The organism is Kitasatospora sp. NPDC048298, assembly GCF_043201465.1.
Classification (GTDB): domain Bacteria; phylum Actinomycetota; class Actinomycetes; order Streptomycetales; family Streptomycetaceae; genus Kitasatospora.
In genome coordinates, this window is sequence record NZ_JBICYZ010000062.1 from 1 (window position 1) to 56,356 (window position 56,356).

Annotated in this window: 56 protein-coding genes (1 of these 56 cut by a window edge); 40 read left to right on the forward strand and 16 right to left on the reverse strand. The window is 72.2% G+C overall.

Translation table 11 applies throughout. From position 1 onward, the window contains the following. Nucleotides 1-112 precede the first annotated feature (112 nt). The 8 genes from mshD to pstB all read left to right on the forward strand — a co-directional run bounded on the left by mshD (nt 113) and on the right by pstB (nt 9,718). The gene (mshD, locus tag ACGF0D_RS33510; RefSeq protein WP_392922694.1) at nt 113-1,123 is read left to right on the forward strand and encodes a mycothiol synthase; all 1,011 of its coding nucleotides are present in this window, start codon (nt 113-115) and stop codon (nt 1,121-1,123) included. A gap of 308 nt (nt 1,124-1,431) precedes the next feature. Next, the gene (locus tag ACGF0D_RS33515) at nt 1,432-3,609 is read left to right on the forward strand and encodes an RNA degradosome polyphosphate kinase (protein WP_392922750.1); all 2,178 of its coding nucleotides are present in this window, start codon (nt 1,432-1,434) and stop codon (nt 3,607-3,609) included. Between the two features lie 113 nt (nt 3,610-3,722). Further along, a complete protein-coding gene (locus tag ACGF0D_RS33520; protein WP_392922696.1) occupies nt 3,723-4,811 on the forward strand; it encodes a CHAD domain-containing protein in 1,089 nt (362 codons plus the stop codon). A 67-nt stretch (nt 4,812-4,878) separates the two neighbouring features. Next, on the forward strand, nt 4,879-5,322 hold the full coding sequence (locus ACGF0D_RS33525; RefSeq protein WP_392922753.1) for an NUDIX hydrolase: 444 nt from the start codon (nt 4,879-4,881) through the stop codon (nt 5,320-5,322). Nucleotides 5,323-5,566: 244 nt separating this feature from the next. Continuing rightward, a complete protein-coding gene (gene pstS / locus ACGF0D_RS33530) occupies nt 5,567-6,703 on the forward strand; it encodes a phosphate ABC transporter substrate-binding protein PstS (RefSeq protein WP_392922698.1) in 1,137 nt (378 codons plus the stop codon). Nucleotides 6,704-6,854: 151 nt separating this feature from the next. Further along, nucleotides 6,855-7,832 (forward strand): phosphate ABC transporter permease subunit PstC, encoded by a 978-nt coding sequence (gene pstC, locus ACGF0D_RS33535; protein ID WP_392922699.1) that lies wholly within the window; start codon nt 6,855-6,857, stop codon nt 7,830-7,832. After that, nucleotides 7,829-8,899 carry a phosphate ABC transporter permease PstA gene (gene pstA / locus ACGF0D_RS33540; RefSeq protein ID WP_392922701.1) on the forward strand — a complete coding sequence of 357 codons (1,071 nt, stop codon included), beginning with the start codon at nt 7,829-7,831 and terminating at the stop codon, nt 8,897-8,899. Before pstC ends, pstA begins: the two co-directional genes overlap by 4 nt. A gap of 42 nt (nt 8,900-8,941) precedes the next feature. After that, entirely contained in the window at nt 8,942-9,718 is a 777-nt protein-coding gene (pstB, locus tag ACGF0D_RS33545) for a phosphate ABC transporter ATP-binding protein PstB (RefSeq protein ID WP_392922703.1), read from the forward strand. Between the two features lie 151 nt (nt 9,719-9,869). On the opposite strand, the gene ACGF0D_RS33550 is transcribed toward pstB, so the two are convergent. Next, entirely contained in the window at nt 9,870-10,865 is a 996-nt protein-coding gene (locus tag ACGF0D_RS33550; RefSeq protein WP_392882662.1) for an anion permease, read from the reverse strand. 5 nt (nt 10,866-10,870) lie between these two features. Next, on the reverse strand, nt 10,871-11,491 hold the full coding sequence (locus tag ACGF0D_RS33555) for a DUF47 domain-containing protein (RefSeq protein WP_031064133.1): 621 nt from the start codon (nt 11,489-11,491) through the stop codon (nt 10,871-10,873). Nucleotides 11,492-11,850: 359 nt separating this feature from the next. Here ACGF0D_RS33555 and ACGF0D_RS33560 point away from each other — a divergent pair, with 359 nt between their 5' ends. After that, nucleotides 11,851-12,219 (forward strand): metal-sensitive transcriptional regulator, encoded by a 369-nt coding sequence (locus ACGF0D_RS33560; protein WP_392882659.1) that lies wholly within the window; start codon nt 11,851-11,853, stop codon nt 12,217-12,219. Nucleotides 12,220-12,255: 36 nt separating this feature from the next. On the opposite strand, the gene ACGF0D_RS33565 is transcribed toward ACGF0D_RS33560, so the two are convergent. Together ACGF0D_RS33565 and ACGF0D_RS33570 are read right to left on the reverse strand one after the other, a co-directional pair. After that, on the reverse strand, nt 12,256-12,444 hold the full coding sequence (locus ACGF0D_RS33565; RefSeq protein ID WP_363394422.1) for a hypothetical protein: 189 nt from the start codon (nt 12,442-12,444) through the stop codon (nt 12,256-12,258). Nucleotides 12,445-12,661: 217 nt separating this feature from the next. Beyond that, on the reverse strand, nt 12,662-13,561 hold the full coding sequence (locus ACGF0D_RS33570) for a hypothetical protein (protein WP_392922705.1): 900 nt from the start codon (nt 13,559-13,561) through the stop codon (nt 12,662-12,664). Between the two features lie 160 nt (nt 13,562-13,721). Here ACGF0D_RS33570 and ACGF0D_RS33575 point away from each other — a divergent pair, with 160 nt between their 5' ends. Next, entirely contained in the window at nt 13,722-13,937 is a 216-nt protein-coding gene (locus ACGF0D_RS33575) for a hypothetical protein (RefSeq protein WP_392882654.1), read from the forward strand. An 87-nt stretch (nt 13,938-14,024) separates the two neighbouring features. On the opposite strand, the gene ACGF0D_RS33580 is transcribed toward ACGF0D_RS33575, so the two are convergent. Both ACGF0D_RS33580 and ACGF0D_RS33585 read right to left on the reverse strand, forming a co-directional pair. Next, nucleotides 14,025-14,747 carry a phosphatase PAP2 family protein gene (locus ACGF0D_RS33580; RefSeq protein ID WP_392882652.1) on the reverse strand — a complete coding sequence of 241 codons (723 nt, stop codon included), beginning with the start codon at nt 14,745-14,747 and terminating at the stop codon, nt 14,025-14,027. Between the two features lie 193 nt (nt 14,748-14,940). Beyond that, nucleotides 14,941-16,125 (reverse strand): NlpC/P60 family protein, encoded by a 1,185-nt coding sequence (locus ACGF0D_RS33585; RefSeq protein ID WP_392922707.1) that lies wholly within the window; start codon nt 16,123-16,125, stop codon nt 14,941-14,943. Nucleotides 16,126-16,373: 248 nt separating this feature from the next. Between ACGF0D_RS33585 and ACGF0D_RS33590 the strand changes: the two genes are divergently transcribed. From ACGF0D_RS33590 to ACGF0D_RS33615, 6 genes are all read left to right on the forward strand, one after another. After that, on the forward strand, nt 16,374-16,724 hold the full coding sequence (locus tag ACGF0D_RS33590; RefSeq protein WP_224284734.1) for a hypothetical protein: 351 nt from the start codon (nt 16,374-16,376) through the stop codon (nt 16,722-16,724). 167 nt (nt 16,725-16,891) lie between these two features. Then, entirely contained in the window at nt 16,892-17,695 is an 804-nt protein-coding gene (locus ACGF0D_RS33595) for a hypothetical protein (RefSeq protein ID WP_392882647.1), read from the forward strand. Between the two features lie 226 nt (nt 17,696-17,921). Then, a complete protein-coding gene (locus tag ACGF0D_RS33600) occupies nt 17,922-18,968 on the forward strand; it encodes a hypothetical protein (protein ID WP_392882645.1) in 1,047 nt (348 codons plus the stop codon). Nucleotides 18,969-18,975: 7 nt separating this feature from the next. Next, nucleotides 18,976-20,550: an SCO6880 family protein gene (locus tag ACGF0D_RS33605; RefSeq protein WP_392882642.1), complete on the forward strand. Its 1,575-nt coding sequence runs from the start codon at nt 18,976-18,978 to the stop codon at nt 20,548-20,550. Nucleotides 20,551-20,615: 65 nt separating this feature from the next. Beyond that, nucleotides 20,616-21,965: an ATP-binding protein gene (locus ACGF0D_RS33610; protein WP_392922712.1), complete on the forward strand. Its 1,350-nt coding sequence runs from the start codon at nt 20,616-20,618 to the stop codon at nt 21,963-21,965. A gap of 208 nt (nt 21,966-22,173) precedes the next feature. Next, nucleotides 22,174-23,973, forward strand: coding sequence for a bifunctional metallophosphatase/5'-nucleotidase (locus ACGF0D_RS33615; protein ID WP_392922714.1), 1,800 nt, complete (start codon nt 22,174-22,176; stop codon nt 23,971-23,973). A 60-nt stretch (nt 23,974-24,033) separates the two neighbouring features. On the opposite strand, the gene ACGF0D_RS33620 is transcribed toward ACGF0D_RS33615, so the two are convergent. The 5 genes from ACGF0D_RS33620 to ACGF0D_RS33640 all read right to left on the reverse strand — a co-directional run bounded on the left by ACGF0D_RS33620 (nt 24,034) and on the right by ACGF0D_RS33640 (nt 29,621). Continuing rightward, entirely contained in the window at nt 24,034-25,530 is a 1,497-nt protein-coding gene (locus tag ACGF0D_RS33620) for an ATP-binding protein (protein ID WP_392922716.1), read from the reverse strand. Then, on the reverse strand, nt 25,527-26,297 hold the full coding sequence (locus ACGF0D_RS33625; protein WP_392882633.1) for a response regulator transcription factor: 771 nt from the start codon (nt 26,295-26,297) through the stop codon (nt 25,527-25,529). Before ACGF0D_RS33625 ends, ACGF0D_RS33620 begins: the two co-directional genes overlap by 4 nt. Before the next feature lie 79 nt (nt 26,298-26,376). Continuing rightward, complete coding sequence (locus ACGF0D_RS33630; RefSeq protein WP_392922719.1) at nt 26,377-27,570, reverse strand: S1C family serine protease; 1,194 nt, start codon at nt 27,568-27,570, stop codon at nt 26,377-26,379. 115 nt (nt 27,571-27,685) lie between these two features. Then, nucleotides 27,686-28,744, reverse strand: coding sequence for a LacI family DNA-binding transcriptional regulator (locus tag ACGF0D_RS33635; RefSeq protein ID WP_392882627.1), 1,059 nt, complete (start codon nt 28,742-28,744; stop codon nt 27,686-27,688). A 148-nt stretch (nt 28,745-28,892) separates the two neighbouring features. Continuing rightward, nucleotides 28,893-29,621 carry a response regulator transcription factor gene (locus ACGF0D_RS33640; protein ID WP_392882625.1) on the reverse strand — a complete coding sequence of 243 codons (729 nt, stop codon included), beginning with the start codon at nt 29,619-29,621 and terminating at the stop codon, nt 28,893-28,895. A gap of 728 nt (nt 29,622-30,349) precedes the next feature. Here ACGF0D_RS33640 and ACGF0D_RS33645 point away from each other — a divergent pair. The 7 genes from ACGF0D_RS33645 (at nt 30,350) to ACGF0D_RS33675 (ending at nt 35,100) form a co-directional block, all read left to right on the forward strand. Beyond that, nucleotides 30,350-30,643 (forward strand): MoaD/ThiS family protein, encoded by a 294-nt coding sequence (locus ACGF0D_RS33645; protein ID WP_392882623.1) that lies wholly within the window; start codon nt 30,350-30,352, stop codon nt 30,641-30,643. A gap of 5 nt (nt 30,644-30,648) precedes the next feature. Then, on the forward strand, nt 30,649-32,151 hold the full coding sequence (locus ACGF0D_RS33650) for a hypothetical protein (RefSeq protein ID WP_392922722.1): 1,503 nt from the start codon (nt 30,649-30,651) through the stop codon (nt 32,149-32,151). A 162-nt stretch (nt 32,152-32,313) separates the two neighbouring features. Then, a complete protein-coding gene (locus ACGF0D_RS33655) occupies nt 32,314-33,048 on the forward strand; it encodes a DUF2993 domain-containing protein (RefSeq protein ID WP_392922724.1) in 735 nt (244 codons plus the stop codon). 224 nt (nt 33,049-33,272) lie between these two features. Continuing rightward, complete coding sequence (locus ACGF0D_RS33660; RefSeq protein WP_350517234.1) at nt 33,273-33,353, forward strand: Ms5788A family Cys-rich leader peptide; 81 nt, start codon at nt 33,273-33,275, stop codon at nt 33,351-33,353. Nucleotides 33,354-33,586: 233 nt separating this feature from the next. Continuing rightward, complete coding sequence (locus ACGF0D_RS33665) at nt 33,587-34,423, forward strand: sulfurtransferase (RefSeq protein ID WP_392882618.1); 837 nt, start codon at nt 33,587-33,589, stop codon at nt 34,421-34,423. A gap of 40 nt (nt 34,424-34,463) precedes the next feature. Further along, on the forward strand, nt 34,464-34,754 hold the full coding sequence (locus ACGF0D_RS33670) for a DUF1416 domain-containing protein (RefSeq protein WP_030288989.1): 291 nt from the start codon (nt 34,464-34,466) through the stop codon (nt 34,752-34,754). A gap of 73 nt (nt 34,755-34,827) precedes the next feature. Next, the gene (locus ACGF0D_RS33675) at nt 34,828-35,100 is read left to right on the forward strand and encodes a DUF3099 domain-containing protein (RefSeq protein WP_392882616.1); all 273 of its coding nucleotides are present in this window, start codon (nt 34,828-34,830) and stop codon (nt 35,098-35,100) included. Nucleotides 35,101-35,113: 13 nt separating this feature from the next. Here ACGF0D_RS33675 and ACGF0D_RS33680 read toward each other — a convergent pair whose 3' ends face one another. Beyond that, nucleotides 35,114-35,476 (reverse strand): DsrE family protein, encoded by a 363-nt coding sequence (locus ACGF0D_RS33680; RefSeq protein WP_392882614.1) that lies wholly within the window; start codon nt 35,474-35,476, stop codon nt 35,114-35,116. Between the two features lie 370 nt (nt 35,477-35,846). On the opposite strand from ACGF0D_RS33680, the gene ACGF0D_RS33685 reads away from it, so the two are divergent. The 3 genes from ACGF0D_RS33685 (at nt 35,847) to ACGF0D_RS33695 (ending at nt 37,999) form a co-directional block, all read left to right on the forward strand. Further along, nucleotides 35,847-36,449, forward strand: a complete 603-nt coding sequence (locus ACGF0D_RS33685; RefSeq protein WP_392882611.1) for an FABP family protein — start codon at nt 35,847-35,849, stop codon at nt 36,447-36,449. A gap of 103 nt (nt 36,450-36,552) precedes the next feature. Continuing rightward, on the forward strand, nt 36,553-37,017 hold the full coding sequence (locus tag ACGF0D_RS33690; protein WP_392882609.1) for a Fur family transcriptional regulator: 465 nt from the start codon (nt 36,553-36,555) through the stop codon (nt 37,015-37,017). A 19-nt stretch (nt 37,018-37,036) separates the two neighbouring features. Then, nucleotides 37,037-37,999 (forward strand): YgfZ/GcvT domain-containing protein, encoded by a 963-nt coding sequence (locus tag ACGF0D_RS33695; protein ID WP_392882708.1) that lies wholly within the window; start codon nt 37,037-37,039, stop codon nt 37,997-37,999. A 37-nt stretch (nt 38,000-38,036) separates the two neighbouring features. Here the strand turns inward: ACGF0D_RS33695 and dtd are convergent, their stop codons facing one another. After that, complete coding sequence (dtd, locus tag ACGF0D_RS33700) at nt 38,037-38,477, reverse strand: D-aminoacyl-tRNA deacylase (RefSeq protein WP_224283110.1); 441 nt, start codon at nt 38,475-38,477, stop codon at nt 38,037-38,039. A 552-nt stretch (nt 38,478-39,029) separates the two neighbouring features. Between dtd and ACGF0D_RS33705 the strand changes: the two genes are divergently transcribed. The 3 genes from ACGF0D_RS33705 to ACGF0D_RS33715 all read left to right on the forward strand — a co-directional run bounded on the left by ACGF0D_RS33705 (nt 39,030) and on the right by ACGF0D_RS33715 (nt 41,019). Then, the gene (locus ACGF0D_RS33705) at nt 39,030-39,650 is read left to right on the forward strand and encodes an ABC transporter substrate-binding protein (RefSeq protein ID WP_392922755.1); all 621 of its coding nucleotides are present in this window, start codon (nt 39,030-39,032) and stop codon (nt 39,648-39,650) included. Nucleotides 39,651-39,724: 74 nt separating this feature from the next. Beyond that, the gene (locus ACGF0D_RS33710) at nt 39,725-40,684 is read left to right on the forward strand and encodes an asparaginase (RefSeq protein WP_392922727.1); all 960 of its coding nucleotides are present in this window, start codon (nt 39,725-39,727) and stop codon (nt 40,682-40,684) included. 125 nt (nt 40,685-40,809) lie between these two features. Next, the gene (locus ACGF0D_RS33715; RefSeq protein ID WP_030288965.1) at nt 40,810-41,019 is read left to right on the forward strand and encodes a dodecin; all 210 of its coding nucleotides are present in this window, start codon (nt 40,810-40,812) and stop codon (nt 41,017-41,019) included. Between the two features lie 131 nt (nt 41,020-41,150). On the opposite strand, the gene ACGF0D_RS33720 is transcribed toward ACGF0D_RS33715, so the two are convergent. Further along, entirely contained in the window at nt 41,151-41,642 is a 492-nt protein-coding gene (locus ACGF0D_RS33720; protein WP_030059594.1) for an inorganic diphosphatase, read from the reverse strand. Nucleotides 41,643-41,718: 76 nt separating this feature from the next. Here ACGF0D_RS33720 and dacB point away from each other — a divergent pair, with 76 nt between their 5' ends. The 6 genes from dacB (at nt 41,719) to folE (ending at nt 49,755) form a co-directional block, all read left to right on the forward strand. Further along, nucleotides 41,719-43,341: a D-alanyl-D-alanine carboxypeptidase/D-alanyl-D-alanine-endopeptidase gene (gene dacB / locus ACGF0D_RS33725; RefSeq protein WP_392922730.1), complete on the forward strand. Its 1,623-nt coding sequence runs from the start codon at nt 41,719-41,721 to the stop codon at nt 43,339-43,341. 210 nt (nt 43,342-43,551) lie between these two features. Beyond that, entirely contained in the window at nt 43,552-44,724 is a 1,173-nt protein-coding gene (locus ACGF0D_RS33730; RefSeq protein ID WP_392882601.1) for a zinc-dependent metalloprotease, read from the forward strand. Between the two features lie 286 nt (nt 44,725-45,010). Then, entirely contained in the window at nt 45,011-46,138 is a 1,128-nt protein-coding gene (gene tilS, locus ACGF0D_RS33735; RefSeq protein ID WP_392922733.1) for a tRNA lysidine(34) synthetase TilS, read from the forward strand. A gap of 71 nt (nt 46,139-46,209) precedes the next feature. Continuing rightward, nucleotides 46,210-46,764, forward strand: coding sequence for a hypoxanthine phosphoribosyltransferase (hpt, locus tag ACGF0D_RS33740; RefSeq protein ID WP_030059589.1), 555 nt, complete (start codon nt 46,210-46,212; stop codon nt 46,762-46,764). Nucleotides 46,765-46,990: 226 nt separating this feature from the next. Further along, nucleotides 46,991-49,042: an ATP-dependent zinc metalloprotease FtsH gene (gene ftsH, locus ACGF0D_RS33745; RefSeq protein ID WP_392882595.1), complete on the forward strand. Its 2,052-nt coding sequence runs from the start codon at nt 46,991-46,993 to the stop codon at nt 49,040-49,042. A gap of 107 nt (nt 49,043-49,149) precedes the next feature. Continuing rightward, a complete protein-coding gene (folE, locus tag ACGF0D_RS33750; RefSeq protein ID WP_049654054.1) occupies nt 49,150-49,755 on the forward strand; it encodes a GTP cyclohydrolase I FolE in 606 nt (201 codons plus the stop codon). Nucleotides 49,756-49,775: 20 nt separating this feature from the next. Here the strand turns inward: folE and ACGF0D_RS33755 are convergent, their stop codons facing one another. Together ACGF0D_RS33755 and ACGF0D_RS33760 are read right to left on the reverse strand one after the other, a co-directional pair. Continuing rightward, complete coding sequence (locus tag ACGF0D_RS33755; RefSeq protein ID WP_392922735.1) at nt 49,776-50,564, reverse strand: ferritin-like domain-containing protein; 789 nt, start codon at nt 50,562-50,564, stop codon at nt 49,776-49,778. Nucleotides 50,565-50,713: 149 nt separating this feature from the next. Next, the gene (locus ACGF0D_RS33760) at nt 50,714-51,868 is read right to left on the reverse strand and encodes an alpha/beta hydrolase (RefSeq protein WP_392922738.1); all 1,155 of its coding nucleotides are present in this window, start codon (nt 51,866-51,868) and stop codon (nt 50,714-50,716) included. A 379-nt stretch (nt 51,869-52,247) separates the two neighbouring features. Between ACGF0D_RS33760 and ACGF0D_RS33765 the strand changes: the two genes are divergently transcribed. From ACGF0D_RS33765 to folK, 5 genes are all read left to right on the forward strand, one after another. Beyond that, a complete protein-coding gene (locus tag ACGF0D_RS33765) occupies nt 52,248-54,089 on the forward strand; it encodes a phosphatidylglycerol lysyltransferase domain-containing protein (RefSeq protein ID WP_392922741.1) in 1,842 nt (613 codons plus the stop codon). Nucleotides 54,090-54,169: 80 nt separating this feature from the next. Beyond that, on the forward strand, nt 54,170-55,051 hold the full coding sequence (folP, locus tag ACGF0D_RS33770; protein ID WP_392882584.1) for a dihydropteroate synthase: 882 nt from the start codon (nt 54,170-54,172) through the stop codon (nt 55,049-55,051). 28 nt (nt 55,052-55,079) lie between these two features. Beyond that, on the forward strand, nt 55,080-55,559 hold the full coding sequence (locus ACGF0D_RS33775; protein ID WP_392922744.1) for a nuclear transport factor 2 family protein: 480 nt from the start codon (nt 55,080-55,082) through the stop codon (nt 55,557-55,559). A gap of 246 nt (nt 55,560-55,805) precedes the next feature. After that, the gene (folB, locus tag ACGF0D_RS33780) at nt 55,806-56,165 is read left to right on the forward strand and encodes a dihydroneopterin aldolase (protein WP_392882701.1); all 360 of its coding nucleotides are present in this window, start codon (nt 55,806-55,808) and stop codon (nt 56,163-56,165) included. 43 nt (nt 56,166-56,208) lie between these two features. Continuing rightward, nucleotides 56,209-56,356 carry the beginning of a 2-amino-4-hydroxy-6-hydroxymethyldihydropteridine diphosphokinase gene (folK, locus tag ACGF0D_RS33785; RefSeq protein ID WP_392882580.1) on the forward strand. It continues 443 nt past the right edge of the window, so the window shows 148 of its 591 coding nt (coding positions 1-148); its start codon is at nt 56,209-56,211; its stop codon lies off the right edge, out of view.

The window sequence follows — 56,356 nt, forward strand, 5'->3', positions numbered from 1 at the left end:
TGCAGGGGGGACCCTGTGGGAGAGTAGGACGCCGCCGAACAATTCTTCTGAAAAGCCCCTGATCCATTCGGATCAGGGGCTTTTCGCATTTCCGGTGACGTATCGTCGGTGCATGGACGATCAGACAGCGGTCATGGCGAACGATGTGCTCCGGCCCGAGCAGCGCGACGGTGCTCTGCGTGTTCTGGCGGAGGCCCAGGCGGTGGACGGTCGGGCAGCAGTGTCCGAGCAGGGCCGGCTCCGGCTGCGGAACGCGGAGACTCCGCGCCCGGGCGTCATCCACCTCGTCGAGACCGAGACCTCGACCCAGGCCGAGGCCGAGGCCGGCACCGGGACCGAGGAGAAGAACCCAGCCGTCCTCGGCTACGGCCAGCTCGAAGTGCCGGAGAACCCCGCCGCGAACCCCGCCGCCGAGCTGGTGGTCGACCCGGCCGCCCGCGGTCGTGGCCTGGCCCGCCCGCTGGTGGACACCGTTCTGGCGCAGGCCCACCGGGCGGGGCACGACGCGGTGGACTTCTGGGTGCACGGCGGCCACCCGGCGGCCCGGCACCTTGCCGAGGCGTACGGCGCCGAGCTGGTCCGCGAGCTGCGGCAGATGCGCCGCACCGGCCGGCAGACCGAGGAGGTGGCCGTCCCCGGGGGCATCGAGCTCCGCACGTTCCGTCCCGGGGAGGACGACGCCGAGTGGCTGCGGCTGAACGCCCTGGCCTTCGCCCACCACCCGGAGCAGGGCTCCTGGACCGAGCAGGACCTGGCCGAGCGGATCGCCGAGCCCTGGTTCGACCCGGCCGGCTTCTTCCTCGCCACCCGTGACGGCAAGGTGGTCGGCTTCCACTGGACGAAGGTGCACCCGGCGAGCGCCACCGAGCCCGAGCTCGGCGAGGTGTACGTGGTCGGGGTGGACCCGGCCGAGCAGGGCAGCGGCCTCGGCCGGGCGCTGACCGCGGCGGGCCTGCGCCACCTGACCGGCACCGGTCCGGGCGAGCGCGGGCTGGACACCGTTCTCCTCTACGTCGACGCTGACAATCCGGCCGCCGTGCGGGTATACGAACGATTGGGGTTCGCCGTTCACGAGGTGGACCTCATGTACCGAGCCCGGTACCGGGCGAACCGGCCGTCCTGAGCGCTGGGGACGGCCCCCCGAGCGGTCGCGGGCGAGGGACGGGACGGCGACGCCTCTTGCCCCGACCGACTCAGCTTTCCTCCTGGCCATGCGGTGTTTACCGTGGATTCAATTGCTGCCGCGAAGATCACAGGATGAAGTCCGTAGTGTCTCGCTCGTGCAGAGTCGACCGCCACGCGCCGGCCGGTCCTGTACGGACCGCACCCGGAGGGTGGGTGCTGTCCCCGGGTCCGGCCCGGGGCGAGGGCGACGGCCCGCAGAGCCATTCGCGTCCGGACGCCGTCCTGCTGCTGGAGGAGCTGGAGCTCATGAGCATCCCCCGCCCCGTCTCTGCCCCGCTGTCGCCTACGGCCCGGATGTCCGGTGCGCTGGGTGTTCCGCCGGAGCTGCCGGCCACGGACGAAGAGGAGTTCGAAGCGTTGCCGCAGGGCCGCTTCCTGGACCGCGAGCGCAGTTGGCTCGCGTTCAACGAGCGGGTCCTGGAGCTGGCCGAGGATCCGGGTATCCCGCTGCTGGAGCGGGCGAAGTTCCTGGCGATCTTCGCCAGCAACCTGGACGAGTTCTTCATGGTCCGGGTGGCCGGCCTCAAGCGCCGGATCGCCACCGGCGTCGCCCAGCGCAGCGCGTCAGGCCTCCAGCCGCGCGAGGTGCTGGACCTGATCTGGACCCGCTCGCGCGAGCTGATGGCCCGCCACGCCGCCGCCTTCCAGCAGGAGGTGCTGCCGGACCTCGCCACCGAGGGCATCGAGGTGGTCCGCTGGTCCGAGCTGGCCGAGAAGGAGCAGGCCCGGCTGCACACGCTGTTCCGCCAGAAGATCTTCCCGGTCCTGACCCCGCTGGCCGTCGACCCGGCGCACCCCTTCCCGTACATATCGGGGCTCTCGCTCAACCTGGCCGTCGTGGTGCGCAACCCGGTCTCCGGGCACAAGCACTTCGCGCGCGTCAAGGTGCCGCAGTCGCTGGCCCGCTTCCTGGAGGCCTCGCCCCAGCGGTACGTCCCGCTCGAGGACGTCATGGGCGCCCACCTGGAGGAGCTCTTCCCGGGGATGGAGGTGCTGGCCCACCACGCCTTCCGCGTCACCCGCAACGAGGACCTGGAGGTGGAGGAGGACGACACCGAGAACATCCTCAAGGCCCTGGAGAAGGAGCTGATGCGGCGGCGCTTCGGCCCGCCGGTCCGGCTGGAGGTCGAGGAGTCGATCGACCCGTACATCCTGGACCTGCTGGTGCGGGAGCTGAACATCACCGAGGCGGAGGTCTTCCCGCTGCCCGGGCCGCTGGACCTGACCGGGCTGTTCGGGATCGCCGACCTGGACCGCCCCGAGCTCAAGTACCCGAAGTTCGTGGCCGGCACGGCCCGCGGGCTGACCGACGTCGAGTCGGCCTCCCAGCCGGACATCTTCGCCGCGATGCGTGAGCGCGACGTCCTGCTGCACCACCCGTACGACAGCTTCTCCACCTCGGTGCAGGCCTTCCTGGAGCAGGCCGCCGCCGACCCGGACGTGCTGGCGATCAAGCAGACCCTGTACCGCACCTCCGGCGACTCGCCGATCGTCGACGCGCTGATCGACGCGGCCGAGTCCGGCAAGCAGGTGCTGGTGCTGGTCGAGATCAAGGCGCGCTTCGACGAGCAGGCCAACATCAAGTGGGCCCGCAAGCTGGAGGAGGCCGGCTGTCACGTGGTGTACGGCCTGGTCGGGCTGAAGACCCACTGCAAGCTCTCGCTGGTGGTCCGGCAGGAGGGCGACACCCTGCGCCGCTACTCGCACGTCGGCACCGGCAACTACCACCCGAAGACGGCCCGGCTGTACGAGGACCTCGGCCTGCTCACCTCCGACCCGCAGGTCGGTGCGGACCTCTCGGACCTGTTCAACCGGCTCTCCGGCTACTCGCGCCGCGAGTCCTACCGCCGCCTGCTGACCGCCCCGCGCGGTCTGCGCGACGGGCTGGTCTCGCGGATCCACAACGAGATCGCGCACCACAAGGACGGCCGCCCGGCCTACGTGAAGCTCAAGGTCAACTCGATCGTCGACGAGGCCGTGATCGACGCGCTGTACCGGGCCTCCCAGGCCGGGGTGCCGGTGGACGTCTGGGTGCGCGGGATCTGCGCGATCCGCCCGGGCGTGCCGGGGCTGAGCGAGAACATCCGGGTCCGCAGCATCCTGGGCCGCTTCCTGGAGCACTCCCGGATCTTCGTGTTCGGCAACAACGGCGATCCGGAGGTCTGGATCGGCAGCGCCGACATGATGCACCGCAACCTGGACCGCCGGATCGAGGCGCTGCTGCGGATCACCGATCCGGCGCACCGCGCCGAGCTGTCCGGGCTGATCGACCTCGGGGTGTCGGACGAGACCGAGTCCTGGCACCTGGGGCCGGACGGCGCGTGGGCCCGCCGATCCCAGGACGCCGAGGACCGGCCGCTGCGACACGTCCAGGACCTGCTGATCGACTCACGCCAGCGCCGCCGGGCCGCCACCTCGCGCTGACGCGTCCACTGATGCGAAGCCGCCGGGGCAGTGGCCCACGAGAGGGCACAGTCGCCCCGGCGGTCGGCCACCAGCTCCGGGACCACCCCGGGGGAACGGGGATCTACCACGCCATGACCGAAGCGCCGATGACGGCCCAGGCGGCCTCCACAGCGACCGCCGGGGACATCCTTTCCCGCCACCTCACCGCCCAGGCCGGCGCCTTCCTGCGCGCGCTGCCGCTGGCGGTGGGCGAGGTCGGTGCCAGACCCGGGGCGGCCTCGATCGTCCCGTCGGCCGGCACCTCGGACCTGCTGCGGGCCGTCCGGCGGGTCGGCGGGCTGCTGCACACCTTCGGTTCGCTCTTCGAGCAGACCTGGGCGCAGGAGTCGCGCACCGAGCTGCGCTGGCTGCTCAACCTGCTCGCGCTGGAGCCCGGTTACGTCCGCCGCTCGGCCCGGCTGCTGGGCGCGCTGGACTCGCTGAGCGCCACCGATCCGGGCGGGACGGGCATGCTGGCCGGCCACGCCGGCGCCCCCAAGGCGCGGGCGCTGCTGGACCGGCAGCTGACCCTGGCCCGGACCAGGGCGCACTCCACGGTGCTCCAGGAGCTCCGCTCCGCCCGGCTGCACGCGCTGGCGGACCGGATGACCCTGCTGGTCGGCGAGGCGCCGCTGCTGGAGTCGGCGGGCGGCCGGGCCCCGGCGGTGCTGCTGCCGCAGGCCGCCGCCGCGTTCGCCGCGCTGTCCGCGGGAGCCCAGCAGCTGCCGCTGCAGCGGGCCGCGACGCCGTACGGCGGGGACGGGCTGCGCCGGCTGGGCACGGTGCCGGCGTCCCGCGGGGCGACGGACGCGGACACCGCGCTGGCGGCCGACGACGCGCCCTGGTCCCGGCTGCGGATCCTGGTGAAGCGGGCCCGGTACGCGCTGGAGGTGTGCGGCCGCTCGTCCTCCGAGCTGGACGAGCTGGACCTGGTGCTGGCCCGGCAGCAGGAGGCGGCGGACGCCGCCGTCACCGCCGCCACCGCGGCGCGCACCCCGCGGATCACCCCGGCGACCGCGTACGTGCTGGGCGTGGTGCACGCCGACCAGCGGCTGGAGGTGGAGTCGGCGCGGTACGCCGTCGGCCGCCGCTGGCCCGACCTGCCGCCCGGCCCGGACGGCTGGCTGGAGCTCGTGCCGGCCGACGCCTGGGGGCACCCGGGCGTGCCCGGGACGGTCTGAGGTGGGCGAGCGCCCGGGCACCGGACGGGCGGCGGCCCGGGCCGGGAGCGGGGCGGAGCACGCCCCGGTGGTGCTGGCGGCGGGTGCGGTGCTGTGGCTGCCGGGGCGGCCGAAGAAGAGCGGCCGGCTGGGGCGGCCGCGGATCGCGGTGATCCACCGGCCCAAGTACGACGACTGGAGCCTGCCGAAGGGCAAGCTCGAACCCGGCGAGGGCGTGGTCGAGGCGGCGCTGCGCGAGGTCCGGGAGGAGACCGGGTTCGGCTGCCTGCTGGGCCCGGAGCTGCCCACCCGGCACTACCGGGTGCAGGGCCGTCCGAAGGAGGTCCGCTACTGGGCGGCGGTGCCGTCGAGCGGGTCGTTCCGGCCCAACCGGGAGGTGGACCGGCTGGAGTGGCTGCCGGCCGGGAAGGCCCGTGCCCGGCTCACCCACGACCACGACCGGGTGCTGGTCGACGCCCTGCTGGCGGTCCTGGGGGCGGAGCCGGTGCGGGCGGAGGGGCCGCAACGGTGAAGGAACGGTGGAAGTGATCTCCCCGCGCCCTTGCCGTGACGCAACCGTTACTACCTGGCGTAGTTTCCTGTCATCCCTTCGAGGTTCACTCTCCGTTCACTTGTGACCGGCTGTCGTGTCACTTACCCGGCCTAACTTCGGGACCACCGGAGGGCCGAACGGGCCCCGGACCACAGCAGAACCCGCGCTGGGCCGTACGCGTACGGCCTGCGCAGAGGGCAATGCCACAGAAAGGGACACCCCTGTGAAGCTCCAGCGGAACGGCCGCTCCAAGGCCCTCGCGATCGGTGCCATGGCGCTCGTCAGCTCGCTGTCGCTCGCTGCCTGCGGGTCGGACGACAACAACAACACGACCGCCTCCGGCGGCTCCAGCGGCTCCGCCGCGGCCGCCGGCGCGATCAACTGTGGCAAGCCCGGTTCGCTGATCTCCGCCGGTTCGACCGCCCAGGGCGCCGCGATGGACGTCTGGAAGACCAGCTTCGCCGCCGCCTGCTCCGGGACCACGATCAACTACCAGGGTGGCGGCTCCGGTGCCGGCATCCAGCAGTTCAACCAGGGCAAGATCCAGTTCGCCGGCTCCGACTCGGCCCTCAAGCCGGCCGAGGTCGACGCCTCCAAGGCGGTCTGCACCGGCGGCCAGGGCATCGACCTGCCGATGGTCGGCGGTCTGATCTCGCTGGTCTACAACGTCGACGGCGTCGACAAGCTGGTCCTGGACGGCCCGACCGCCGCCAAGATCTTCGACTCGCAGATCACCAAGTGGAACGACCCGGCGATCGCCGCCCTGAACCCGGGCGCCAAGCTGCCGGACGCGGACATCCAGACCTTCCACCGCTCGGACGACGCCGGCACCACCGAGAACCTGACCAAGTACTTCGCCGCCGCCGGCGGCGGCGCCTGGTCCTACCCGGCCGGCAAGGCCTGGGCGGGCAAGGGCGGCCAGTCGGCCAACGGCAGCGCCGGCGTCTCGGCCCAGGTCAAGCAGGTCAAGAACTCGATCAGCTACGTCGAGCTGGCCTACGCCCAGACCAACAGCCTGAAGAGCGCCGCGATCAACACCGGCGCCTCCAAGCCGGTCGAGGCCACCGCCGAGAACGCAGCCTCCACCATCGGCAAGGCCCAGGCCGCCGGCACCGGCAGCGACCTCGCGCTGAAGCTCGACTACGCGACCAAGGAAGAGGGTTCCTACCCGCTGGTCCTGATCACGTACGAGATCGTCTGCGACAAGGGCAACAAGGCCGACACCCTCGACACCCTGAAGTCCTTCCTGACCTACACGGCCAGCGACGCGGGCCAGAAGGCCATCGGCGAGAAGGGCTACGTCCCGCTGCCGAAGGCCGTGACCGACAAGGTCAACGGCGTCATCACCACCCTGGCCTGACCCGACAGGACCCCCGGTGGGGCGGCCCCGTGAGCGAGGGGGGCCGGGGCCGCCCCCACCGGAACGCACCACACCCAGCACCACGTCCGGGGCACCGCCGCCATGGTGCCGTCCCCCTTCCGGGGCGGCGCCACCAGACCGGAGTAGACCAATGACTTCATCCTCCCCTGCCGCCCCGCGAGGCAGGGAACGCCGACCGCGCGACAGCCGGGTCGGCGACAAGATCTTCATGAACCTCGCCCGGGGCTCGGGCATCCTGCTGCTGGTCATCATGGCCGCGATCGCCGCGTTCCTGACCTGGCGGTCGGCGCTGGCCCTGAGCACCAACGAGGGCAACTTCCTCACCACCTTCGAGTGGACGCCGGACGCCCCGAAGCCCGTCTTCGGCATCGCCGTCCTGGCCTTCGGCACCATCGTCAGCGCCGTCATCGCGATGGCCATCGCCGTCCCGGTCGCCATCGGGATCGCGCTGTTCATCTCGCACTACGCGCCGCGCCGGATCGCCCAGCCGTTCGCCTACCTGGTCGACCTGCTCGCCGCCGTCCCCAGCGTCGTCTACGGCCTGTGGGGCGCGCTCTTCCTGGTGCCGCACCTGGACGGCCTGACCAGCTGGCTCAACGAGTACCTGGGCTGGACGTACATCTTCGACCAGACCCGGACCGGCACCCCGCGCAACCTGTTCACCGTCGGCATCCTGCTGGCGATCATGATCCTGCCGATCATCACCGCGGTTTCCCGCGAGGTGTTCCGCCAGGTGCCGCGGATGCACGAGGAGGCGGCGCTCGCGCTCGGCGCGACCCGCTGGGAGATGATCCGCACCTCGGTGCTGCCGTTCGGCCGCCCCGGCATCATCTCGGCCTCGATGCTCGGCCTCGGCCGCGCGCTCGGCGAGACCATCGCGGTCGCGATCGTGCTCTCCGCCAGCAACGTCCTGTCGCTGCACATCCTGGACGCCGGGGGCGGAACCTTCGCCCAGAACATCGCGCTGAAGTTCAACGAGGCCGGCACCAACGGCCGCGACGCGCTGATGGCCTCCGGCCTCGTCCTGTTCGTCATCACCCTGCTGGTGAACGGCGCCGCGCGAATGATCATCGCCCGCCGCAAGGAGTACTCGGGGGCCAACGCATGACCGCCACCGTCGTCGTCGAGGACGCCCGGCCCGTCGCCCGTCCGCTGACCACCAACCGACTGCCCAAGTGGGCCCCGGCCGCCATCGCGGCCGGCTCGATCGCCCTCGGCTGCGGGATCGGCGCGGTCGCCGGACTGGCCAGCCACATCCAGTGGGGCCTGATCTCGGCCCTGCTCTTCGTCCTGGTCACCTACGGCCTCGCGGCCCGGGTCGAGGGCCGCCGGCAGGCCAAGGACCGGGTCGCCACCTCGGTGGTCTGGGTCGCCTTCATCCTGGCGGTCATCCCGCTGGTCGCCCTGACGGTCTACACCGTCCAGCAGGGCATCGAGGTGGTCAACGGGAACTTCCTGAGCCACTCGATGAAGGGCGTGATCCAGTCCGGTCCCGGCGGTGGCATCTACCACGCGCTGATCGGCACCCTGGAGCAGGTCGGCCTGGCCACCGCGATGGCCGCCCCGATCGGTCTGCTGACCGCCGTCTACCTGGTCGAGTACGGCCGCGGCAAGCTCGCCAAGGCGGTCACCTTCTTCGTCGACGTCATGACGGGCATCCCGTCGATCGTCGCGGGTCTGTTCGTCCTCTCGCTCTGGAACCTCGCCCTGGGCTTCGGCTACTCCGGTTTCTCGGGCAGCCTCGCGCTGGCGATCCTGATGATCCCGGTCGTGGTCCGGTCCACCGAGGAGATGCTGAAGCTCGTCCCGAACGAGCTGCGCGAGGCCTCCTACGCGCTCGGCGTGCCGAAGTGGAAGACCATCCTGCGGATCGTCCTCCCCACCGCGATCGGCGGCATCACCACCGGTGTGATGCTCGCGGTCGCCCGCATCACGGGCGAGACCGCCCCGGTGATGATGCTGGTGTTCGGCGCCGACTACATCAACAGCAACCCGTTCGACGGGCCGCAGCAGTCCCTGCCGATGTACATCTGGACGCAGTACTCGCAGGTCAACAACGACTTCGGCTACGCCCGTGCCTGGGGTGCGGCGCTGGTGCTGATCGCCTTCGTGATGGGGCTCAACCTCATCGCCCGGGGCATCGCACGCTGGCGCTCGCCCAAGGGCGGGCACTGAGCGACCGACTGACGTACGAGACAGACGAGAGAAGCAACGATCATGGCCAAGCGCATCGACGTCAGCGGACTGTCGGCCTACTACGGCTCCACCAAGGCCATCGAGGACATCTCGATGAGCATCGAACCCCGCTCGGTGACCGCCTTCATCGGCCCCTCCGGCTGCGGCAAGTCCACCTTCCTGCGGACCCTCAACCGGATGCACGAGGTGATCCCCGGCGCCCGGGTCGAGGGCAAGGTCCTCCTGGACGACGAGAACCTGTACGCCTCCAACGTCGACCCGGTCGCCGTGCGCCGCTCGATCGGCATGGTCTTCCAGCGCCCGAACCCGTTCCCGACCATGTCGATCTACGACAACGTGGTCGCGGGCCTGCGGCTCGCCGGCGTGAAGAAGAAGTCCGTGCTGGACGAGGTGGTGGAGCACTCGCTGAAGGGCGCCAACCTCTGGAAGGAGGTCCACAACCGGCTGAACAAGCCGGGGGCCGGCCTCTCCGGCGGTCAGCAGCAGCGCCTGTGCATCGCCCGCGCCATCGCGGTCGAGCCCCAGGTCCTGCTGATGGACGAGCCCTGCTCCGCGCTCGACCCGATCTCCACCCTCGCCATCGAGGACCTGATCGGCGAGCTGAAGGAGCAGTTCACCATCGTCATCGTGACCCACAACATGCAGCAGGCGGCCCGCGTCAGCGACCGCACCGCCTTCTTCAACCTGGCCGGCGTCGGCCAGCCGGGCAAGCTGATCGAGCTGGACGACACCCAGCGGATCTTCTCCAACCCGCAGGTCCAGGCGACCGAGGACTACATCTCCGGCCGCTTCGGCTAGACCGGACCCCGTCGCGCCCCCGGCACGGGGAGCGCGACGGACCCGAGCTGTCCCGTGGTGCTGCATGGCGGTGCCGCCGCGGGACATGGAAAAGGGCCCGCCCCCGAGATGTGGGGGCGGGCCCTGTCCGTTCACGCGTCCTGCCGGGGCGTCAGCCCCAGAACAGGTGGACGAACCAGTACACCAGCGCTGCGACGATGGCGGCCGCCGGCATCGTGATGAACCAGCCGAGCACGATGTTCTTCGCGACGCCCCAGCGCACCGCGCGGATCCGCTTGGTGGCCCCCGCGCCCATGATCGCCGCGGTGATCACGTGGGTGGTGGAGATCGGCGCCTTGAAGACGAACGACGTGATGTACATGACCGTCGCGGAGGTGGCCTCGGCCGCGAAGCCCTGCGGCGGGTCCAGCTCGATGATCTTGCGGCCGAGCGTGCGCATGATCCGCCAGCCACCCGCGTAGGTGCCCAGCGACAGCATGGTCGCGCAGGAGATCTTCACCCAGACCGGGATCCCGTTGCCGGACTGGTGGCCGGAGATGGTCAGGGCCAGGACCACGATGCCCATGGTCTTCTGGGCGTCCTGGAGGCCGTGCGCCAGGGCCATCGCGGCGGCCGAGGCGGTCTGGGCGACCCGGAAGTTGCGCTTCGCCCGGTGCGGGTTGGCCCGGCGGAAGATCCACAGGATCGCCAGCATCACCAGGAAGCCGCCGACCAGGCCGACCACCGGCGAGACGATCATCGGGATGATGATCTTGTCGAGGACGCCGCCCCAGATCACGTCGACGCCGCCGGCCAGCGCCGCGCCCACCATGCCGCCGAACAGCGCGTGCGAGGAGGAGGACGGGAGGCCGAAGTACCAGGTGACCAGGTTCCAGGCGATCGCCCCGACCAGGGCCGCGAACAGGATCACCATCCCCTGGTCGCCGGTGGGGGTCTCGATGATCCCCTTGGAGACGGTGTGCGCCACGCCGCTGCCGAGGAACGCGCCGGCCAGGTTCATCACCGCGGCCATCGCCAGCGCCGCCCGCGGGGTGAGCGCCCGGGTGGAGACCGAGGTGGCGATCGCGTTCGCCGAGTCGTGGAAGCCGTTGGTGTACGTGAAGAAGAACGCAACGCCGACGACGGCGATGAGTGCTGCCATGTCCACGGGGGTCAGGACTCCTTGACGGCGATGGTCTCCACCGTGTTGGCGACGTGCTCGAACGCGTCCGCCGCCTCCTCAAGGACGTCCACGATCTGCTTGAGCTTGAGGACCTCGATGGCGTCGTACTGACCGGAGAACAGGTGGGCGAGCAGCTTGCGGTGGATCTGGTCGGCCTGGTTCTCCAGCCGGTTGACCTCGATCCAGTACTCGGTCAGGTTGGACATGCTGCGCAGGTTCGGCATCGCCTCGGCGGTGAGTTCCGCGGCGCGCGCCAGCACCTCGATCTGCTGCTCGATGCCCTTCGGCAGGGTCTGGATGTCGTAGAGGACGACCAGGTCGACGGCCTCCTCCATGAAGTCCATGATGTCGTCCAGCGACGAGGCGAGGCTGTAGATGTCCTCGCGGTCGAAGGGCGTGATGAAGGACGAGTTCAGCTGGTGGAAGACGGCATGGGTGGTGTCGTCCCCGGCGTGTTCGGCGGCGCGCATGCGCTCGACGATCTCCGCACGGGCCGACACGTCTGATCCCAGCAGCTCCAAGAGGAGCTTCGATCCGACGACGAGGTTCTCCGCCGCGGCGGCGAACATGTCGTAGAAGCTCGTCTCCTTCGGGGTCAGGCTAAAACGCACGGAAATCTCCGATGTGCGGGGTAGGGACTGAACGATGCTAGGTGCAACCAAGCGCAATCACGCAAGCGGGGTGTCGGGGCAGGAGCCGGAACCTCCCCTTCCGTTCGACGGTCGCACCGGCTGTCCGGGCCGCACCACCACACGTGGACTCGAACCCTCAGTCTGACGGAACCTCGACCGGATTGTCCCCGTCGTGCGCACGGAAGACCGGGTCGCCGCCCAGACGGGCGAACCGGCGGGCACCCCCTCCCGAGCCCCGTGGCACATGCCGGGTCGGCCGTCGGAACACCACGGAAGGCCCCGGTGTTGGACACTGGTGGCCGACGCAGCCACCAGGCACTGAGACGAAGGCGGGGCCGATGACCACGACGCAAGCGCGCACCGAGCCGGAGCAGGCGCAGGGGACCGACCCGCACGCCGACCACGCTCCGACGGGGCACCACGGCCCGCACGGCTACAGCGCGCAGAAGGACGCCCACCTCAAGCGGCTGCGCCGGATCGAGGGCCAGATCCGCGGCCTGCAGCGCATGGTCGACGAGGACGTCTACTGCATCGACGTGCTCACCCAGGTCTCGGCCAGCACCAAGGCGCTGCAGTCCTTCGCGCTCTCCCTGCTGGAGGAGCACCTGCGGCACTGTGTCGCCGCGGCCGCCGAGGAGGGCGGCACCGAGCTCGACGCCAAGGTCGCGGAGGCCACCGCCGCGATCAGCCGCCTGCTGCGCAGCTGAGCGTGGCCCCGGGGGCGCGTCGCCCCCGGGCGCCCGCTAGCCGTCGGCCTCCCGGTCGGCCTGCCCGGGCTCGGCCCGGTCCAGCAGCACCTCGTCGATCCGCTCGGTCGGCAGCCGGTCGCCGGAACTGGCCGTCGCGGCGATCATCAGCTCGCCGGCCAGATCGATCTCGTCGAGGGCCGCGTCGTCGTGGCCGCCGCTGCGGCCACCCGTGGACGACACCACCTGCACCACCCCTTCAGTGCCTCGCCAGCCCGGGCGGCAGCCACCCGGAGTCCAGCCTAGGCACTTCGGGGCCCGTCCACATGGCACGGACGGGCCATCTCGGCGCCGCCGAAACGGGTGGCCGTCGCTCCCCGGACGGCCACCCGCCCCGGTGGCACCCCGTCTCGCCCCGGCGCCGGAGCGCTGCCCCGGCGACCCGGGGCGTGTCCGACCCGCCCTACTTCGGGCTCTCCGTGGGCTTCATCTGGTAGATGTCCGAGGCCGAGGGCTCGGCCGCCTCCACCGGCTTGCCGAAGTCCGTCAGCGAGGTCGTCGACGTCACCTTCACCTGGTCCTTGGCCTCCTTCGACCCGGCCACCCCGGCGAAGGTGAACACCTCGACCACCTTGCGCAGCCGGCCCTGGTCGTCCAGCCAGGCGTCGTACGGGACCTCCTTGACGGTGAAGGTCTGCCCGCCCATCCGCAGGCCGTCACCGCCGCGGCCGCCGGTCGCGTCGGCCGCCTTCGCCAGGTCCAGAGTGCCCCGGTAGTGGTGCAGCGCGACCCCGTCGACGGTCTCGGTGCCCACCGCCTCCGCCTTCTGGGCCCCGCGCAGCGCCCCCGCCGCCGAGGCCGGGTCGGTGGCGCCGCTGCTGACCAGGTTGCCGTCCGGCAGCTGGCGCACGTCCAGCTTGACCCACTTGCCCTCGGGGACCTTGGCGCCGCTGTTCTGGAGGTAGACGGTGCCCGGCAGGACCACCTCGACGATCTTCCCGGTGGTCGCCGCGCCCGGCGGCACCTGGACCTCCAGCCGGCCGATCCGCTTGACGTAGTCGTAGCCGCCGGTGCCGCTGAACGAGGCCTTCTTCTCGGCGGACTCGGTGACCAGCTCCGTCGCGGTGTGCGCGGAACCGGTGCGACCGGTGATGTCGGCGGCGTTGCGCACCGCCGTCAGCGCGTCCGCGGCGAGCTGGTCGGGGGCGCCCGACTGCTGGTCGGAGGAGCCGTCGACGGAGCCGCCGGAGCAGCCGGCGGCCCCCGCCGCCAGTGCGGCGGCGAGCAGGGCGGCCCCGGCCGCCGCGCGCAGGTGCGGACCCGGACGGCGTGCCGACCGTCCGGTGCGCTGCTGGTCGGTCATCTTCATCCTCGCGACAACCCCCTCAGGCCCGACTGCCCCGCCGGCCACCACCGGGTGGGCAGAGCTCTTTCCGGGCAAACGAGTTGGGAGGCAAAGGGTTACGGCGGCCGGTGTGACGGGAGCTTCGCGCCGGGGCCCGTGGCGCGTTACGGTGAGCGACGTGCACAGTGAGCTGCCGGTCGCCCCCGGCGCCGCCCGGATGCCCGAACACCGCCTCGCGATCAGCGAGCGCGGCTCCTTCGCCTTCGCGACCTGCAGCTGTGGCTGGTACGCCCCGGCCCGCCGCTCCCGCGACCTGGCCCGCCGCGAGGGAGCCGACCACCTCGCCGAGAACGGTGCCGGGAACGATGCGGCGAACGGTGCCGAGCCGGACTGATCCGGAGCCGGACTGATCCGGAGTCGGACTGATCCGGGGCCGGACCCCTGGCACCCCCGCGGGGCCGCGGGAGGGGCGGCCGCGAGGTCAGGCCGCGAGGTCGGACTCCGGCGGCTGCTCCCCGGTCCGCACCGCCCCGCGACCGCGCCGACGCCCGCGCGCGGCGACCCCGCCGCGGGCCGCTCCGCCGCGCTCGGGCGCCCGGATCAGCGGGGCGACCGCCGTCCGGCTCAGTGCGTGGCAGAACGGCACCAGCACCGCCATCGCGATCGGCGCCAGCAGCAGCACCACGGCGACCGCGAGCGCGAAACCGCCGATCACGTCGGTCGGGTAGTGGACGCCCATGAACATCCGGCAGAAGCCCTGGAGGAGCGCCAGCCCGCCGGCGATCCAGCCGAGCCTGCGGTTCACCAGGAACAGCGCCACCGCCACGCCCATGGTCATGGTCGAGTGGTCGCTGACGAAGGAGTGGGTGCCGGCCTTGCCGTCCACCAGCACCAGCAGCCCCGGATGGTCGACGAAGGGGCGCGGGCGGTTCACGATCGCGGCGATCGGGAGGTTGGCCAGCTCGGCGACGGCCACCGAGAGCGGCACCCAGAGCAGCCCGGCCATCGCCACCGGCGCGTCCGGACGACGCCTGGCCTGGAGCCAGGCCACCAGACCGAGCATCGCCAGGCCGATCAGGATGCCGTACTCGCCGATCCACGAGACCAGGTGGTCCAGCCACTGCGGGGAGCGCTTGGCCAGGCCGTTGACGGCGTAGAGCAGGTCGAGGTCGGGGTTGGTCGTGTCGGCAAGCGGCGTCGACACGCCGCACCTCCTTCTGGTCCGCTGCACCTGGTCGTCGTGGCCGGGGCCCGCCCGGTGCGGGGTGCTGACGAGGGGCCACCGGAGGAAACGTCATTTCCGGGGCACAGCGTTCCACGGAAACGCGCGGTTATCGAAACTTGACTCAGCGTCCACAGTGCGCACACAGGTCCCGGCCGTCCCCGCCGCACCGGGCCTATCGTCCCGACCCGGCGGGGCTCGGCCCGGCCGGCGCGGGCGGCGCCGCGACCGCCGACCGTGCGGGGGCCGCCGGGGCCGCGGCGGCGCCGCCCTGCGCGCCGCCCTGGTTCCTCGCCGGGGCGGTGGGCTCCGTTCCGCCCGGCCGGCTCGGGGCGTTGACCGCGCCGTCGTCGTTGCGGGTCGGCAGCGCCTGGGCGCCGTCCGAGGTGACCCGGGTCGCGCCGATGTACTCCCTGGTGTCGATCTTGTCGTAGCGGATCACCGCACCGGTGTGCGGCGCGTTGATCATGTACCCGCCGCCGACGTAGATCCCGACGTGGTGGATGCTCCGCGGATCGCTCAGGTCCGTCGCCCAGAACACCAGGTCGCCCGGCCGCAGCTGATCGCGCGACGGGTGCGGCCCGGCGTACCACTGGTCGTTGGCCACCCGGGGCAGGGTGATGCCCACACTGGCGAACGCGGCCTGGGTCAGGCCCGAGCAGTCGAACCGCCCGTTCTGCGAGGGCAGGCCCTCACCGCCCCACAGGTACGGGGTGCCGAGCTTGGTCTGCGCGAAGTAGATCGCGGCCGACGACTGCGGGGACACCTCCAGCGGAGCGGTCGGCGAGGCCGGCGCGGCGAAGCTGCGGGCCATCGCCTGGATGTTCCGCACGTAGCCCTGGGTCTCCTTGTACGGCGGGACCCCGTTGTACTTGATGACCGCGCCCTCGCCGGCGTTGTAGGCGGCCAGCACGTTGGCCTGCGGGTCGCCGGGAACCTTCGCGACCTCCTTGGCGATCGCGCAGTCGTAGGTCGCCGCCGAGGCGATCGCGTCCAGCGGATCCCAGACGTCCGCCTTGCCGTCCCCGTTGCCGTCGGTGGCGTAACTGGGCCAGGTGCCAGGCATGAACTGGGCCATTCCCTGCGCCCCGACCCCGGACCGCGCCCTGGGGTCGAAACCGCTCTCCTGGTACAACTGCGCCGCGAGCATCGGCGGGGAGATCTCCGGGCAGAGCGAGCCCCACCGCTGGATCGGATCCTGGTAGGCCGCGGGGACCGTTCCGGGGGACAAGGCGGAACGATTCGCCGACTGTTGCGGCGTCCCACTTGCCGCAAAAGTCCCCATCGTCACCAGCCCGATGAACCCGAAACCAACAACTCCCGCAGCGGCGGCGGCCGTACCGGCCTTCCGGAGTACCATCAGCACCATCCCGACGAATCGTCAGTCGAAGTGTCCCGGAAGGCGTTGCTCACCGCAATCATCAGAGATACGAACAGTGAGCGCTATCCTTCGTACGGTGTACATCCTCGCGTACGTGCCCGATGCCTCACGACCAATTCGCGAGAAGTAGCCAAGTCGACATCAGATCTGGCCAAGAATAGGTACCGACCCTTCGCGCGGGCCGGGTCCGGGCCCTTGAATTTGCCTGATCGGGCGGTGAGATGGAAATGAACCTGAGCAGCGTGCACACCAATGCGGTCGGCCACCTGGCCGAGGACCCCCCCAAGAAGCCGAACATCGACACCATCATCGGCGGAATCGCGCCGGACTGGGGGCCGTTCGCGAGCCTCGGGTCGGAGGCGCGGGTGATGGTCGAGGTCATCATGGCCGTCGCCATCCTCATCTGCCTCGGCCTCGCGGTCTGGGGTGCGGCCAAGCAGCGGATCGGAGCGACCGCGATGCGCGACAGCTTCGGCGCCGAACAGGGCAAGGGGCTGATCGTCGCCGGCCTGACCGGCGTGTTCATCATCGGATCACTCGGCACTCTGTTCACCATTGTCTACGGCATGGCGATCTGACGATCGGACAGCAGTAGTCCGACCTGCCTGAGGCCGGGGCCCCGTCCGGACCCCCTCCGACGGCCGGCCCGCCAGGAGTCCACCCCCGTCCCCGCCCTCCGCCCGCGCCCGCCCCCGGGCGGAGGCCCCCCGGAGCCGCCCCGGCTCCCCGCACTTGGAGGGCCGCCGTGCCGTTGTCCGACGACCAGCCGCGCACCCGCACGCGCCTGCCGGTCGGCGAACAGTCCTCCGCCCAGCCGAACCCCCGTCAGGCCCGACCGCTGCGCGCCCTGCTGGCCGTCCTGGTCGTCGTCACCCTGCTCGTGGTGGCCGTCGCCATCGCCAACCGCGTTACATCCGGCACCGGAGGCGGCGGCCCCTCCGCCGACCGCGCCGACGCCGGTGCCGGCCCCGCCCCCAGCGGCGACCAGCCCGTCGGCACCACCGTCAACGGCATCCCGACCGGCTACCCGCACACCGAGCCCGGCGCCCAGTCGGCCGCCACCAACTACGCGGTGGCGATCGGCTCCGCGGACATGTTCCGCACCGACAGCCGGCACGGCATCGTCGCCACCATCGCCGACCCGGGCGCACTGGCGGGGCTCCAGAGTCGACTGGACCAGGGCTTCGGCGGCGACACCGTCACCCGCTACGGCCTCGACTCCCAGGGCCGCGCACCCAAGGGCCTCACCTTCGTCAGCCGCACCGTCCCGGTCGGCGCCAAGTCGACGGGCTACAACGAGGGCGACGCCAAGGTCGAGGTGTGGTGCACCGGCCTCACCGGCCTCGCCGGCGAGCGCTCTGTCCAGCCGGTGACCACCAACTGGTTCACCCTCACGCTCTCGCTGCACTGGACGGGCAGCGACTGGAAGCTCACCGACTTCACCAGCAGGCAGGGCCCCGCGCCGGTGCCCGCAGACCAGCAGGCCGCCACCGCCGATGAGATCACCGGCGCCGTCCAGCAGTTCGGGGGGTTCCGCTTTGCGCGCTGACCAGACCTCACACACTTCCGGCGCACGGCGCCGCGTGGGCACCCTTGCCGGTGTGCTGGCCACCGTGCAGGTGGCGGCGCTGTCGACGGCCCAGCGGGTGTTCGCAGAGCCGTCGCCGACAGCCACTCCCACTTGTCAAAAGGTCGATCTCCCGATCCCTGGCAGTGACGCGGGCTGTGCTCCCGGGGGAGCGGTCGTCATCCCCGGGAGCGGCACCGTCGGGACTGTGACCGATCCGCTCGGGTCGTTGGCCAAGAGCTGTGCGCAGGCCGCGGCGTGGGTGGTGCGGAAGTTGTCGGGGGCGATCGACGGGACGACGCAGGTGGACTTCACCAATGCGTCGTTCCTGCAGCAGTACGCCGTGGTGTTCGCCGTGTCGACGGTGATCACGTTGGTGCTGTGGCTGCTGGCGGTGACGAAGCGGGCGGTGCGGGGGGCGCCGCTGACGACGGCGTTCTCGGAGGCGATCGGTTTCCTGTGGTTGACGGTGGTGGCGTCCGCGTTCACGCCGTTGATCCTGTTCACCGTGGTGAGTGTGACGGACGGTTTGACCAAGGCGATCGCGGTCGGGACGAAGACGGACACCGGGTCGTACCTGGGGGGGTTCGCCGACACGCTGGAGAAGGGCGACGTGGGTGGTGGTCCGCTGATCCTGGTGATCGTGTCGCTGGTCGCGGTGCTGGCGGCGGCGGTGCTCTGGATCGAGCTGCTGATCCGGGCGGCGATGCTGTACGTCGGCGCGCTGTTGGGTACGGCGGTGTACGCGGGGCTGGTGGACCGGCAGTTGTGGAAGCACGTACGGCGCTGGGCGGGGGTGATGCTGGCGGTGGACCTGGCGAAGCCGATCATCGTGGTCATCCTGGGGCTGGCGGGCGCGGTGGCGACCGGGTCCGGGGCCGACGACGACTTCGCCCGGGTGTTGTCGGGGCTGGCGATCCTGTTCCTGTCGATCTTCGCGAGTGCCTCGGTCTACCGCTTCGTGCCGGGCTTCGGCGACGAGATGCTGAACATGCGCGGGGCCCGGGCCAACGCCGTGCAGGCCGGTTCGGCGATGATCAACGGCACCGCGAACCTGATGAAGCAGGGCATCACGACTCACGGCGACCGTGGTCCGCAGGCGGCGGGTACGGGTGGCGGCGGGGGTGCGGGCGGCGGTTCGGTCGCGCCGGGCATCGCCGCCCACGCCGGCCGGACGCCGACGCCACCGCCGCAGGGCGGGCCGCCGCAGGCTTCGGTTCCGATCCGCGACAGCAATCCAGCGAAGGGAGGGTGACGGGTAAGTGAGCAGCGAACCGCTGGGCCAGTACGGTGCCCAGTACGCCCAGCCGTACGTGCACCAGCGCCGCACCTACCTGATCGGCAAGGCCCGCCCGAACGCGCCGATCGGCCGGAACCGGGAGTCCGGCGAGATCATGCTGATCATCCTCGGGGCCTTCCTCGGCATGCTCTGGGGCCTGTTGATGCCGATCCTGCCGCTGCGGATCGGCGGGTTGGTCGGCCTGCCGGCGCTCGCCATCGCGGCGGTGTACGTGCCGTACCGCAAGCGGACGTTCTACAAGTGGGTGGAGATCAACCGCACCTACCGCCGGACGGTCCGCAGCGGGCGGGCGGTGTGGCGCTCGGACGTGATGGACGCCGGTACCCGGCTGGACGGCCGGGAGGTGGAGGTCGGCCCGCCGCCGGGGGTGGGGCGGCTGCGCTGGCTGACGGCGCCGTTCGGGCCGGACGAGGTCGGGGTGCTGATGCACCTGGAGCGTCGGACGGTGACGGCCGCGATCGAGATCGAGGGACCGGGCGTCGGCCTGCGTGACTCGGAGGACCAGGAGGCCCTGGTCGACCGGTTCGGGACGCTGTTGAAGCACGTCGCCAACGGGGACGGCTTCGTGACGCGGCTGCAGATCCTGGCCCGGACCCTGCCGGCCGATCCGGACGCGCACGCCAAGGACGTCGAGCGGCGCGGCGACCCGTCGTCGGCGCGCTGGCTGCAGGACTCGTACGACCAGCTGCAGTCGATGGTGTCGACCTCCTCGGAGCAGCACCGGGCGTACCTGGTGGCCTGCATGCACTACACCCGGGACCTGGCCGCCGAGGCGCACGCGATGGGCCGGACGGCCACCGGGCGGCGGGCGCGGGACGACGAGGGACTGGCGGCCGTGATGGCGCGCGAGCTGACCGACATCTGCGCCCGGCTGGCCGAGGCGGACATCCGGGTGCGTCAGCCGCTGGGTCAGGCCCGGCTCTCCTCGCTGCTGCACTCGATGTACGACCCGGACCACCCGATCGACCACATCCAGGCGATGTCCCGGCGCAACGCCTGGCCGGCCGAGCTGGACGCGACCCAGCCGCAGTACCTGCAGGCGAAGACCCGCGAGTCGGCGACCCGGGAGCCGTGGTGCCACGCCACCGCGTGGATCAAGGAGTGGCCGCTCACCCCGGTGGGCGTCAACTTCCTGGCGCCGCTGCTGGTGCACACCCCGGACGTGATCCGGACGGTCGCGGTGACGATGGACCTGGAGCCCACGGACGTCGCGATCGAGCGGATGCTGACCGAGAAGACCAACGACGAGGCCGAGGCCAGCCGTGCGGCCAAGATGAACCGCACGGTCGACCCGCGCGACCTGGCCCACACCGGCCGGGTGGACCAGCGCGGTGACGACCTGGCCTCCGGCGCGGCCGGGGTGAACCTGGTCGGCTACATCACGGTCTCCTCGCGCAACCCCGACGCGCTGGCCCGCGACAAGCGGACCATCCGGGCCTCGGCCGGCAAGAGCTACCTCAAGCTGGAGTGGTGCGACCGCGAGCACCACCGGGCCTTCGTCAACACGCTTCCGTTCGCCACCGGCATCCGCCGCTGAGCACGGCCGCACGCCCCCCGTACACCCGTATCCCCGTCCACCGCTGACCCGTCAGGAGGCCGCCCATGGCGCTCGGCAACCTCACCGATGCGTTCACCAGCCTGATGTTCGGCAAGGTGGAGACCACCCGCCTGCCGGTGCGCACCTCCACCGGCCAGGCGCAGGCCGTCTACCTGCCTACGGCAGCTCCGGGCCTGGGCGACTCCGGTGTGATCATCGGTCGCGAGGTGTACAGCGGCAAGGGGTACGTCTACGACCCGTTCCAGCTGTACGGGCAGCAGCTGCCCGCCCCGCACTGGCTGGTGCTCGGTGAGTCCGGCAACGGCAAGTCGGCGCTGGAGAAGACGTACGTGCTGCGGCAGCTGAGGTTCCGCGACCGCCAGGTCGTGGTGCTGGACGCGCAGGGCGAGGACGGCGTGGGCGAGTGGAACCTGATCGCCGACGCGCTGGGCATAAAGTCGATCCGGCTGGACCCGATGGCGGCCAGGGACGGCGGGGTGAAGCTCAACCCGCTGGACCCGGCGATCACCCAGACCGGCCAGCTGTCGCTGCTGCGCACCATCGTCGAGGTGGCGATGGGGCGCGGGCTGGAGGAGCGGGCGGGCTTCGCGCTGAAGGCCGCGCACGCCCACGTGGCGGCCTCGGTGAAGGGTCGTCAGCCGGTGCTGGACGACATCATCGACACGCTGCGCAACCCCGACCTGTCCTCGGTGGAGTCGCTGGGCGTGGCGGTGGACGAGGTGCAGTCCTGGGGCCTGGACGTGGCGCTGGTGCTGGACCGGTTGGTCGACGGCGACCTGCGCGGCATGTTCGACGGGTCGACCACCGAGGGCATCGACCTGGACGCGCCGCTGATCGTCTTCGACCTCTCGCACATCGACCGCAACTCGATCGCGATGCCGATCCTGATGGCGATCGTCGGGGTGTGGCTGGAGCACACCTGGATCAGGCCGGACCGGAAGAAGCGCATCTTCCTGGTCGAGGAGGCCTGGCACATCATCAACAGTCCCTTCGTGGCCCAGTTGTTCCAGCGGCTGCTGAAGTTCGGCCGCCGGCTCGGGCTGTCCTTCGTCGCGGTGGTCCACCACCTGTCCGACGTGGTGGACGGCGCGGCGGCCAAGGAGGCCTCGGCGATCCTGAAGATGGCCTCGACCCGGACGATCTACATGCAGAAGGCCGAGGAGGCGCGGGCGACCGGCCGGGTGCTGGGCCTGCCGCGCTGGGCGGTGGAGATCATCCCGACCCTGTCGCCGGGCATCGCGGTCTGGGACGTCAACGGCAACGTCCAGGTGGTGAAGCACATCGTCACCGAGGCCGAGCGTCCGCTGGTCTACACGGACCGCGCGATGACGGAGGACGCGGTGGCCGAACGGGACCGTGCGGAGCGGCAGTTGGCGGCCGAGCCGGGGGTCTGAGGGCTCCTCGGGAGGGCCCGCGCGACGGCCGTCTCCGCGGGCTCGGCGCCCCTCGGACGGCGATGGTTCGTCAGTAGGTAATCCTCTCGTTACGTTCGACGTCCTGACAGCTACGCGCGTTGACCATAGGCTTCGCAGTCGCAACACATGCCCGAACGCCGATGCTGTCCACAGCCGGTGCTCCTTCCAAGGTGCAGGGGAACCCTTCATGCTCACCGTCAGATCCCGACGGACGGCGCTCGCCGTCGTCGCCGCCGCAGGTCTGTTCGGCACGGTGGTCGTGCCGACGGCCGCCCAGGCCGCCGACGCCAACGCCAAGCGCCACAAGACCGTCAACCTCCAGCTGCTGGCGATCAACGACTTCCACGGCAACCTGGAGCCCCCGGCCGGCTCGTCCGGCACGATCAAGGAGATCGACCCGGCCACCGGCAAGGAGGTCTCCACCCCGGCCGGCGGCATCGAGTACCTGGCCACCGAGCTGCGCAAGGCGCGCATCCCGGCCGACGACTCGATCACCGTCGCCGCCGGCGACATCATCGGCGCCAGCCCGCTGACCTCGGCGCTCTTCCACGACGAGCCGACCATCGAGGCGATGGACAAGCTCGGCCTGGACGTCACCTCCGTGGGCAACCACGAGTTCGACGAGGGCGCGCAGGAGCTGCGGCGCATGCAGGACGGCGGCTGCCACCCGACCGACGGCTGCTACGAGCCCGGCCGCACCTTCAAGGGCGCCAACTTCAACTTCCTGTCGGCCAACGTCACCGACGAGAAGTCCGGCAAGCCGCTGCTGGCCCCGTACTGGATCACCAAGTCCCAGGGCGTGAAGGTCGGCTTCATCGGTGTCACCCTGGAGGGCACGCCGAACATCGTGACCGCCGAGGGCGTCAAGGGCCTGAAGTTCGCCAACGAGGTCACCACGATCAACAAGTACGCCGCCGAGCTCAAGGCCAAGGGCGTCAACTCGATCGTCGCGCTGATCCACGAGGGCGGTTACCCGGCCAGCGGCACCTACAACTACGACTGCGGCGCGGCCGGCCAGGGCATCTCGGGCCCGATCGTCGACATCGCGAAGAAGATCGACCCGGCGGTCGGCGCCATCGTCACCGGCCACACCCACAACGCGTACGCCTGCAGCATCCCCGACCCCGACGGCGTCCCGCGCTCGGTGACCAGCGCCGCCTCCTTCGGCCGGCTGTTCACCGAGATCGACATGAAGCTGGACAAGACCACCGGCGAGATCGTGCGTCCCTCGGTCAAGGCCGAGAACCACGTGGTGCGCCGCACGGTCGAGAAGGCGCCCGACATGACGGCGCTGGTCGACCACTACTCCAAGCTGGCCGCCCCGATCGCCAACCGTCCGATCGGCTACATCGCCTCGGACATCAACGGCCGCGGCAACGGCGACCCGGAGAAGCCGCTCGGTGACGTGATCGCCGACGCGCAGCTCGCCGGGCTGGCCCCGGCCGACAAGGGCGGCGCGCAGGTCGCCTTCATGAACCCCGGCGGCATCCGCTCCGACCTGGTCTACAAGGCCTCGGGCGGCGAGGGCGACGGCGTGGTGACCTACGGCGAGGCGTTCACCGTCCAGCCGTTCACCAACATGATGCAGGTCAAGACGCTGACCGGCGCCCAGCTGATCCAGCTGCTCCAGCAGCAGGTGAGCGGCTCCAACACCGCCGCGCCGAAGATCCTCCAGGTGTCCTCGAACCTGCACTACACCCTGGACATGCGCAAGACCGGTGCGGACCGCGTGGTCCTGGACTCGGTCCGGCTGAACGGCGCCCCGGTCGACCCGGCCGCCACGTACCGCGTCGCGGCCAACGAGTTCCTGGCCGGCGGCGGCGACGGCTTCCCGGCCTTCGCGGCCGGCGCCGACAAGCTGGTCGGCGCCTCGGACCTGGACGTCTTCACCGCCTACCTGGGTGCCCACAGCTCGGCGGCCGCGCCGCTCCAGGCCCCGGCGCAGGACCGGATCAAGATCATCGGCCCGGGCAGCACCATCGACTGACCGTGAGCCGGCCATGGGGCGGGTGGGAGCGCTGTCGGGGCGCCCCCACCCGCCCTTCCGTCATTCCGGGGCGGGGCCGCCGGGCAGGCGGACGGTGGCCAGCGCGCCCGGGCCGCCGTCGGCGGCGGGGCCGAGGGTGACCTCGCCGCCGGCCTCCCGGATGCTCTGGGCGACGATCGAGAGCCCGAGGCCGGAGCCGGGCAGCTGGCGCGAGGACGGCGAGCGCCAGAACCGGTCGAAGACGTACTGGAGCTCGTCCGGCGGGATGCCGGGGCCGTGGTCGCGGACGGTCAGGACGCCCTGGTGCAGCCGGACGTCGATGGTGCCGCCGGGCGGGCTGTACTTGACCGCGTTGTCCAGCAGGTTGATCACGGCCCGTTCCAGCCCGGCCGCGTCGCCGTGCACGTACCAGGGCTCGGTGTCGGTCTCGAAGACCAGCCCCGGGCCGCGCAGCTCGGCCCGTTCGACGGCCCGTCCGGTGATCTCGTGCAGGGCGACCACGGTCGGCGCCGGACCGCTCTTCGGGGTGTCCGGGCGGGAGAGCTGGAGCAGGTCGCCGATCAGGACGGTGAGTTCCTGCATCTGCGCCTTCATGTTGCCGAGCAGCTTGGTCTTGGTCGCGGCGGGCAGCGGGCGTCCGGTGTCGTTGCTGCGGATCAGCAGGTCGACGTTGGTGCGCAGGGAGGTCAGGGGGGTGCGCAGTTCGTGTCCGGCGTCGGCTATCAGCCGGGTCTGCCGCTCGCGGGAGTTGGCGAGGGCGGTGCTCATGGAGTTGAAGGAGGTGGAGAGGCGGGCGATCTCGTCGTCCCCGCGGACCGGGATGGTGGTGCCGACCTCCTCGGTCCTGGCGATGTGTTCGACGGCGTCGGTGAGCCGGTCGACGGGCTTCAGGGCGGAGCGGGCGACCAGGCGGCCGGCGATGGCGGCGAGCAGGATGCCGCCGGCGGAGACCGAGCCGAGGAGGATGGCGAGGCCCTGGAGGGACTCCTCGATGGGCTGGGTGGAGGTGGCCACCATCAGCAGTGCCGGGCGTGATCCGTGGGTCGAGGAGATGCGGACGACCGCCGGGGTGCCGTCGGTGAACCGGCCGTCGCGGATGATCGACTGGCCGTTCTGGAGCTTGAACCCGGTCAGGTCGCCCGGCTGGACCACGATGGCCTTGCTCGCGTTCGGCGGTAGGCAGACGGCGGTCGGGCCGGCCACCACGTACTGGGTGTCCCGGACCACCGCGCCGCCGTTCTCCGTGGTGAGGCCCGTCGGCTGTTCCGCCAGGGCCTGGTCCGCGGTCGGGTAGCAGCTCAGGAGGACTCGGGGGGCGGGGGGCATCGGTGCGCTGAGGAGGTCCGTCCGCACCTGCCCGTACAGCTGCTTCTCCACGATGAACCAGCACGCCAGCGCCGAGAGCGCGATGGCCACCGCCACCGCGGCCGCGCTCAGGAAGGTGAGGCGGCCGCGCAGCGAGCGGGAGCGGTACCAGTGGACCAGGCGGTGCCGGAGCCCCGGCGTGCGGGGCGGAGCCGACGGAGGGGTCAGCGGAGGGGGCGGGACGTTGTTCACGCGCTCGTGCCGGAGGCCGGGCGCAGCGCGTAGCCGACGCCCCGCACGGTCTGGATCAGGCGGGGCATGCCGCCCTGCTCGGTCTTGCGGCGCAGGTACATCACGTACACGTCCAGGGAGTTGGAGGAGGGCTCGAAGTCGAAGCCCCAGACCGCCTTGAGGATCTGTTCGCGGGTGAGGACCTGGCGCGGGTGGGAGAGGAACATCTCCAGCAGCATGAACTCGGTGCGGGTGAGCTCGATCGGCTTGCCGGCCCGGGTGACCTCGCGGGTGGCGGTGTTCATCCGCAGGTCGGCGAAGGCGAGCACCTCGCTCTCGTCCTCGACGGCGGCGCGGGCGGCGGCCTCGGCGGCGAGGGCGTTGCGGCGCAGCAGGGCGCGGACGCGGGCGAGGAGTTCGTCGAGTTCGAAGGGCTTGGCGAGGTAGTCGTCGGCGCCGACGTCGAGGCCGGTGACGCGGTCGCCGACGGCGTCGCGGGCGGTCAGCATCAGCACCGGGACGGTGTCGCCGCGCGAGCGCATCCGGCGGACGGCGGTGAGGCCGTCCATCCGGGGCATCATGATGTCCAGCAGGACGAGGTCGGGCCGGTCGCGTTCGACGGACTCCAGGGCTTCGTAGCCGTCGGTGGCGGTGGCGACCTCGTACCCCTCGAAGGCGAGGCTGCTCTCCAGGGCGTCCCGGAGGGCGGGTTCGTCGTCGACCACGAGGAGCCGGGCGCAGGGGTGGGCGGCCTCGGCGGTGGTGCGGTCGTCGGCGGACGGGGTCATGGGCGGGTGCCCTTTCTCGTCGGGGTCTCGTCGGCTGGAGGGCCTGCTGGGAGCAATTGTCCGTCTCAGGGAGTGTGGCTCACAGGCTCTGTCCGGCTTCGAGCTTCGGCAGGACCTGCTTGATGTCGTTGATCGGGATGGCGAAGCCGAGGCCGACGCTGCCGGCCGAGCCGTTGCCGGAGGAGCCGGAGCCGCCGGGCGAGTACATCGCCGAGTTGACGGCGATGACCTGGCCGTTGGCGTTGATCAGCGGGCCGCCGGAGTTGCCGGGGTTGAGCGCGGCGTCGGTCTGGAAGGCCTTGTAGGTGGTGGTGCTGCCGCTGGTGGACTGCGGGGCGGTGCCGCGCATGCCGGGCAGGAAGGGCAGGCCGAAGCCGCCGTTGTTGCTGGTGCTGCCCTCGTCGAGCTGGACGGTGACGTCGCGGTTCTCGGCGCTGATGATGCCGGAGGTGACGGTGCCGGTGAGGCCGTCGGGGTTGCCGATGGCGACCACCGGGTCGCCGATGGCGACGGTGGAGGAGTCGCCGAGGACGGCGGGGGTGAGGTTCTTCGCGCCGGTCGCGGTGATCACGGCGACGTCGAGGGCCTTGTCGGTGCCGGTGACGGTGGCCTGGGCGGTGGAGCCGTCCTTGAAGGTGACGGTGATCCGGCCGCCGCCGGCCGCGGCGGTGTCGATCACGTGGTAGTTGGTGAGGATCCGGCCGTCGGTGTCCAGGACGACGCCGGTGCCGGTGGCGGTGCCGTTGCCGGTCTTGACGGTGATCTGGACGGTGCTGGGCGAGACGGCGGCGGCGATGGCGGCCACGTCGGCGCTGCCGTCGGAGCGGGCGGAGACCGGGCTGGCGATGGTGCCGACGCGGTTGTCGGAGCTCTGCCGGTCGGCGGCGACCAGCCCGCCGGTGACCCCGCCGAGGACGGCGGCGACCGCGGCGACGGCGGTGACCATGGCGAGCCGGCCGCGCAGCAGTCCGCGCCGGGCCCGGCCGCCGTGGTGGCCGGGGACCTCGGGGGAGCCGGGGCCGAGGATCGTGGGCGGCTCGGGCGGGATCGGCGGGGGCGGCGGCGGGCTGTCGAAGCCGCCGTCGGAGTGGTCCTCGCGGTAGCCGTACCCGGCGGTGGCGCCGCCGGTGGTGCCGGGGGCGTCCGGGGCCGGGCCGGCGCCGAGCACGGTGCCCTCGATCACCCGGGGCTCGTGCGCCCGGTACGGGTCGTACTGCCGGTGGGGCCGGTACGGGTCGTACTGCTCGCCGGGGTGCTGCTGCTGTTCGCTCATGCAGACCAAGCTCGGCCCGGTGCATGAGGAGTGGATGAGAACCGGCTCAGAACGGGGAGAGAAGCCCGTTGGGTTCTCATAAAGCCTGGTCAGGCCGCCTGTCGAGCGGAACCGGCTACTCCGCTACGGATCGGCCGGGGGTGGTGCCGTCGCAGCCGCAGGAGCGGCGGATGACCAGCCGGGACGGGAAGGTGCGGACCCGCTCGGTGTCCGATCCCGGCACCATCAGCGAGTCGTCCAGCACCAGGTCCACGGCGGCCCGGGCCATCGCGTCGCGGTCGGAGGCGACGGTGGTCAGCGGCGGGTCGGCGAGCGCGGCCTCGGGCACGTCGTCGAAGCCGGCCACCGCGAGGTCCTCCGGGACCCGCAGGCCGACCTCGCGGGCGGCCCGCAGCACGCCGATCGCCTGGTCGTCGGTGGAGCAGAAGATCGCCCGCGGCCGGTCCGGCGAGCGGAGCACGCCGAGCGCGACCTCGTAGGCGCCGTAGCGGTGGAAGGGCGCGTCGATCAGGTGCGGCTCGGTGGGGATGCCGTGGGCGTCCATGGCGCGCTGCCAGCCCTCGACGTGGTCGATGACCGGGTCGCCGGGGGCGGGGGACTCGACCGGGCCGCCGAAGCAGGCCACGTACGGGTGTCCGTGCACCTCCAGCAGGTGGCGCACGATCGCCTCGGCGCCCGCCACGTCGTCGGTGACCACCGCGACGTCGTCGATCGCCTCGGGCCGGCGGTGCAGCAGCACCACCTTGGCGCCCTCCATGGCGGCGAACTCCTCGGCGGCGCGCTGCGAGGGGCCCTGGCTGACCAGGATCAGGCCGGAGACGCGCATCCCGAGGAAGGCGCGGACGTAGTGCACCTCGCGGTCGTCCACGTAGTCGGAGTTGCCGATCAGCACGAGCTTGCCGCGCTCGGAGGCGGCCCGTTCCACGGCGTGCGCCATCTCGGCGAAGAAGGGCTGGCGGGCGTCCGGGACGACCATGCCGATCAGGTTGGTGCGCCGGGAGGCCATCGCCTGGGCGACGCTGTTCGGCCGGTAGCCGAGCTGCTCGATCGCCGCGAGGACCTTCTCCCGGGTCGCGGGCGCGACCGGGCGCGGCCCGTTGTTGATGACGTAGCTGACGACCGCGGTCGAGGTACCAGCCAGCCGGGCTACATCGTCGCGCGTCACTTTGGCCACGGGGGGAGTCTACGCGTGTGGCCCCCGGGGCGGCAGTGGGACCTGAGGCCTTGTCCGGCAGGCCGGCGGGCGGCTCCGGGAGGAACCGGACAAGCCGGGCGGTCGGCGGTCCGTCCGGCCCCGGACGGGTGCCGGACGGACCCGTGCCTCAGGCGTCCAGGGGGGCGGGCCGCTGGGTGAGCTCCGGCCGCTCGCCCTTCTCGGGCTTCTCCGGGACGACGAAGCGGTAGCCGACGTTGCGCACGGTGCCGATCAGCTGCTCGTGCTCGACGCCGAGCTTGGCGCGCAGCCGCCGGACGTGCACGTCCACCGTCCGGGTGCCGCCGAAGTAGTCGTAGCCCCAGACCTCCTGGAGCAGCTGCGCCCGGGTGAACACCCGGCCCGGGTGCTGGGCGAGGTACTTGAGCAGCTCGAACTCCTTGAAGGTGAGGTCGAGCGCCCGGCCCTTGAGCTTGGCGGAGTAGGTGGCCTCGTCGACCGAGAGGTCGCCGTTGCGGATCTCCATCGGGCTGTCGTCGGTGACGACCTGGAGGCGGCCGAGGGCGAGCCGCAGCCGGGCCTCTACCTCGGCCGGGCCGGCGGTGTCCAGCAGGACGTCGTCGATGCCCCACTCGGCGGTGACGGCGGCCAGGCCGCCCTCGGTGACCACCAGGATCAGCGGGCAGCCGATGCCGGTGGAGCGCAGCAGCTGGCAGAGGCTGCGGATCTGCGGCAGGTCGCGTCGGCCGTCGACCAGGATGACGTCCGCGCTGGGGGTGTCGACCAGGGCCGCGCCCTCGGCGGGCGCCACCCGGACGTTGTGGAGCAGCAGTCCGAGGGCGGGCAGCACCTCTGCGGAGGGTTGCAGCGCATTGGTGAGGAGGAGGAGAGAACTCATGCCCGGTGGTCCCCTTTCCGGGTCGTCGCGGTCGCGTTACGGCTGCCGCCACAGCCGGATGGCGCACGTGCTGGAGGGGAGGAGGGGACGACGGTCGGCCGCGGCGAACCGGGGGTGCGGACGGCGTACAGGGCGCGACGGCGGGTCGGCCGGGGGTCCCGCAACCCCTGGCGCACCGTTTCTGCCCTGTTCCTCACCGCGAACCCTCCGGTCTGTCCGGTGCCGGGTGGCGGCCCGGTGCCGGGTGGCGATGCCCCGGGCCGGCCGGGGCACGTCGTTGTGCCGCGTCAGGCGGGGCGGTCCCTGCGGTGCGCCGGGGGTGGGCCGACGAATCGCAAGAACGTCCGTACTGGCGTCCTGGAAGCACAAAAGGACCCGGGGGCGACTCTGCCCGGATCCCTCTTGGTGGTCGAGGATAGCCGACCGCCCCCGCGGCCGGGAGTGCCCGAATCCGGCGGTTCGCCCAAATCGGGCGTACGCCGGGTGAGGCTGGACACAGCGTCGAACGCCGGTCCGGCGCCCCCGGCGCCGGTCCGGTGGGAGGCCGCCGGGTGCCGCCTGCCCGTTCGGCCAGGGCGATTGCCGCTCGTGGTGGCGGACACGCCATCATGGGACGCACATCGGAGGCGCTGTTCGGGTCCATCGTTCGGGTGATCGGGCGGCCGTCGCGGTGGCGAGCCGGACCGGGGCACCGGGGCCGGGCGAGGACGACGAGAAGGGGTGGCCCGATGGGCGCGACCACCGAGCCCGCGAGCGGCGCCCGGGTGCGCGGGACGATCCGCTACTGGGCGGCGGCGAAGTCCGAGGCCGGGCTGGCCGAGGAGCCGTACGAGGCGGCGACCCTGGCGCAGGCGCTGGCGGCGGCCAAGGAGCGGCACGCCGACCGGCCGAAGCTCGTCCGGCTGCTCGGGCACTGCTCGTACCTGGTCGACGGGGCCCAGGTGGGCGGCCGCGACCACGCGGCCGTCGCTCTGACCGAGGGCGGGACGGTGGAGGTCCTCCCGCCGTTCGCGGGAGGCTGAGCGGCGTGACGGACATGAACAACCCGAACCGCGGCGACTCCGGCGACTGGCCGCAGCAGCCCCACCCGCAGCAGCGGCCGTACCCGCCCCAGGGGCAGCAGCCGTACTTCCCGCCGCAGCAGCCCGGCCCGCAGCCGCCGTACGGCTACCCGGTGGACGACGCGGCGACCGCGGTGCTGCCGCCGGTGCCGGCGTTCGACGACGCGGCCGCGACCACCCTGCTGCCGCCGGTGCCGGCGGTGGACGACGCGGCGACCGCGGTGCTGCCGCCGGTGCCGGCGGTGGACGACGCCGAGGCGACGGCGCTGCTGCCGCCGGTGGTGGTGTCCGGTTCGACGCCGGTCGCGCCGCCGCGGCACCAGCAGCAGCCGCAGTACCGGCAGCAGGCCCCGCAGCACCCTCAGTACCGGCAGCAGCCCCCGCAGCACCCTCAGCAGCAGGCCTCGCAGCAGCCTCAGTACCGGCAGCAGGCCCCGCAGCACCCTCAGCAGCAGGCCTCGCAGCAGCCTCAGTACCGGCAGCAGGCCCCGCAGCACCCGCGGCGGCGGCAGCCGGAGCAGCCGGTGCAGCCCCAGCCGGACCCGACGATCCAGCTCCAGCAGCCGCCGAGGCCGCGGGCCAGGCACGCGGCCCCGGCGCCGCAGCCGGCCCCCGTGCCGCAGCCGGCGGAGGCCTTCGACCCGCCGACCATGACGCTCAAGCGTCCGCCCGTCCCCGGCCTTCCCGGCCCGCAGGGCCAGGGCGCGCCGGCGTACGCGGCCGCCCCGCCGCAGGCGGTCCCGCCCGCCGGCCCGCGCGGCCGGCCCGGCTCGCCGATCATCGATCCGGGCCTGCAGCCGGCCCTGATCACCGCTGGCGCGGCCGCCCTGCTGGCCGGCGGCGCCGCGCTCGGCCAGGTCGCGCTGGCCCTGGTGGTGGCGCTGCTCCAGCTGCTGACGGCGGCCGGCTGGTTCCGGCTGAACGGCATGTGGCCGGCCCGGCAGGGCATCCTGCTCGCCGCGCTGGCCGGCTTCACGGCGGACGCGGCGGTGCTGCTGGCGGACTCCGACGGTGGCGTGGCGGCCGTGGTCGGCACCCTGGGCGGGTTCTTCCTGCTCGTCCTGGTGCTGCAGACGTTCCGCCCGTCGGACCCGAAGGAGCGCTTCTACGCGCTGACCGTGCTCGGCTCGGCCACCGTGGTGACGGCGCTGTGCACCACGCTGCTGCTGGCCGACTGGGTGCCCGCCGCGGTGGGTGCGGTGGCGCTGGCCACCCTGCTGGCCGCGGCGCCGCTGCCCGGGCCGAAGCAGCTGGGCCCGGTGCTGGGCCTGGCCGCGGCGGTGGCGCTGGGCTTGCTGGTCGGGGCGCCGGTGGCGCTCGGCGCGCTGGCCGGGCTGGGCGCGCTGGTCGGTCGCCGGGTCGCGGCGTACGACTTCCCGTCCCGTTTCGTGCACATGACGGCGGGCGTGGCGCTGCCGCTGGCGGTGGCGGCGCCGCTGATCTGGATCGCCACCGAGTTGCTGGCCTGACCCTTCCGCTCCGCCCCAGGTCGGATTCCGGCCCCGGAACCATGTTCCGGGGCCGGACGTCGTACGGTCGTGCGAGGGCGGACGTGTCCTGCGACCGCCGTGGAACGACGACTGACGACGACCGACGAACGACCACAGCGACCGGCGACGACGGGGGACACGATGCGCGGATGGCTGAAGGCCACGATCGGCCTGGTGGTGCTCTCCGGCCTGCTGCTGGGCGCCGACCGGATCGCGGTCGGCGTGGCCGAGGACGAGGCCGCCGACCGGATCGTGAAGAGCGGCCGGATGAGCCAGCGCCCGGACGTCTCGATCGAGGGCTTCCCGTTCCTCACCCAGGTGGTGTCGAAGAAGCTGGACGACGTCCGGATCTCCTCGGACGGCCTGACCGTCGGCGACGGCAGCCACCGGGTGGCGCTGCACTCCTTCAAGGCGCGGCTCTCCGGGGTCAAGGTGAGCGACAGCATGAGCAGTGCCACGGTGGACAGCGGCACCGGCAGCGGGGTGATCTCCTACCAGGACCTCGCGCAGTTGCTGCCGCCCGCCTCCGAGCTGCTGCACGGGGCCAAGCTGCCGGTGGGCGGCAACTCCCGGCTGAGCCTGTCCTACGCGGGCCCGGGCAAGGTCAAGGCCGCGCTGGGGCCGATCGCGATCGGCGAGGGCACTGTGCACAACAAGGGCAACACCGTGACGGTGGACGGCTTCCGGCTGAGCTCGCTCGCGGGGATGGTGGCCGGTGCCACCGGCCAGCAGATCGAGCCGATGAGCTTCACCCTGGACTCGCTGCCGGCCGGCCTGAAGCTGGCCGACCAGGAGGGCGGGAGCGGCGGTGTGACGCCGCTGCCGGAGGGCCTCCAGCTGACCTTCGACGGCAAGGACGTCAAGCTCCTGGGCTGATCCCGGCCCGTGCCGGGCGCTGCCGAATCGTTTCGCTCCGCGAGACGCGCTGTCCAGTGCGAACCGCGGAGCGGTGTCGTTTCCGCCCCGCGCGCGCCGTCGGAGGGCCTCCGGCGGGGCTCCGGCGGGCCGTGGCGAGGGAGAATCCCATCATCCGGTCGTTTCGATCCCATTATTCGATACGTTGATGACAGCGGGCCTCCGGTGTCCCTAGCATCGTCGGCATGAAGCGACAGACGGACCTCACGAAGCGGCGGGCGGTAGACCTGTGCCGCGTGGCCGCCTGTCTGTGTCGAATGCGCTGACTCGGCGCCCCGGCAGGGCAGTTGACGCCCGCCGCCGATCTTCCCGGTGACCGTGCCCGGCTCTGCGAGCGGGTGGTCCCCGAGGTACTCCGCAGTTCACCGCCCGGCCGCACCGGTCCACCCTCTCGTCCCAGTATTCGGACGGATTCTCGGACCGCGCCTGCCCGGGCCCCTGCAGCACCCCTCCTGAGCAGCACCTTCCGCACAACCGCCCTCGGATGGAGATCACCACCATGAGCCGCAGCGACGTCCTGGTCGACGCCGACTGGGTCCAGGCCCACCTGGACGACCCGAAGGTCGTCATCGTCGAGGTCGACGAGGACACCTCCGCGTACGACAAGAACCACATCCGCAACGCCGTCCGGATCGACTGGAAGCAGGACCTCCAGGACCCGGTCCGCCGTGACTTCATCGACCAGGCCGGCTTCGAGGCGCTGCTCGGCGCCAAGGGCATCGCCAACGACGACACCGTCGTCCTGTACGGCGGCAACAACAACTGGTTCGCCTCGTACGCCTACTGGTACTTCAAGCTGTACGGCCACGGCGACGTCCGCCTGCTGGACGGCGGCCGCAAGAAGTGGGAGCTGGACTCCCGCGACCTGGTCGCCGAGGTGCCGGCCCGCCCCGCCACCTCGTACACGGCGCAGGCCGCCGACTCCTCGATCCGCGCCTTCCGCGACGACGTGATCGCCGCCATCGGCAACCTGAACCTGGTCGACGTCCGCTCGCCCGACGAGTTCTCCGGCAAGCTGCTCGCCCCGGCGCACCTCCCGCAGGAGCAGTCGCAGCGCCCCGGCCACGTGCCGAGCGCCCGCAACATCCCGTGGGCCAAGAACGCCAACGACGACGGCACCTTCAAGAGCGACGACGAGCTCAAGGCGCTGTACGAGGCCGAGGGCATCGACCTGGCGAAGGACACCATCGCCTACTGCCGCATCGGCGAGCGCTCCGCGCTCACCTGGTTCGTGCTGCACGAGCTGCTCGGCCAGGAGAACGTCAGGAACTACGACGGCTCGTGGACCGAGTACGGCAGCCTGGTCGGCGTGCCGATCGAGCTCGGCAGCAACTGAGCCCCGGCTCGACCCGTAAGTCAGAAGGGAAATCACAGACATGTGCGGTGCGAAGGCCGGCGGCCCGGACCTGGCAGGAGTTGACGTGGCGAACGAGACGATCATCCAGGGTTCGGTGACCCGCGACGGTGAGCCGGTCAACGGCTACGTCCGGCTGCTGGACGAGAACAACGAGTTCACGGCCGAGGTGCCCACCTCGGCGACCGGCCAGTTCCGGTTCTTCGCCCGCCCGGGCAAGTGGACCCTGCGCGCGCTGGTGCCGGGCCAGACCGTGGACCGTCAGGTGGTGGCCTCCCAGGGCACCGCCGTCGAGGTCGCGATCGCGGTCTGACCCTGGCCGGAACGACTCCGGAGCACCCCGAGGGCCCCTGCCGCGCAGGGGCCCTCGGCCGTACCGTGGAGGGGTGCAGGCAAAGCGGCGGCGTCGCTACTACTTCGCCATGATGGGCGTGTGCCTGGGCCTGTTCGTCATGGCCTGGGGCGTGGTGCGGTTCTTCTCGGTCGGCGCGGCGATCGGGATGTGCGTGGTCGCGATGGTCATCCCGCCCGCCGCCGCGGTGTTCGCCAACAAGCGGGACCCGGACGACGACTGGTGGGAGGACCCGCGCTGGGACGACCCGAAGTGGGACGAACCCGGCCACGACCGGGACCGCCCCGACCACGAGCGACGCCCGTAGGGCCCGGCGGGCGTCAGTACACGAGCGCCTGGACGCCGTCCGCCATGATCTCGCTGACGAAGACCTGGGCGCCCGCGATGCGGACGCCCTCGACGGTGTCCTTCTGCTCGATCCCGCGCCGGGTCGCGCACTGGGTGCACAGCGTCACCGAGCCGGCCGCCAGGATCGACTCCAGCAGGTCCGGCAGCGGCGCCGCGTGCGGTAGCTCGAACTCCGCGGCCCGGCCCGGCAGCGCGAACCAGGAGGACTCCCCGGTCAGCCAGAGCGAGACCTCGATCCCGCTGGCGACGGCCACCGCCGCCACCGTGAACGCCTGCGAGCACCGCTCCGGCGCGTCCGCCCCTGCGGTGACCTTGATGACCAGTTTCTTCGACATGGCGCCACCATAGAGCGCCCGCCACCCCCGCCGTCCGGCATCCCCGGAACCCTTGGGCAAAGCTTGGGCAGCGCCGGGGAGGCGGCGGGAACACGGCGGGGAGGCGGCGCGAACCGCGACGTGGTGGGGCTCACCGCGACCGCCCGGAACCCGGCGGATAGAGTGAGCGGAGCAAAATCCACCACACTGTCGCCGCCTGGGAGCCCCCCGTGTCCGGTCTGGAAATCTTCTTCGACGGTCTGCTGGCCCTCATGGCCGTGCTGATCACCTGGTTCGCCATCTTCTCGGTGATGAAGCTGTACCAGGGCCAGCGCTGAGCCTGCCGTACGGTTGAGGCAGTCCCACACCGACGAGAACAGCGACCAGGAACATGATCGAGATCCCCTCTGACCTCCACAGGGACGTCGTCCCGCTCGCCTTCCTCCTCGGCACCTGGGAGGGCGCGGGAGTCTTCGCCCCTCTACCGGGTGAAAGCGGCCCCGGCGCGGAGAAGTGCAACTTCGGCCAGGAGATCGTGATCCGCCACGACGGCCGCCCCTTCCTGGAGTTCCGCTCCCGCACCTGGGTGCTGAACGAGGAGGGCGAGAAGGTCCGTCCGCTGGAGAACGAGCACGCGTTCTGGCGCATCACCAGCAACCACGACGGCACCAGCGGCGCCCGGGGGATCGAGATCTCCTCCGTCCGCGACGACGGCACGGTCGAGATCTGGTACGGCGAGCTGGCCGACGGCAAGCCCCAGGTCGACGTCTCCACCGACGCCGTCGCCCGGATCGAGGGCTCCCCGGAGTACTCGGGCGGCAAGCGGCTGTACGGCTTCGTCAACGGCGAGCTGCTCTGGGTCGGCGAGAAGGCCGCCCCGAACGTGCCGCTGCGCCCGTACATGTCCGCGCAGCTGAAGAAGGTGCTCAGCCCCGCCCAGCTGATCAAGGACATCAACGACCTGCCGGACGACGGCATCGCGTTCTTCAAGTAGGCCGGTCGCACGACCGGCACTTCGGTGCACGAGGTAGGGACCGGCCCGCGGCCGGTCCCTACACTTGCATCCAGGACCCCCGACCATTGGCAGGGACAGTACCGTGGCGGACACCGGCACCACCGACTGGCAGCTATCCGGCGACTGGAAGGCCGACCTGCGCGAACGCGGGTACCGGCTCACCCCGCAGCGCCAGCTCGTGCTGGAGGCCGTCGACGAACTCGACCACGCCACCCCCGACGACATCCTCTGCCACGTCCGCCGGACGGCCAGCGGCGTCAACATCTCCACCGTCTACCGGACCCTGGAGCTGCTGGAGGAACTGGGCCTGGTCTCGCACGCCCACCTCGGCCACGGCGCCCCGACGTACCACCTGGCCGGCCGCCACCACCACCTGCACCTGGTCTGCCGGGACTGCGAGCAGGTCACCGAGACCGGCACCGAGATCGCCCAGCCGCTGGTCGACGGCCTGCGCGAGCGGTACGGCTTCGACACCGACCTCAAGCACTTCGCGATCTTCGGCCGCTGTGCGGACTGCACCGCCAAGCTCGCCGAGGGGCGGTCGTAAGCTGGCCGGTATGACCGGTGTGAAGAGCCCGCTGCTTTCCCTGCCCGGAGCCGTCCCCGCCGAGGGGGCCGACGAAGGCGTCGCCGCCCACTACGGCGACATCTTCCGCGAGCAACGCAACCTGTCGCAGGGTGCGGGCTTCGTGGACCTCTCGCACCGCGGCGTGGTCACCGTGACCGGCGCGGACCGGCTCTCCTGGCTGCACCTGCTGCTCACCCAGCACGTCAGCGAGCTGCCGCCGCAGCAGGCCGCCGAGGCGCTGGTGCTCTCCCCGAACGGGCACGTCGAGCACGCGCTCTACCTGGTGGACGACGGCACCACCACCTGGGCGCACGTCGAGCCGGGCACCCAGGAGGCGCTGGTGGCCTACCTGGACAGCATGAGGTTCTTCTACCGGGTGGAGGTCGCCGACGCGACCGCCGAGTACGCCGTGGTCCACCTGCCGGCCGGCTCCACCGCCGCCGTCGAGGGTGCCGCCGCCGTCCGCGAACTCCCGTACGGGCGTGACCTGTTCGTGCCGCGCGGCGAGCTGGAGCGGCTCACCGCCGGGTACGGCCCGGCGGCCGGGGTCTGGGCGTACGAGGCGCTGCGGATCGAGGGCCACCGGCCCCGGCTGGGCTTCGAGACCGACCACCGGACCATTCCACACGAGGTGGACTGGCTGCGCACCGCCGTCCACCTCCAGAAGGGCTGCTACCGCGGCCAGGAGACCGTCGCCCGGGTGCACAACCTGGGCCGCCCGCCGCGCCGGCTGGTCTTCCTGCACCTGGACGGCACCGAGGAGACGCTGCCCGCGCACGGCACCGAGGTGCGGCTGGCCACCGACCCGGACGGGCGGGCGCTGGGCTTCGTGACCTCCTCGGCCCGGCACCACGAGCTGGGGCCGATCGCGCTGGCGATCGTCAAGCGGAACGTCCCGGTGGACGCCGTGCTGCTGGCCGGGACGGTGCCGGGCACCCAGGACGTGATCGTCCCCCAGTAGACGGCCGCGCGGCCGGGGCCGCCCGGCCCGGACGCGGTCAGACCTCGACGAGGACGGTGAACGGGCCGTCGTTCACCAGCGCCACCTGCATGTCGGCGCCGAACCGGCCCGTCTCCACCTTGGCGCCCAGCGCGCGCAGCTGCGCCACCACCTCGTCCACCAGCGGCTCGGCGACCGGGCCGGGGGCGGCGGCGTTCCAGGTGGGGCGGCGGCCCTTGCGGGCGTCGCCGTAGAGCGTGAACTGGCTGATCACCAGCAGTGGGGCGCCGAGGTCGGAGCAACTCTGCTCGACGCCCTCGTCGTTCGCGGGCAGCAGCCGCAGCGTCCAGAGCTTGCGGGCCAGTTGGGCGGCCTTGGCGGGGGTGTCGTCGTGGGTGACGCCGACCAGGACGCAGAGCCCGGGCCCCTCGATCGCGCCGACGGTCTCACCGGCCACGGTCACCCGGGCCTCGGTCACTCGCTGCACCACTGCTCGCATGCCGCCATTGTGCCGGAGCGCCGCGGGGCCCCCGGGAGGGCCCCCGAGGGGCGTCCGCCGCCGCGTGTCGGCCGTGCCCCGGGCGCCCGCCGCACCCTTCCCGTCCGCCCCAGTGGCCTCCTCGGGGCGCACACCAGGGGCGTGCGCAAAGGTCGTGCACGCCCTGGAGTGCGCGCCTGCGCTGAATCGGGCGCCGCTCTCCCTGCGAAAAGGACCGGTCATATCAGCCACCCCCGTTCGCCAGGGGGCCGTTCGGGTGCACGGGCGGTGCGCGCGCGCCGGGAGGGGTGGCACGCTGGTGGACCGTACGAAGGGTCCGGGGCGCCAGGAGGTCCGCCGCGCCGGGCCGGGTTCGGCCGGGCGGTCGAGCCGGTAGGTCAGGCGTCTGGCGGTGCCGCCCGGTGGGCGGTCGCGGCCGGGGACCGGACCCTCCCGGGATTCCCGGGGGTGCCGGTGGACGGGACGCCCGGCCCGTCGGGGGCCGGGCCGGACCGGCGGCAGGGACGGGGTGCCGCGAGCGGGCGGGATCGGACGACGTCAGGTGGTTGGGTGATGGACGCGAGCGGCGCGGCGCGGGACCGGTTCGGGCCGGTGGTGCGGGACCCGGGAGGCCCGTACGGTCCGGCGGCGGGCGTGGAGGACGAGCCCGACCTGGAGCGGCTGGGCCTGGAGCAGCTGCGGGTGCTGCGCCGGGAGACCCTGGAGCAGGAGGCCGACCTGTCCTACCTGCGGCGGCTGCTGCACGGGCGGATGGACATCCTGCGCGCGGAACTCGACCGGCGGCCCGGGGCGGGCCCGGTCCGTACGGCCGGCCCGTCCGGCCCCGACCTCGTTTCCGGCGACCTGCTGGACCGGCTGCCGGCCATCCTGACCGACGCGCCCTCCACCGTGCGGCGCTCGGCCCGGCACGTCACCCTCGGCCCGCCGCGCACCGAGGAGTCCCGGCTGGAGGCGGACGCGCTGATGGGCGACGTCCAGCTCGCCGACCTGGCCGCGCACCCGGCGGAGGAGCTGCTGGCCGCCCTGGAGCGGCTGCGGGCGCACGAGCGCGAGGTGTCCGGACGGCGCCAGCGGCTGCTGCGCACGGCCGACGGTTGCAATGCCGAGATCACCCGCAGGTACCGTGATGGGGAGGCACGGGTCGACGACCTACTCGCAGGTGGGCCGCTCTGACCGGGTGAGTCACCGCGGGCGGTGGGACCCGGCTCGCTCCCGGCCCACCCTCGCCCCCGGAAGGCTCATCCGTCATGTCCCTGCCCGTCACCGCGCCCGTTCTCGCCGAGGTCGTGCGCTCCGGTTTCGTCGAGGGCCGCCACCGTGGCTCCCTGGTGCTGCTCGCGGCCGACGGCTCGGTCGAGTTCGCGCTCGGCGACCCGGACGCCCCGGTCTTCCCGCGGTCGACCGCCAAGCCGTTCCAGGCGGTGGCCACGCTGCGGGCCGGGCTCGCGATCGGCGGCGAGCTGCTGGCGCTGGCGGCCTCCAGCCACTCTGCAGAATCGTTTCACCTCGATGGTGTGCGGAGCATCCTCGGCTCCGCCGGGCTCGACGAGTCGGCCCTGCGCACCCCGGCCGACCTCCCGCTGGACGAGACCGAGGCGGAGCTGCTGCTCGCCGCGGGCCGCGGGCGCGCCCCGATCCTGATGGACTGCTCCGGCAAGCACGCCGGCTGGCTGGCCGCCTGCACCGCCAACGGCTGGGACACCGCGAGCTACCTCGACCCGGTCCACCCGATCCAGCTCCTGGCCCGCGAGGCCCTGGAGGAGGCCACCGGCGAGACCGCCGTGCACGCCGGGGTGGACGGCTGCGGAGCGCCGCTGCTGGCCGTGTCGCTGACCGGCCTGGCGCGCGGCTACCGCGGCCTCGTGCTGGCCGCCGAGGGCACCGGGCCGCGCCGCGTCGCCGACGCGATGCGCGCCCACCCCGAGTACGTGGCCGGCACCCGCCGGGCCGACACCTGGCTGATGCGGGCGGTGCCGGGCGCGCTGTCCAAGATGGGCGCCGAGGCCGTCCAGGTGGTCGCGCTGCCGGACGGGCGGGCGCTGGCCTTCAAGATCGAGGACGGCGCCGAGCGGGCCCGCGGTCCGGTGCTGGCGGCCGCGCTGCGCCGGCTCGGGGTGGCCGGGGCGGACGGGACCGTCGAGCGGATCGGCGCGGCTCCGCTGCTCGGCGGCGGCGTGCCGGTCGGCGAGGTGCGGGCGGCCTTCTAGGGCCCCTGCCCGGCGGGGTGCGGGCGGCCTTCCGGAGCCCCTTGTCCCGGGGGCCGTCGGGGTGCGGGCGGACCCGGGCCGGTGCACGGTGGACCGGGGGCCGTCGCACAGCTGAGGAGTCCGCCATGACCGACCATGTGTACCGGGTGACCGAGATCGTCGGGTCCTCGACCGAGAGCGTCGACGCCGCGATCCGCAACGGGGTGGAGCGGGCCTCCCGGACGCTGCGCAACCTCGACTGGTTCGAGGTCTCACAGGTCCGGGGCCACCTGGAGGACGGCCGGATCAAGCACTACCAGGTGTGCATCAAGGTCGGCTTCCGGCTGGAGGACTGACCTCCCCGGCACCGGCCGGGTTCGGACACGACAGGGGCCGGGGCCCGCGGAGGAATCCGCGAGCCCCGGCCCCTGGCTGTCCCGACCTACCTCGAACCGCCCTCGATCGAATGAGAGATCGGAACGACGGCTCAGTGGCCGCCCTGCTCCGCCAGACGCTTGATCGAAGCGGTGACCTCGGCCTCGGCCTCGGCGCGGCCGACCCAGTTGGCGCCCTCGACGGACTTGCCCGGCTCCAGGTCCTTGTAGACCTCGAAGAAGTGCTGGATCTCCAGGCGGTCGAACTCCGACACGTGGTGGATGTCGCGCAGGTGCTCCCAGCGCGGGTCGGTCGCCGGGACGCAGAGCAGCTTGTCGTCGCCGCCGGCCTCGTCGGTCATGTGGAACATGCCGATGGCGCGGCACTTGATCAGGCAGCCCGGGAAGGTCGGCTCGTCCAGGATGACCAGGGCGTCCAGCGGGTCGCCGTCCTCGCCGAGCGTGCCCTCGACGTAGCCGTAGTCGGCCGGGTAGCGGGTCGAGGTGAAGAGCATCCGGTCGAGCCGCAGACGGCCGGTCTCGTGGTCGACCTCGTACTTGTTACGAGAGCCCTTCGGGATTTCGATAAGGACGTCGAACTCCAACGGTTCCTCCAAGGTAGGGACTGACAGAATCCAAGTGTCTCCTACGGGAGTGAGTGCTCGGGAAAGGGGCCGGTCGGTGCGAGCAGGGGGAGGGGCGGCGCGCCGCCGCGGGGGGACGGCCGCGGGGCTGTTCGGGGCGGCGCTGCTGGTCGTCGGTACGGTCCTGACCTCGGGCGGTGCGTACGCGCAGCCGTCCCCGTCGCCGGGCGGCCACAGCGCCGGGCAGGGCGAGGACGGGGACCACGACGGGCAGGGCGGCCGCGACGGGAAGAAGGACGACCACGGGAAGGGCGGCAAGTCCCGGCCGGGCGACAGCCCGAGCGCGGGTCCGAGCACCACGCCCGCCCGCCGGGCCGCGCAACCGGGCGCCACCTCGCCCACCGCCGCCGGCAGCGCCGCGCCCGGCACACGCCCGGCCCCCGCGCCGGGCACCGTCCTGGCCGCCGTCGAGGGCGGTGCCGGCACCGCCGTCCCCACCGCCCAGGGCCTCCAGCAGGCGCTCGCCGCCGCCCTCGCCGACCGGAGCCTCGGCGAGGTCACCGTCGCCGTCGCGGACGCCGGCACCGGCCAACTCCTGTACGGCTCGGGGGAGAACACCCCGGCCACCCCCGCCTCCACCACCAAGCTGGCCACCGCGGTCGCGGCCCTGTCCCTCATCCCGGGCGACACCCGGCTGCACACCCGGGTGGTCCGGGGCGCGGACCCGTCCGCGATCACCCTGGTCGGCGGCGGAGACCCGACGCTCACCGCGCTGCCCGCCGACCAGGTGCAGATCGGCGGGCAGCCGGCCGACGCCGACACCGCCCCCGCCTCGCTGGACCTTCTCGCCCAGCAGACCGCCGACGGCCTCAAGAACATCGGCGTCACGTCGGTCCGGCTGGACTACGACCTGTCGCTGTACGCGGGCAGCCCGCAGCACCGCAACCACGACGCGCAGAACATCGCCCTGGTGGTCCCGCTGATGGTGGACGAGGGCAGGGTGGACCCGAAGAGCCGGGAGGACGCGCCGGACCGGGTCGCCGACCCGGCGGCCGCGGCCGCCGAGGCCTTCGCCGCGTTGCTCAGGGCCCGGGGCGTCGCCGTGACGGGCAAGGTCGCGCCCGCCGCCGCCCCGGCCCCCTCCGGCGCGATACCCCTCGCCGACGTCCGGTCGCCGACGGTCTCCCGGCTGGTCGAACGCCTGCTGACCACCTCCGACAACCAGCTCGCCGAGGCGATCGCCCGTCAGGTCGCCATCGCCGCCCACCAGTCGGCGAGCTTCGAGGGCGCCGCGGCCGCCGTCACCCAGGAACTCACCCGGCTCGGCGTGCCGATGGGCAACGCGGTCCTCAACGACGGCAGCGGCCTGCACCCGGGCAACGCGATCCCGCCCGCCGTCCTGGTGCGACTGCTCGTGCTGGCCGCCTCCGAACAGCACCCCACCCTGCGCCCGGTGCTCACCGGCCTCCCGGTCGCCGGCTTCACCGGCACCCTCAACAAGCGCTACGGCTCCGGGTCCGGGGCCACCGACGCGGCCGGCCTGATCCGCGCCAAGACCGGCACCCTCAGCGGCGTCAACACGCTCGCGGGCACCGCCGTCGACGCCGACGGCCGGCTGCTCGCCTTCGCCGTCATGACCCGCACCACCGCCCCCGCCGACACCGCCCGCGCCGCCATGGACCGGGTGGCCGCCCGCCTCACCACCTGCGGTTGCCACTGACCCGGCGTCCGGCGGCGGTGCCACGGGCGGGCGGCCGTCAGCCCCCGTTCGTCGGGTGCCTCGTCGGGCGCTCTGTCGGGCGCTCCGTCGGGCGCGGGGAGGCCCCGCCGGTGCCCGGCCGTGGCCGGGGCGGTGCGCCGGGGCCCTCAGTGGAGAGGTGTTGGCGGCGGGTGGCTGCCGTTGGCGGTGGGGAGCACGTACGGTGAGGGCATGACGAGCGCGAGTGGCGGTGCTGACATGGTCGACTGGAACCTCGCGGTCGCAACCGCGACCAGGTTGGTGCGGCCGGGTCCGGAAGTGAGCCGGGAGGAAGCGGCGGCGGTGGTCGCCGAGTTGCGCCGGCACGCCCTGGCGGCGGAGGAGCACGTGCGGGCGTTCACCGGCATGCGCTCGTCCGGCCTGTCCCAGGCCGTGGCGACGCCGGTGCTGGTGGTGGACCGCCCCGGGTGGATCCGGGCGAACGTGGCGGGCTTCCGGACGGTCGTCCAGCCGCTGGTGGAGAAGCTCCAGGCGCGCCGGGCGAACAGCGCGGCGGCCGGGATGTTCGGGGCGGTGGGCGAGAAGGCCACCGGGATCGAGGTCGGGGCGCTGCTGGCGTTCCTGTCCACCAAGGTGCTGGGCCAGTACGAGACCTTCGCCCCGGCCGAGGCCCCGCTGGAGGCGCCGGACAGCCCGGCCGCGCTGTTCGACAAGCCGCGGCTGGGGCCGGACGGCCCCGGGCCGGGCCGGCTGCTGCTGGTGGCGCCGAACATCGTGCACGTCGAGCGGGAGCTGGACGTCGACCCGTCCGACTTCCGGCTCTGGGTCTGCCTGCACGAGGAGACGCACCGGACGCAGTTCACCGCGGTGCCGTGGTTGCGCGACCACATCCAGTCCGAGGTGCAGTCCTTCCTCGCCGAGACGGACGTCGACCCGGGTGCCCTGCTGGAGCGGCTGCGGGACGCGGCGGGTTCGCTCGGTGGCCTGCCGGGCGGCGGAAGCCGGGAGGGCGCCTCGTCCGGGAACCTGCTGGAGGTCGTCCAGTCGCCCGCGCAGCGCGAGATCCTCGGCCGGCTGACGGCCGTGATGTCGCTGCTGGAGGGCCACGCGGACGTGGTGATGGACGGCGTCGGGCCGGCCGTGGTGCCGACGGTCGCCGAGATCCGGGAGAAGTTCCAGCAGCGCCGGGACCGCGGTGCCAACCGGCTCGACCTGGTGCTGCGGCGGCTGCTCGGCATGGACGCCAAGCTGCGCCAGTACCAGGACGGCGCGGTGTTCGTGCGCGGGGTCGTGGAACAGGTCGGCATGGAGGGGTTCAACCGGGTGTGGACCTCCCCGAACACCCTGCCGACCAAGGAGGAGATCCACGATCCGGCCGCCTGGGTGGCCCGGGTGGCCCGCTGAGCGCGCGGTCGTGACGCGGGCGCGCCGGGAGCCGGACGGCAAGCGGCGCGCGCCGGTCAAACCCGCTCGTACGAGTGGTCCAATCGGCCGTACGACGGATGAAGAAGCGTTTCTTCATTCACCCGAACGTGGGACGGTGGTGCCAGCGGGCGCGCGGGCGGCGTAGTGGGTGGCCACTATCTGCCACCATCTGTGAGCGCCCCGTAACCGGGCGTTCATGCCGGTGCGCGGTCCCCGCCGCGTCCGCCGCGAGTCCTGTCCCCCCTCCGCCGAGGAGTCTTCCGCCGTGGGCCCTCACCCCGCCGTCGCCGCGATACGCCTGGCCGTTCGCCGTACGCTCGCCGACCTCGCCGCCGAGGCCGGTTCCACCTTCACCGCGCCCGCGCGCGAGCCCCGCGAGCGCCCGGCCGGGGCGCCGCTGGTGGGTGCCGCGGTCGGCACCACCCTGATCGGCAACGCCGCGCGCCATCCCTCCGGGCTGCCCCGGACCCCGGCCGCGCCCGGCTCGCCGCTGGTCCTGGTCGCCGTCAGCGGCGGCGCGGACTCGATGGCGCTGGCCATCGCCGCCGCCTTCGAGGCCCCCAAGATCGGCCTGCGGGTCGGCGCCGTCACCGTCGACCACGGCCTCCAGGCCGGCTCCGCCGAGCGCGCCGCCCAGGTGGCCGACCGGCTGCGCACGCTCGGCCTCGACCCGGTGGAGGCGGTCCCGGTGCGGGTCGGCCGCACCGGCGGCCCGGAGGCCGCGGCCCGGGACGCCCGCTACGCCGCCCTGGACGAGGCCGCCGACCGCCACGGTGCGATCGCGGTGCTGCTCGGCCACACCAGGGACGACCAGGCCGAGACCGTGCTGCTGGGCCTGGCCCGCGGTTCCGGCGCGCGCTCGCTGGCCGGGATGCCCGCCCAGAAGGGCCGCTACCGCCGCCCGCTGCTGGAGCTGGACCGGGCGGCCACCCGGCAGGCCTGCGCCGCCCAGTCGATCCCGGTCTGGGACGACCCGCACAACTGTGATCCCGCCTACACCCGCTCCCGCGTCCGCCACGAGGTGCTGCCCGTCCTGGAGAAGCACCTGGGAGGTGGAGTGGTCGAGGCGCTGGCCCGTACCGCCCGGCTGTTCCGCGACGACGCCGACGCCCTCGACCAGTGGGCCTCCCTGGCCGAACGCGACCTCCGTACGGGCGACGGGGCCCTGGACGCCGTGAAACTGGCCGAACTGCCGCCCGCGGTGCGCCGCCGGGTGCTGCGCCGGGCCGCGCTGCGGGCGGGCTGTCCGGCCGGGGACCTCTTCGCCCGGCACCTGGAGACGATCGACCTGCTGGTCACCGGATGGCGCGGACAGGGCCCGCTGCACCTACCCGGGGGCGTCGAGGCCACCCGCAGGTGTGGCACGCTGGTCTTTCGGCGGCAGGGCGACTGACGGGCGAGGCATGCCCCGGGGGAGCCGACCGCCGGCCACAAAGACCCCGAACGTTTGAGGACGTATCCCCGGTGGACCAGAACGACATGGGCGCTGACCTCGCGAAGGTGCTCATCAGCAAGGACGAGATCGACGCCAAGCTCCTGGAGCTGGCCGAGCGAATCGACCGGGACTACGCAGGCAAGGACCTGCTGATCGTCGGCGTCCTCAAGGGGGCCGTGATGGTCATGGCCGACCTCGCCCGGGCCCTGCACTCGCAGGTCACCATGGACTGGATGGCCGTCTCCTCGTACGGCATGGGCACCAAGTCCTCCGGTGTGGTGCGGATCCTGAAGGACCTGGACACCGACATCGCCGGCCGTGACGTCCTGATCGTCGAGGACATCATCGACTCCGGTCTGACGCTGTCCTGGCTGCTGGGCAACCTGGGCTCGCGCGGCCCGGCCTCGCTGGAGGTCTGCACCCTGCTCCGCAAGCCGGACGCGGCCAAGGTCGAGATCGACGTGAAGTACGTCGGCTTCGACATCCCCAACGAGTTCGTGGTCGGCTACGGCCTGGACTACGCGGAGAAGCTGCGCAACCTCCCGTTCATCGGGACCCTCGCCCCGCACGTCTACGGCGGCTGAGGCCCCGTTCGGGCGACGGGCGGGAACAGTAGGCCGTTCCCGCCCGTTGTCCCGGGGGGACAAAGAACCAAAGCCGTGTCGCCGTGCTCCCGCCATGGGTGGGTTCGACTGCGGTACGGTCCAATAAACCGCTCTTCACATGAGCACCAATCGGATGCGCCGCGGCCCAACAGCCTCCCGGCGCCGTTGAGTGGCAGGAGGGACGGGGCGGCAACGCCCCGCATGGATGGACGTCAAGCGATACTTCCGTGCGCCGATCATGTGGATCGTGCTGGCCGTCCTCGCCGTCATCGTATTGATGCAGGTCGTTTCGGACTCGAACGGCTACAAGACGGTGGACACCGGTCAGGTCGTCGCGGCGATCGACGCGCACAACGTCAAGTCGGCGCAGATCACCACCGGTGACTCGAACACGATCAAGATCCAGCTGAAGGACGGCGCAACGCTGCCCAGCTCCGGCACGGGCAAGACCCCGTCCGGTACCAAGTTCCAGGCCTCGTACATCGGCGACCAGGGCGTCGCCATCGCCGACAAGCTCCAGGCCCAGGTCAACGACAAGGACCAGAGCACGCTCGCCGAGGGCTACACCATCAGCCCGGAGAAGCAGAGCACCTTCGTCAGCCTGCTGCTGTCGATGCTCCCGATCGTGATCATCGTCCTGGTCTTCCTGTTCCTGATGAACCAGATGCAGGGCGGCGGCTCCCGGGTCATGCAGTTCGGCAAGTCCAAGGCCAAGCTGCTCACCAAGGACACCCCCAAGACCACCTTCGCCGACGTCGCCGGCGCGGACGAGGCGGTCGAGGAGCTCCACGAGATCAAGGAGTTCCTCCAGGAGCCGGCCAAGTTCCAGGCCGTCGGCGCCAAGATCCCCAAGGGCGTGCTGCTCTACGGCCCGCCCGGTACCGGCAAGACCCTGCTGGCGCGCGCCGTCGCGGGCGAGGCCGGCGTGCCGTTCTACTCCATCTCCGGCTCGGACTTCGTCGAGATGTTCGTCGGTGTCGGCGCCAGCCGCGTCCGCGACCTCTTCGAGCAGGCCAAGGCGAACGCCCCGGCGATCGTCTTCGTCGACGAGATCGACGCCGTCGGCCGGCACCGCGGCGCGGGCCTCGGCGGCGGCCACGACGAGCGCGAGCAGACCCTCAACCAGCTGCTGGTCGAGATGGACGGCTTCGACGTCAAGGGCGGCGTGATCCTGATCGCCGCGACCAACCGCCCCGACATCCTGGACCCGGCGCTGCTGCGCCCGGGCCGCTTCGACCGCCAGATCGCGGTGGAGCGCCCCGACCTCCAGGGCCGGCTGGACATCCTCAAGGTGCACCAGAAGGGCAAGCCGATCGCGCCCGACGTCGACCTGTCGGCCGTCGCCAAGCGCACCCCCGGCTTCACCGGTGCCGACCTGTCGAACGTCCTCAACGAGGCGGCGCTGCTGACCGCCCGTTCGGACAAGAAGCTGATCGACAACGGCATCCTGGACGAGGCGATCGACCGCGTCGTGGCCGGTCCGCAGAAGCGCACGCGGATCATGTCCGACAAGGAGAAGAAGATCACCGCGTACCACGAGGGCGGTCACGCCCTGGTCGCGGCGGCCTCCCCGAACGCGGACCCGGTGCACAAGATCACCATCCTGTCCCGCGGCCGGGCCCTCGGCTACACCATGGTGCTGCCGGACGAGGACAAGTACTCCACCACCCGCAACGAGATGCTCGACCAGCTCGCCTACATGATGGGCGGGCGCGCGGCGGAGGAGCTGGTCTTCCACGACCCGACCACCGGTGCCTCGAACGACATCGAGAAGGCCACCGCGACGGCCCGGGCCATGGTCACCCAGTACGGCATGACCGAGCGCCTCGGCGCGATCAAGTTCGGCTCGGACAACTCGGAGCCGTTCCTGGGCCGCGAGATGGGCCACCAGCGCGACTACTCGGAAGAGGTCGCCGGGCTGGTGGACGAGGAGGTCAAGAAGCTCATCGACACGGCGCACAACGAGGCCTGGGAGATCCTGGTCGAGAACCGCGACGTGCTCGACAACCTGGTTCTGGAGCTCCTGGAGAAGGAGACCCTGAACAAGGAGCAGATCGCCGAGATCTTCGCCCCGATCGTCAAGCGCCCGGCCCGGCCGGCCTGGACGGGCTCCGCCCGCCGCACGCCGTCCACCCGGCCTCCGGTGCAGTCCCCGAAGGAGCTGGCGCTCACCAACGGCGCCGCCTCCGTGGAGAGCGCTCCGGTGGACGTCGTGAAGCTCCCGCCGCTGCCGGCCGAGCCGCCGACCGAGGGCTGACCCCCACTCCGTAGGGAATGGATGCCGCGTCACCAGGGTTTGTACCCTGGAGGCGCGGCATCCGTGCTGTTCCGCCAGAGCTCTTCCCACACGTAAGCGAGGCCCGCATGATCGACCCGGTGACGTTCGACGGTCCGCCCGCCGTCGGTACCTTCGACCAGAAGCGGGCCGAGAACGCCATCCGCGAGCTGCTGCTCGCCGTCGGGGAGGACCCGGACCGCGAAGGCCTGCTGGAGACGCCGGCCCGGGTCGCGCGTGCCTACAAGGAGATATTCGCGGGCCTGTGGCAGGAGCCCGAGGACGTCCTCACCACCACCTTCGACCTCGGCCACGACGAGATGGTGCTGGTCAAGGACATCGAGCTGACCTCGGTCTGCGAGCACCACCTGGTGCCGTTCCGCGGTGTGGCCCACGTCGGGTACATCCCGTCCACCAGTGGCAAGATCACCGGGCTGTCCAAGCTCGCCCGGCTGGTCGACGTCTACGCCCGCCGGCCGCAGGTGCAGGAACGGCTGACCAGTCAGGTCGCCGACGCGCTGATGCGGATCCTGGAGCCGCGCGGGGCCATCGTCGTGGTCGAGTGCGAGCACATGTGCATGTCGATGCGCGGCATCCGCAAGCCCGGCGCCAAGACCATCACCTCCTGCGTGCGCGGCCAGCTGCGCGACCCGGCCACCCGGGCCGAGGCGATGAGCCTCATCATCGGCCGCTAGGGCGGTCGGCGGGGGTCCGCTCAGAGCACCTCGTGCTCCGCGTGCGGCGGGGCCGGGGTGCCCAGGGCGTTGCGGCGCTCGGGCATCCGCAGCGTGACCATCCGGCGCCAGCCGTAGGCGTGGTCGTACAGGTAGAGCGCCTGCACCCCGAGGGTGACCAGGGTGAGCTGCCAGCGCGGCCAGCGCAGGATCCGGGCCATCCGGGCGGTGACGGCGAGGCCGACGTCCCGGTGGGTGCGGATCTCGCCGCGGGCGCTGGTCTCCAGGGCGTGCCGGATGTACGGGCCGTGGCCCTCGGAGACCAGCCGCAGCAGCTCCTCGTGGCAGTAGGCGAGGTGGTTGTCCTCGTCGGCGGAGATCATCCGCATCGCCCGGCCGAGGTCGGGGTTGTGCTCGTACACCCTCACCAGTTGGCGCATCTGCTCGGCGGCGCGCTGCTCGGTGACCCGGCTGTGGGCGAGGTAGGTGATGATCTCGCGGTCGGTCAGCGGGACGTCGCTGTTCAGCCGCTCGTGCGAGAGGCCGACGCCCTGGCGCTCCAGCAGCATGCAGTAGTCCGCCTCGTCCGGCACGGGCACCCTGGGCAGGCCGCGCTTGTGCAGCAGCCCGGCGAAGATCCGGCCGTGCTTGCGCTCGTCGGCACCGTGCCGGGCGACCTTCGGGGCGAGGACCGGGTCCCGGGTGAGCGCGGCGATCCGCTCGTTCTCCCAGCCGCCCTGGTCCTCGCCGCCGGCCGCGATGCTGCAGAACAGCTGGTACGCCTGGTCGTTCCGGTAGATCTCGTCGAAGAGCGAGCGGGTGCTCAGCACGGTGCCTCCTGCGCGGGTCCGGGGCGGCGCCCGGCGGGGGCCGACGGGCGGTCGCGATACGTTCCCCCGGGCCGCCGGCCGTTCCGGGCCGACCGTCGGGTAATCACTCAGCTGTCCTAGCCCGGGTGCGGGCCCGGCTCGGGTGCGGCCTAGCCCAGGTGCGCGCCCAACCATTCGAGGGTGGCCGGCAGCTCCCTGGTCCAGCTCTCGAAGTTGTGCCCGCCGTCGTTCAGGTAGAGCGACTCGATGGTGAACTGCGGGTTGGCCGCCGCGACCTTGGTGGCCTGGTCGACGAACTGGACGGTCTGCGGGTAGTCACTCTCCGTGTGGGTGGAGACGGCCAACAGGTTGAGCGTCGGGACCGGCAGGTTCTGCAGCCGCCAGCCGAGGTCGTGCTGCTGGGCCAGCTTCGTGTCGCCGTTGAAGAGGTCGCCGCCGGTGTAGTTGTCCTGGCGCACGGTGAAGTCGCCGTGCAGGCTCGCCGCGTTGCCGTAGACGTTCGGGAAACGCATCGCCAGGCGCAGCGCGCAGCTGCCGCCGGTGGAGTAGCCGAAGGTGCCCCAGGAGCCGGCCGTGCGGCCGACCCGGTAGGTGCTGCGGATGGCCTCGGGGACGTCCTTGACGAACCAGGTCTCGGTGCGCGGCCCGCCGGGGACGTCCACGCACTCGGTGTCCCGGGCGGGGACGACCGCGGGGCGGGCCAGCACCAGGATGGTCGGCGGCATCTTGCCGGTGCGCTGCAGCTCGATCGCGGTCTGGGCGAGGGGGAGCTCCTGCAGCAGGTTCAGCGTGGTGCCCGGGTAGCCGGCGATGGCCAGCAGGACGGGGAAGCGGACCAGGGCGAGCTTCTGGTCGAAGTACGCGGGCGGCAGGTAGACGAACATCTGGTCGGAGAGGCCCGTCTCCTTGCCGTTGACCCGGATCGACTCGATCCTGCCGACCTCCTCGGGCGGGCCCTTCGGCAGGTTGGTGACGGCCTCCAGGCCGCCCTCGGTGGTGGGCTCGACCAGTGCGTCGGGGGCCGGGGTGCCGCCCTTGTGGTTCTCGTTGCTGGTCAGCGCGAGCTTGGCGCCGCCCGGGCTGAGCAGGTCGTCCCAGGAGGTGTAGAACCCGAAGGAGTTGTTCACCGACAGCGCGAGCACGGCCAGGACGGAGGCTTGAACGACCGTCAGCAGTCCGATCCGGCCGAGTACCGGCAGTGGGCGCTGGGGTGCCAGTCGTGGCCAGAGCCACAGGGTCGCGACGACGGCCACAACGCCGAGTGCGAGCAGCGAGTTCACCAGCGCTTCGCTGGTCAGTTCCATGCCGTCGGCCTTCCGGTGGGACGCTGTCGGTGCAGGCTCCATCGTCTGGCGGTCCGTCAGGTCCGGCCACCGCGACTAGGCTGTCCGGATGCTCGGGCGGGCCGGGTGGGGCGGGGGGAGCCGCGGGGCAACCGGCGCCCTAGAATGCGGCGTCCACCGTACGTAACGCGTCCCGGAGGGTCCCGTCGCGCCACGTTGCGGCGGGCTCCGGGCTCCCGCCGCCGGCTCAACCCGCAGCGCGACCACGGCACCGGTTTACCGACCGTTTCCGGGTCCTTGGTATGCGCATTGCCTGATGAAGGAATAGGCATGAAGGTCCATCACGCGTCCTCCTCCGGAGTGACCGGACACCGCACCGCAGCCTCTACGCTGAGCTTCCATGAGCGTTCCCGTGTCCGTTGAGCCGAGCCCCGAGCAGCCGCCCCGCCGTCGCCGCGGCCTGCAGACGCTGCGCACCCAGGCGGCCGCCGTCCCGAGGGCCTGGCTCCCCGGAGCGGTCGGCTACGCCTGTCTGCTGATCGGGCTCATGGACATAGCCAGCGCGGTGTTCCCCAAGCTCCGGCACACCAGGGTGCACACCTTCGCCGGGCAGCTGCCGGGCGGCACCACCAGCCTGGCGGCGGTCGGCACGCTGATGGTCGGCATCCTGCTGGTGCCGCTGGCGCACGCGCTGCGCCGGCGCAAGCGGCGGGCCTGGCGGGCGGTCTGCGTGCTGCTGCCGGTCAGCGCCGGACTGCACATCGTGCGCTGGCACCAGATCGGCCCGGCGGTCGTCTCGCTGGTGGTCCTCGTCGTGATGCTGGTCCACCAGCGCGAGTTCTACGCCAAGGCCGACCCGCGCACCCGCTGGCGGGCGCTGGTCAACCTGATCGTCATGGGCGCCCTCAGCGTGCTGCTCGGCCTGCTGATCGTGAGCACCCGGACCAAGTACGAGATCGGCCACCCCGGCCTGACCGAGCGCCTGCAGCACGTCGGCTACGGACTGTTCGGCTTCGAGGGCCCGGTCCGGTACAGCAACATCCGGATGTCCGACCTGGTCGCGTACCTGCTCGGCGGACTCGGCCTGCTGACCGCCTTCACCACTGCCTACCTGGCGCTGCGTCCGGGCAAGCCGAAGCCCGAGCTGACCGCGGAGGACGAGGACAAGGTCCGCGAGCTGCTCAAGCGGCACGGCGAGCGCGACTCGCTCGGCTACTTCGCGCTGCGCCGCGACAAGAGCGTGCTGTTCTCGCCCACCGGCAAGGCGGCGATCTCCTACCGGGTGGTCTCCGGCGTGATGCTGGCCTCCGGCGACCCGGTCGGCGACGTCGAGGCCTGGCCCGGCGCGATCAAGGTGTTCATGGCCGAGGCCCGCGAGCACGCCTGGGTGCCGGCGGTGATGGGCTGCAGCGAGGTCGGCGGCGAGGTCTGGACCCGCGAGGCGGGCCTGGACGCGCTGGAGCTGGGTGACGAGGCGATCGTGGACACCGCCACCTTCTCGCTCTCCGGCCGGGCCATGCGCAACGTGCGCCAGATGGTCAAGCGGATCGAGCGCAACGGCTACTCCTGCCGGGTGCGCCGGGTCTCCGAGCTCACCGCCGAGGAGAAGTACCGGATCGCCGACGCCGCCGCCCGCTGGCGCGGCACCGACACCGAACGCGGCTTCTCGATGGCCCTCGGCCGCTTCGGTGACCCGCTGGACGACGACTGCGTGGTGGTCACCGCCCACAAGGCCCCGGAGGAGGGCGAGGAGGGCGACGACCTGAAGGCCGTGCTGCACTTCGTGCCCTGGGGGCCGGACGGCATCTCGCTGGAGCTGATGCGCCGCGACCGCGCCGCCGACCCCGGCCTGAACGAGCTGCTGATCGTCGCCGCGCTGCAGGCGGTGCCCGCGATGGGCGTGCGCCGGGTGTCGCTCAACTTCGCGATGTTCCGCTCGGCGCTGGCCCGCGGCGAGCGGATCGGCGCCGGCCCGGTGCTGCGCGCCTGGCGCGGGCTGTTGGTGTTCCTGTCGCGCTGGTTCCAGATCGAGTCGCTGTACAAGTTCAACGCCAAGTTCCAGCCCGAGTGGGAGCCGCGCTTCCTGGTCTTCCCGAGCACCCGGGACCTGCCGCGGATCGGCTTCGCCGCGATGCAGGCGGAGGCCTTCATCACCCTCGGCATGCCGCGTTTCGGCCGCAAGCGCCAGCGGGAGGGGCTGATGCCGGTCCCGTCGACCCGTGAGGTCACCGAGGCCGCCTGAGGCCCGCCGCCGCCCTCCGGGGCCCGCCGGTACGGAACGGGGCCCCCGCCGAGAACCTTCGGCGGGGGCCCCGTTCGATAATGGGAAGCATGAACGATTCGCCGTCTTTCTCCCTGCCGGCCGGCCTGCCGCGACTGGAGCGCTGTGCCGTGATGGGCGTTGTCAACGTCACGCCCGACTCCTTCTCGGACGGCGGGATGTGGCACGACCCGGCCAAGGCGATCGCGCACGGCCTCGCACTGCGGGCCCGCGGCGCGGACCTGGTGGACGTCGGCGGCGAGTCCACCCGGCCGGGCTCGCAGCGGGTGCCCGAGGAGGAGGAGCTGCGCCGGGTGATCCCGGTGGTGCGCGAGCTCTCCGACGCCGGGGTGATGGTCTCCGTGGACACCATGCGCGCCTCGGTCGCCGAGCGGGCCGTCGAGGCCGGCGCCGTGATCGTCAACGACGTCTCCGGCGGGCTCGCCGACCCGGCGATGGCCCGGGTGGTCGCCGAGACCGGCGCCCCCTTCGTGGTGATGCACTGGCGCGGGCAGTCCGCCGACATGGACCGGCTGGCCGTCTACGACGACGTGGTCCGGGACGTGGTGACCGAACTGACCGACCGGGTGGACGCGCTGCTGGCCGCCGGGGTCAAGGAGGACCAGGTGATCCTCGACCCGGGGCTCGGCTTCGCCAAGACCTCCGAGCACAACTGGGCGCTGCTCGGCCGGCTGGACGCGCTCACCGCGCTCGGCCGTCCCGTGCTCGTGGCGGCTTCGCGCAAGCGGTTCCTGGGTACGCTGCTCGCCGACCCGGCAACCGGGGAACTGCGCCCGGCCCGGGAGCGCGACGACGCGACGGCCGCGGTGTCGGTGCTGTCCGCCCGGGCCGGAGCCTGGGCGGTGCGGGTGCACGACGTGTCCGGCACGGCGGATGCCGTCCGGGTCGTCGCGGCCTGGCAGCACGCGGCGCGGTCGGTGTGAGGGAGGGTCTGTGACAGGTGACGGCAGGTTGAGCGGCGGTACGGCCGGGCGGGCTCGCGAGGCGGACGTGGAGGCCGTGCTCGCGGCGAACCGGGGGCTCTACGAGGCGCTGGAACGGGGGGACCTGGAAGCGGTCGAGGACGCCTGGCTGGGCGCCGCCGACGCCGACGACAAGGGCGGGGTGGTGTGCGTGCACCCGGGCTGGCCGGTCCTGCGCGGCCGCGCCCAGGTGACCCGTTCGTACATGCTGATCATGATGAACACGGAGTACATCCAGTTCTTCCTGACCGATGTCGAGGCCGAGGTGCACGGGGATGTGGCCCTTGTCACGTGCACCGAGAACATCCTGTCCGGCGGTGAGTCGGAAGAGGAGGGGGAACTCGGACCACTGGTCGGCGGAAAGGTCGTGTCGACGAATCTGTTCCGTCGCACCCCGGCCGGGTGGAAGCTCTGGTCGCATCACGGTTCACCCGTTCTGACCAGCGGGGACGACGACGAGGAGAGCTGATTCCGGCGGCCGCGGAAATGCGCTGCCGAGAAGTCGCCGGAAATTTCCGAGTGGTCACCGAACGTTCACGTCAATCGCCATATCGGCGCGCGTGGCGTCGGTTCGTGCCGGGTAGGACGGTCAGGCGTTGTCCGTGCTCGCGGGTAGATTCGAAACGGAGTGGCGGGCGTGCTGCCCGCCTTCGCCCTGCCCGTCCATGCCTTTCTCCGGGTGGGGCCCGTCCGACTGGGAGCAGTGATTCGTTTGCTGGACCGCGTCACCCTGCGGGGGCTGCGAGCCCGGGGCCACCACGGCGTCTTCGAGCGCGAGCGCGTCGAGGGGCAGACCTTCGTGGTCGACCTCGTGCTCTACCTGGACACCCGCCCCGCCGCGGCCGGAGACGACCTCACCCGCACCGCGCACTACGGCCTGGTGGCGGAGGAGGTCACCGCGATCATCGCCGGGGAGCCGGTCGACCTGATCGAGACGCTGGCCCAGCGCATCGCCGACCAGTGCCTGAAGCACGATGCGGTCGAGGAGGTCGAGGTCACCGTGCACAAGCCGGACGCCCCGATCACCGTGCCGTTCGACGACGTGACCGTGACCATCCACCGGGGCCGCGCATGACCCCCACCGCGCGCCCGGTATCCGATGCAGAGGGATTTCTTCGATGAACAGCAGCGACACGCCGAACGCGTTCGACCTGGAGAGCCGGGTGGACTCCGCCGACACCACGCTGCACAGCCAGCGGTGCGCGGTGATCGCGCTCGGCAGCAACCTGGGCAACCGGCTGGACACCCTCCAGGGCGCCGTCGACG

Coding starts and splice junctions, on each gene's coding strand:
- mshD (WP_392922694.1), top strand. CDS start 113: ATGGACGATCAGACAGCGGTCATGGCGAACGATGTGCTCCGGCCCGAG.
- ACGF0D_RS33515 (WP_392922750.1), top strand. CDS start 1,432: ATGAGCATCCCCCGCCCCGTCTCTGCCCCGCTGTCGCCTACGGCCCGG.
- ACGF0D_RS33520 (WP_392922696.1), top strand. CDS start 3,723: ATGACCGAAGCGCCGATGACGGCCCAGGCGGCCTCCACAGCGACCGCC.
- pstC (WP_392922699.1), top strand. CDS start 6,855: ATGACTTCATCCTCCCCTGCCGCCCCGCGAGGCAGGGAACGCCGACCG.
- pstA (WP_392922701.1), top strand. CDS start 7,829: ATGACCGCCACCGTCGTCGTCGAGGACGCCCGGCCCGTCGCCCGTCCG.
- pstB (WP_392922703.1), top strand. CDS start 8,942: ATGGCCAAGCGCATCGACGTCAGCGGACTGTCGGCCTACTACGGCTCC.
- ACGF0D_RS33560 (WP_392882659.1), top strand. CDS start 11,851: ATGACCACGACGCAAGCGCGCACCGAGCCGGAGCAGGCGCAGGGGACC.
- ACGF0D_RS33570 (WP_392922705.1), bottom strand. CDS start 13,561: ATGACCGACCAGCAGCGCACCGGACGGTCGGCACGCCGTCCGGGTCCG.
- ACGF0D_RS33585 (WP_392922707.1), bottom strand. CDS start 16,125: ATGGTACTCCGGAAGGCCGGTACGGCCGCCGCCGCTGCGGGAGTTGTT.
- ACGF0D_RS33590 (WP_224284734.1), top strand. CDS start 16,374: ATGAACCTGAGCAGCGTGCACACCAATGCGGTCGGCCACCTGGCCGAG.
- ACGF0D_RS33610 (WP_392922712.1), top strand. CDS start 20,616: ATGGCGCTCGGCAACCTCACCGATGCGTTCACCAGCCTGATGTTCGGC.
- ACGF0D_RS33615 (WP_392922714.1), top strand. CDS start 22,174: ATGCTCACCGTCAGATCCCGACGGACGGCGCTCGCCGTCGTCGCCGCC.
- ACGF0D_RS33625 (WP_392882633.1), bottom strand. CDS start 26,297: ATGACCCCGTCCGCCGACGACCGCACCACCGCCGAGGCCGCCCACCCC.
- ACGF0D_RS33630 (WP_392922719.1), bottom strand. CDS start 27,570: ATGAGCGAACAGCAGCAGCACCCCGGCGAGCAGTACGACCCGTACCGG.
- ACGF0D_RS33640 (WP_392882625.1), bottom strand. CDS start 29,621: ATGAGTTCTCTCCTCCTCCTCACCAATGCGCTGCAACCCTCCGCAGAG.
- ACGF0D_RS33645 (WP_392882623.1), top strand. CDS start 30,350: ATGGGCGCGACCACCGAGCCCGCGAGCGGCGCCCGGGTGCGCGGGACG.
- ACGF0D_RS33655 (WP_392922724.1), top strand. CDS start 32,314: ATGCGCGGATGGCTGAAGGCCACGATCGGCCTGGTGGTGCTCTCCGGC.
- ACGF0D_RS33660 (WP_350517234.1), top strand. CDS start 33,273: ATGAAGCGACAGACGGACCTCACGAAGCGGCGGGCGGTAGACCTGTGC.
- ACGF0D_RS33665 (WP_392882618.1), top strand. CDS start 33,587: ATGAGCCGCAGCGACGTCCTGGTCGACGCCGACTGGGTCCAGGCCCAC.
- ACGF0D_RS33670 (WP_030288989.1), top strand. CDS start 34,464: ATGTGCGGTGCGAAGGCCGGCGGCCCGGACCTGGCAGGAGTTGACGTG.
- ACGF0D_RS33680 (WP_392882614.1), bottom strand. CDS start 35,476: ATGTCGAAGAAACTGGTCATCAAGGTCACCGCAGGGGCGGACGCGCCG.
- ACGF0D_RS33685 (WP_392882611.1), top strand. CDS start 35,847: ATGATCGAGATCCCCTCTGACCTCCACAGGGACGTCGTCCCGCTCGCC.
- dtd (WP_224283110.1), bottom strand. CDS start 38,477: ATGCGAGCAGTGGTGCAGCGAGTGACCGAGGCCCGGGTGACCGTGGCC.
- ACGF0D_RS33705 (WP_392922755.1), top strand. CDS start 39,030: ATGGACGCGAGCGGCGCGGCGCGGGACCGGTTCGGGCCGGTGGTGCGG.
- ACGF0D_RS33710 (WP_392922727.1), top strand. CDS start 39,725: ATGTCCCTGCCCGTCACCGCGCCCGTTCTCGCCGAGGTCGTGCGCTCC.
- ACGF0D_RS33715 (WP_030288965.1), top strand. CDS start 40,810: ATGACCGACCATGTGTACCGGGTGACCGAGATCGTCGGGTCCTCGACC.
- ACGF0D_RS33730 (WP_392882601.1), top strand. CDS start 43,552: ATGACGAGCGCGAGTGGCGGTGCTGACATGGTCGACTGGAACCTCGCG.
- ftsH (WP_392882595.1), top strand. CDS start 46,991: ATGGACGTCAAGCGATACTTCCGTGCGCCGATCATGTGGATCGTGCTG.
- folE (WP_049654054.1), top strand. CDS start 49,150: ATGATCGACCCGGTGACGTTCGACGGTCCGCCCGCCGTCGGTACCTTC.
- ACGF0D_RS33760 (WP_392922738.1), bottom strand. CDS start 51,868: ATGGAACTGACCAGCGAAGCGCTGGTGAACTCGCTGCTCGCACTCGGC.
- ACGF0D_RS33765 (WP_392922741.1), top strand. CDS start 52,248: ATGAGCGTTCCCGTGTCCGTTGAGCCGAGCCCCGAGCAGCCGCCCCGC.
- folP (WP_392882584.1), top strand. CDS start 54,170: ATGGGAAGCATGAACGATTCGCCGTCTTTCTCCCTGCCGGCCGGCCTG.